We start from the raw sequence: 57,671 nt of genomic DNA on the forward strand, positions 1-57,671 counted from the left end.
TTCTATGTAGAGGACGCAAGCGGCAATCTTGTTCAGAAAGAATGCGTTGGAACAGAAAGCAAAAGTGAAACTGAAAAGCTGCTCCGTCAGGCAATGGATGATTATGAGAAAAAGAAATTTGTTGCCAAAGCGGAAAATCTCACAGTCGGACAGCTTTTGGATGTGTGGGCAGAGGAGGAATTAAAAACAGGTACGCTCAGCAATGGTACGGTGGAGAATTACCTCGGAACAATCCGAAATATCAAGAAACACCCATTGGCAGAACGGAAACTGAAAAATGTAACCTCTGAACATTTGCAATCCTTCTTCGATTTGCTTTCCTTCGGGGGAGTTCATCCCGACGGAAAAGAGAGAAAGGGTTACAGCAAAGATTATATCCATTCTTTTTCCGCAGTCATGCAGCAGTCCTTCCGTTTTGCAGTATTTCCAAAGCAGTATATTACGTTCAATCCCATGCAGTATATTAAACTGCGGTATCAGACGGATGAAGTGGATTTGTTTTCCGATGAGGATATGGGCGGAAATGTCCAACCAATTTCACGAGAAGATTATGAAAGATTGCTTGCTTATCTGCAAAAAAAGAACCCAGCCGCAATACTTCCAATCCAGATAGCCTATTATGCCGGGCTTCGTATTGGAGAAGCCTGCGGTTTGGCATGGCAGGACGTAAATCTGGAAGAACAATGCCTTACCATAAGACGCAGCATCCGATATGATGGCTCAAAGCGCAAATATATCATCGGACCAACCAAGCGGAAAAAAGTAAGGGTTGTTGATTTTGGAGATACACTGGTAGAGATTTTCCGTAATGCCCGGAAAGAGCAGTTAAAAAATCGAATGCAGTACGGAGAACTTTATCACACGAACTACTACAAAGAGGTCAAAGAGAAAAACAGAGTGTACTACGAATATTATTGCTTAGACAGAACGCAGGAAGTCCCGGCAGATTATAAAGAAATTTCTTTTGTCTGCTTAAGACCGGATGGTTGTCTGGAACTTCCGACTACTTTGGGGACGGTATGCAGAAAGGTGGCAAAAGCATTAGAGGGATTTGAAGGCTTTCATTTCCACCAGTTACGTCACACCTATACAAGCAACCTTTTAGCAAATGGAGCAGCCCCAAAAGATGTACAGGAATTGTTGGGACACTCAGATGTCAGTACCACAATGAATGTCTATGCTCACTCCACAAGAGATGCGAAACGAAAATCGGTTCGGCTTCTTGATAAAGTGGTAGGTAATGACTAAAAAAATTCCCTTATTTCCCTTGTGATTATCTCATAAGGGCAAAAATAAGGGAAACTACATATCATTTCACTAATGGACAGGCGGAAAAGCCTGTAAAATGGGGAAAGTTAGAGGAATAATTATATAAATGTAAGTTTTTCTTATTCAAAAAAGGCAAAGAGAAAAGCACTTGCGGATATCAATCTGCATATCCGATCGGGAGAAACGATCGGGATCATCGGTGGAACCGGTTCCTCAAAGTCCTCGTTGGTGCAGTTGATCCCGCGTCTTTATGATGCAACGGAAGGAACCGTAAAAGTCGGCGGTCTGGATGTAAAAAATTATGACATTGAAGCCCTGAGAAATCAGGTTGCCGTTGTATTGCAGAAAAATATTTTATTTTCCGGAAGTATCATGGATAATCTTCGCTGGGGTGATGAAAATGCCACAGAGGAGGAGATGAAGCAGGCATGTGAATTAGCACAGGCGGATGAATTCATTATGCAGTTTCCGGATCAGTATGCCTCCCATATCGAGCAGGGTGGAGCAAATGTTTCCGGTGGACAGAAGCAGAGACTTTGTATTGCAAGGGCATTGCTGAAAAAACCAAAGATATTGATCTTAGATGATTCGACCAGTGCGGTAGATACCAAGACAGATGCGATGATACGTCTCGCATTCAAAGAGTATATTCCTGATACGACAAAGATCATCATTGCCCAGAGGATTTCTTCCGTACAGGAGGCAGACCGCATCCTTGTGTTAGAAGGTGGCAGGATACAGGCAGTTGGAACACACGAAGAATTATTAAAAGAAAATGCGATCTATCAGGAAGTCTATGCTTCACAGAATAGAGGAGGTGAGACGGATGGAGAATAAAGAAATGCAGGCAGCACCGAAAAAAGGTGTTATCAGAAGGATCATCCGTACGTTGTTTTCGTTTTATCCGGTTTTGATGCCGGTTGTATTATTCTGTATTTTATTTAATGCTATTGTCAGTGCGATCCCGGCAGTATTTATGCAGAATATTATTGCAGTGATCGAGCAGAGCTATCAGAGCGGAGACTGGGAGGCAGTTGCAGGAAAAATCCTCGGGATGGCGGCAATCTTGGCAATCCTCTATGCCGTTTCCCTGATCGCATCCTTTACTTACTGCCGTTTGTTGGCAGTGATCACACAGGGTTCTTTGAAAAAACTGCGTGAAAAAATGTTTAACGGGATGCAGAACCTTCCAATTAAATACTTTGACACACACAGCCACGGAGATATCATGAGTTATTATACGAATGATATTGATACACTCCGCCAGTTGATCTCGCAGAGTATGCCGCAGCTTTTAAGTTCCGGGGTCATGGTCATTACGGTATTTGGGATCATGCTGTATTACAGTCTTTGGATGTCGCTTGTCATTGTGGCGGGTGTTATCATTATGCTGCGTGTCATTAAAAAAGTTGGTGGCAACTCGGCGAAATACTTTATCCGTCAGCAGGAATCGATCGGTAAGGTAGAAGGATATATTGAAGAGATGATGAATGGGCAGAAGGTTGTAAAAGTCTTTTGCCATGAAGAAGAGAGCAAGGCAGATTTTGATGCTTTAAATGAGGAACTGTTTGGAGTATCGGAAAGAGCAAATAAATATGCCAATACACTCGGCCCGATCTTGAATAATATCGGAAATCTGTTATATGTTGCAGTGACACTTGCAGGCGGATTGTTTTTAATGTTAAAAGTGCCAAATGTCAGCATTTCAGGACTGCCGTTTGCCATCAGCATCGTAGTGCCGTTTTTAAATATGACCAAACAGTTTGCGGGAAATATCAATCAGGTTTCCCAGCAGGTCAATGCGGTAGTTATGGGTATGGCAGGCGCAAGCAGGATCTTTGATCTGATCGATGAAGAACCGGAAGCAGATGAGGGATATGTCACCTTAGTCCGTGCAAAAGAAGAGGACGGAGTCATTCGGGAATGTAAGGAACGTACCGGAATGTGGGCGTGGAAACATCCGCACCGCAAGGAGGGAACGGTCACTTATACGAAGCTGACCGGAGATGTGCGCTTTTTTGATGTGGACTTTGCCTATGAAGAGGGCAAGACCGTGCTTCACAATGTGACGCTTTATGCGAAACCGGGACAGAAGGTTGCATTTGTCGGTTCGACCGGAGCGGGAAAGACGACGATCACGAATCTGATCAACCGTTTTTATGATATTGCCGATGGAAAGATCCGTTATGACGGTATCAATATCAATAAGATCAAAAAATCGGATTTACGTCGTTCCCTTGGCATGGTATTGCAGGATACGAATCTTTTTACCGGAACCGTGATGGAAAATATTCGTTACGGTAATTTAGAGGCATCGGATGAAGCGTGTATCGAGGCAGCAAAATTAGCCGGAGCAGATGATTTTATCACCAGGCTGCCGGATGGCTATGATACGATGCTGACCGGAAATGGAGAAAATCTTTCACAGGGGCAGCGACAGCTTTTATCGATCGCCCGTGCAGCAGTAGCCGATCCGCCGGTTATGATCCTTGATGAAGCGACATCTTCGATCGATACGAGAACCGAGGCAATCGTACAGAAAGGTATGGATGCACTGATGGAAGGCAGGACCGTGTTTGTCATTGCACACAGACTTTCGACGGTACGCAATTCGGATGTCATTATGGTCTTAGAACACGGCAGGATCATGGAACGTGGAACACATGAGGATCTGATCGCACAAAAAGGAAGATATTATCAGCTCTATACCGGAGCATTTGAATTAGAGTAGGGAAAAGGGAAAGACTATGGGAAAAATCGTAGTAGGAATACTGGCACATGTGGATGCGGGAAAAACAACCTTATCGGAGGGAATGTTATATACCAGTGGGGCAATCCGGACTATGGGAAGAGTAGATAACTGGGATGCCTTTTTAGATACCTATGCATTAGAGAGGGAAAGAGGAATCACGATCTTTTCTAAACAGGCAGTGTTCCCACTTGGAACCACGCAGGTGACACTGTTAGATACGCCGGGACATGTGGATTTTTCTCCGGAAATGGAACGTACATTGCAGGTGTTAGACTATGCGATCCTAGTCATCAGCGGAGCAGACGGAGTGCAGGGACATACCAGAACCCTCTGGAATCTGCTCAGACGTTATGAGATCCCGACTTTTGTATTCGTCAATAAGATGGATCAGAAGGGAACGGATGCAGAGGTGCTTTTGCAGGAGTTAAAGAACGTCTTAGAGGAAGGCTGCGTGGATTTTTCTGCAAAAAGAGATGTGCATTTTTATGAGGAAGCGGCAGTCTGCAGTGAGGATGCATTAGAAGAATTTTTAGAGATAGGAAGATTAAAAAAGGAGACGCTACAGGAGCTGTTTTTAGAAAGACAGCTCTTTCCGTGTTTTTTTGGTTCGGCACTCCGGTTAGAAGGAGTAAAAGAATTCGTAGAGCAGATGCAGGAACTGATAAAAGTCCCAGCGTATCCCGAAACATTCGGGGCAAAAGTCTTTAAGATCGCAAGGGATGAAGCAGGAAACCGTCTGACCTATTTAAAGATCACGGGTGGAAGCCTGAAGGTAAAAGCTGTGATCGAGGGGCAGAAGGTAAACCAGATCCGTATTTATTCAGGAGAAAAATACGAGGCAGTCAATGAAGTAGAAGCCGGAAGTATCTGTGCGGTGACAGGTCTGTCCGACACCTATCCGGGCGAGGGTCTCGGAGCGGAACAGGGGACGTATCTTCCGGTTTTAGAGCCGGTGTTAAATTATCAGGTGATCCCAACGGAAGGCGATGATCCGATCCTTTTATTGCCAAAACTTCGGGAATTAGAAGAAGAGGAGCCACAGCTTCATATTGTATGGGAAGAGGCATTGCAGGAAATCCATGTACAGTTGATGGGGGAAGTCCAGCTAGAGGTTTTGAAAACACTGATCTATGAACGGTTTGGCGCAGAAGTGGAATTTGGACAGGGAAACATTCTCTATAAAGAAACGATACAAAATACCGTGGAGGGAGTCGGACACTTTGAGCCGCTGCGCCATTATGCAGAGGTACATTTATTGTTAGAGCCGGGAGAACCGGGAAGCGGTGTGCAGTGTATGTCTGTCTGCAGTGAGGATTTATTAGACAGGAACTGGCAGCGGCTGATCCTCACACATCTGATGGAAACAGAGCATAGAGGGGTTCTGACCGGAGCACCGATTACCGATATCCGTATTACGTTAGTATCAGGAAAGGCACATTTAAAGCATACAGAGGGCGGAGATTTCAGACAGGCGGTGTACCGCGCCGTCCGTCAGGGCTTAAAGCAGGCAGACAGTGTTTTGTTAGAACCCTATTATGAGTATCGGTTAGAACTTCCATCGGAAAATGTGGGACGTGCCATGACAGATATCGAGCGGATGCATGGAACCTTTGGACTGCCGCAGACAGAGGCTGACAGAACCATTCTTACGGGAATGGCACCGGTCAGCACCATGCGGGATTACCAGAAGGAAGTCCATGCCTATACCAGAGGGAACGGAACACTGCAATGTACGCTAAAGGGTTATGCACCCTGCCATAATACGGAAGAAGTGCTTGCGGCAACCGGTTATGATTCGGAACGGGATACACTGCATCCGACGGGTTCCGTATTCTGTGCGCATGGAGCAGGTTTTCTCGTTCCGTGGTACGAAGTGAAGGAATATATGCATCTTCCATCCATTATGCAGGAAAAACCGTCAGATTCCTCCGAAGAAAAACAGACAGCTTACCGGGTGTCAAAAGAAACCGATGCATGGATCGATACGGAAGAGGTAGACCGCATTATCGCACAGTCCGTTGGTGCAAATAAAAAGCAAAAGACTCTTCCGAAAAAGAAAGTGCCGGAATATTATAAGTCTACTTCAAAGCCGAAAAAGCAGGAAGTGCGGGAAGAATATCTGTTAGTGGATGGTTACAACGTAATCTTTGCATGGGAGGATTTAAAGGATTTAGCACAGGTAAGCATAGACGGAGCAAGGGGAAAACTCTTAGATGTCCTCTGTGATTATCAGGGAATGAAAAAATGTAATTTGATCGTCGTGTTTGATGCCTATCGGGTGCAGGGACACAAGACAGAGATCAGCACCTATCACAATATCCATGTGGTCTTTACAAAAGAAGCGGAAACCGCAGACCAGTATATTGAAAAATTTGCTCATGAAAATGGGAAAAAATACAACGTCACGGTTGCAACTTCCGACGGCTTAGAACAGATCATCATCCGTGGACAGGGCTGTCGGCTGCTATCGGCACGCGAGTTAAAAGATGAGATAGAGCGAACGAAAAAAACATTGTTTGAAGAGCATCCGCAGGAGTCAAAAAAGCTATCCCTTTCCCTAAAGGATATGCTATAATGAGTGAAATGAGTCAAATCATAAAAATGAGGTGATTGCCATGCAGCTTGGAATGGATGTCTCTATCCAACAGACGCAGAAACTTGCACTTACCCCGCAGATGGAGCAGTCCTTATCCGTTTTGCAGATGGGAACCGAAGAATTGAACCAGTGTATTGAGGAAGAAGTTCTTTCAAACCCGATGTTAGACTATGCAAAAGAGCCTGAAAAAAAAGAGGTTCGCCGTTCGCAGGGGGAAGGGATCGGCTATTACAGCAGAAAAAAGACGGAAGATACCGATTATCAGTCGTATCTCAATGCGATAGCGGATGAAAAGAGCGAGGATACCGAATTAGCAGAATATCTGCGTATGCAGTTATATACAAAAAAAATCAGTCCACGTCGCCAGAAAATAGGCAAATATCTGATCGAGTGTTTAGAAGAGTCAGGATATTTAAAAATGGACATGGATGAGTTAGCAAAAGGCATCGGACTATCGAAAGAAGAGTTAGAGCGGGAAATCCGTTTTATGCAGACATTAGAGCCGTGTGGCGTTTTTGCAAGAGATTTAAAAGAGTGTTTGTTGTTACAGGTGGAGGGCGAAGAACAGATGCAAAGACAGGCACGTCTTTTGATCGAAAAATATTTAGATGAAATAGCACAGAATAAGATCCCGCAGATCAGCAAACAGACCGGACTTACAACGGCAGAGATCACAAAAACGATCCAATATATTAAGGAAGAATTAGAACCTGTGCCGGGAAGAGGTTATGGATGTGCAAACAGAAACGAATACATTTATCCGGATATTACGGTAAAAGAAGATGAAAAAGGTTACCGGATCATTTTAAATAAAGAAAAAGTACATACCTTAGAACTGAACAGGGAATATTTACCAATGTTAGGGCAGGTGCACAGCAGCGAGGAAAATAAATATTTAAAAGAACAGTATCAGAAGGCAAAAATACTGCTTCAGAATATCGGAAAGAGAGAAGAGACACTTGCAGCAGTAGCAGAGGCGATCGTGGACTGGCAAAGAGAGTTCTTTGAAAAAGGAAAAGCCTCTTTAAAACCAATGAACCTTTTAGACATTGCACAGGAACTGGATGTCCATGAGTCAACCGTCAGCCGGGCAGTGCGGGATAAATATTTAGAATGCCGCTGGGGGATTTTTGAATTAAAATATTTCTTTTCCAATAAAACCTCCGATGGAAATAACTGCAATGTGCTGACCTGTATTCAGGAGATTATCCGCAGCGAGAATAAGCAAAAACCATTATCGGATGCAAAAATCGCAGAGCAGTTAGAAAAAAAGGGGATTCGGATATCGAGAAGAACCGTGACAAAATATAGAGAGCAGATGCAGATACCAAATACGCAGATGCGAAAGGAATATGTGTAAAGAAAAAGGCAGGAAATGCATGAGTAAGACACAGAGAATTGAAGAAAAAGTAACGATACATTATGAAAAAGGTCTCCATGTCCGTGTGGCAGCGACCATTGTACAAAAGGCAGATCGTCTGCAAAATGAATATAACGTACTCTATTCCGTACACAGAGAGGGACTGCACAACGTACCGCTGACCAGTATTTTATTAGTAACGGCGTTGAAGGTCAAAAAAGGTGAAGAGATCTACTTAGTGACCGAAGGAGAGCAGGCAGAAGAAGCATCAAAAGAGATGAAGCAGTTCCTAGAGGGTGATTTTAATATCAGCCCGTCAGAACTGAATCAGGTGGACAATTTGTTGCAGGATAATGTCATCACGGCAGAAAATGTCTACAGTAACATCGAGAGCGGACTTTTAGTCGTAGACAATCAGCACACGATCATTATCTATAATACAGAGGCAGAGCATTTGTTTGGGATTCCGGCAAGAGAGGTGCTTGGAAGAAAAGTGACGGAGGTTTTCCCGGATTCCAGACTTCCGGAGGTTGTAGACACCAAAGAACCGATCTTAGGCTATACGAGAGAGATCGGCAAATCGACCATTGTAGTAAATACGACACCAATTATTGAAAATGATGAGATCAAAGGTGCCATCAGTACCTTTGAAGATGTGTCGAGACTGGTACAGATTTCGTGGGAATTTGAAGAAGTCAAAGAGCTAAAGGAGCGATATCTTCAGATATTAGAAGCCGTGCAGGACGGGATCTGTGTGTTTGACAGAGAAGGTACCGTTACCTATATTAATGGTTCCTATAATGAAATTACCGGAGAAAATATTTCTGAGGGCGATAACATCCATGAGATATCTCCAAATGGAAGCCGTATGCGGGTCTTAGAAAAAGGACAGAAGATCATGGGCGAGATCAGCCAGAAGAAAAACGGCAAAAGCGTAGTGGCAAATATCGTTCCGATCATTGTCAATCAGCAGATCACCGGAGGAATTTCCGTTGTAAAAAATTTAAGTGAGATAGAAGAACTGATCGACCGTATCAGTCATCTTTCCGCAAAGACAGAATACTTAGAAGAAGAGCTGCACCGCCGTAAAAAATTAAACCCTGCTTTCAACCGGATCGTAGGAGTCAGCAACAAACTCTACGATGCCATGAAATTAGCGGCTAAGACGGCGGACAATAATTTTAATGTCCTGATCCGTGGAGAGAGTGGCACCGGAAAAGAACTGATCGCAGAGGCGATCCACTATTCGAGTGAACGTGCCACACAGCCGTTTATCCGTGTCAACTGTGCGGCAATCCCGGAAAATTTATTGGAAAGTGAAATGTTTGGTCATGTCAAAGGTGCTTATACCGGAGCGATAAAGACCAAGATCGGTAAATTTGAACTTGCTGATAAAGGAACCATTTTTTTAGATGAGATCGGAGAACTGGATAAATCCATGCAGGCAAAAATGCTGCGTGTCATCCAGAAAAAAGAATTTCAGCGGGTCGGCGATGACCGCACGATCACCGTAGATGCAAGAATTATTGCGGCAACGAACCGGAACTTAGAAGAATTAGTCGAAAACGGAGAATTCAGAGAGGATCTCTACTATCGTCTGAACGTCATTCCAATCTGGCTGCCGCCGCTTCGGGAACGCCGGGAGGACATACCGGTACTGTCGGAATATTTTTTGAATAAAATCGCAGAAGAATTAGGCTGTGAGCCAAAGAAGCTGAGTGGCGAAGCCATGGATGCCCTGATCCACTATTCCTGGCCGGGAAATATCCGTGAATTAGAAAACGTCATGGAGCGTATCAATATCTTAGCAGATGGCAGGGAAGTGCAAAAAGAAGATTTGCCACACTACATCAGTGAAAATTACCACACGGCTGTCAATGATGAGGTACCGTCAGAGGCAGTCACGGAAAACGGACTTTATGACGCAGGACTGTCCTTAGGAAAAACATCCGCGGAAGAGATCGTAACAGGAAATGACGAGATCATGCCATGGGAATATTATGAGCGTGAGATCATAAGAAAGGCACTCAAAAAATACGGAAGCTATAACGCCGCCGGAAAAGCATTGGGACTGACCCATAAGACCGTGGCAGCAAAAGCGAGAAAATATCACATAGAAGAATAACGTTGGGTAAAAATTCCCAACCTATAGTCATAATTCCCAACAAGACTTCACATTAGGAAAAAATCCCAAAGTGAAGTCTTGTTTTTTCGCTATAGGATTAGGGTGTTAAAAGGAGGTTTCTAGTTTTGGGGTTGGGAGATGCACAAAACCGGGTTTGTTTTGTTCCGTTGTACGAAAATAAGAAAATCTAAGTCTGCCTGAGTCAGGCTGTGATGGAGTGACGTGTACGTCTTAGACACCCCGTCCGTGGGGTGCTAAGACTTTTGCTGCCGTCCATGGCAGCAAAACACTATACATGAACAGGCAGACTAAGATTTACTAATTTTCTCACAAAGTCACAAAAGCAGTCCCGGTTTTGTGCAAGTTGCCAGCCACTAAGTTGTGAGCCATCTTTTGCCTCATAATAAACACAACCTTCCGTCTACAATCCGTCCAATCCAAAATCAAGATTTTTTGAACATAAAAAAATAGTTATATAGTATTTATATATATATATTTATTTATCATAACCGTTTCGTCAGCAGTTTTTTATGCCAGATTCAGATTCACAGCGTATATGACAGCCGGCACCCGGCAGATATGACAGGAGACTTTTGTGCAATGGAGATGAAACTCAGGGAAATGCGTCGCCCACTGGCGGCGCATTTCCTGCATTCAGAGGTTCATCGGAATGGTCTGCACAAGGAACCTTGGAATATCTGCCGGGTGCCGGCTGTCTCAACACCCCGGAATCTGTTAATAAATATCTGCTGTCTCAACACCCCGGAAAACATCTGCTAAATACCGCCTGTATAAATCCTCCTAAATCAATAAGAATAATCCCCAATAACTAAAAAAAATAAAAAATAAATTTCCACACAAAAAACTTGGCACGAAATTTGCTATATAAATAAACAACAGAAAAAAATAACGACAGGAGGTTTTAAAATGGCTACAAAAATATATCAGTGTATGCAAAAAATCAGTGACGCAATCGTAGAAAACAAAGACTTTTTAACAGACCTTGACAGAGAGATCGGTGACGCAGACCACGGTGTCAACATGGCAAGAGGTTTTACAGAGGTTATGAAACAGCTTCCGGAAGATGAGGAAGATTATGGAGTAGTACTGAAAAAAGTTGGTATGGTTCTTCTTTCTAAAGTAGGAGGAGCTTCCGGACCACTTTACGGAACTGCTTATATGAAAGCCGGAGCAGCAGTCAAAGGAAAAACATCCATTACCTTAGAAGATGCAAAGGCAATGTTGACAGAAGTCATCGGCGGTATCAAGATGCGCGGAAAAGCAGTCAAAGGTGAAAAGACCATGTTAGATGCATTAGAGCCGGCATTGGACGCTCTGACAAAGGGAATCGAAAATGGTGATGATGCAGAGACCTGCTTAAACGCAATGTGTGAAGCTGCAAGGGAAGGCGTGGAATTTACAAAGACCATCCGTGCAACCAAGGGAAGAGCAAGTTACTTAGGAGACCGCAGTATCGGACATCAGGATCCGGGTGCAACATCTGCAACGATTACATTAGAAGCAATCCGGGATTTTTATCTGGAGAATAAATAGAGCAAACAGGAGAGAGGCTTGACATGGTAGGAGTATTAATCGTATCTCATAGTAAAAAAGCAGCAGAAGGTATCTATGAATTAGCAGTACAGATGGCAGGAAAAGATCATCGTGTGGTAGCAGTCGGAGGTATGGAAGACGGAAGTATCGGAACCGATGCGATCCGTATCAAAGAAGGAATCGAGCAGGCAAATGGCGGAGAGGGCGTAGTCTTACTCGCAGATTTAGGAAGCGGTATCTTAAGTTCCCAGATGGCAATTGACCTGTTAGAGGAAGATATTCCGGTTCAGATTGCAGATGCTCCGATCTTAGAAGGAGCCATCAGTGCAGCAGTACAGGCAGCGATCGGCGGCAACTTAAAAGAAGTGATCGAAGCAGCTGAGTTAGCAAAACAGGTATCAAAACTGGAATAAGATTCAGAATAAAAAAATAAATGAGGTGAGTAAATGAAATCAGCAACATACACAATTACAAATAAGATGGGAATCCATGCAAGACCGGCAGCAGATATTGCAAAGCTGGTCGGAAAGCATAAGAGTGATGTAACCATAGCAACAGCAACTAAAAAAGCAAATGGTAAAAGCGTATTAATGTTGACAACATTAGGAGCCAAAAACGGAACAGAAGTAACACTGACCGTTTCCGGCGAGGATGAAGAAGAAGTCTTTACACAGCTTGATGACATGTTCAAAAACCATTTTTATGAGGACTAGAGGTGAAGCAGATGCATAAGACAGGTAATGTTGTGGTAGAAGGAGTAGCAATTGGAAAAATCCAATTTCTCAATGCAGACTATGAGGAACAGATTAAACGCTATATGACAGGCACTGAGGAAGAAGAAAAGAAGAGATATCAGGAAGCGCACACGCTGGCAAAAGATGATTTAGACAGCCTGTTAGAAGACAGGGACAGTTTATCAGAAAGTGAAGCAGAGATCATAGAGGCGCATCAACTGATGATCGACGACATTACTTTTGAAGATGCGATCCTTGGTTATATCGAACAGAAAATGTCAGCACCATCGGCAGTCTTAAAAGCAGTCGATGATTTTAAGGCAATGTTTGAAGAGATTGACGATGAGTATCTGCGTGAAAGACAGAAGGATATCGTAGATGTCGGTAACCGGCTTTTAAGAAAATTACTTCATATGAAAGAGTTTTCCGTAGTAGGTGCAGATGTCATCTTATGTGCAAAGGACATTGAACCGTCCATCATGGCAGGACTTTCCGAAAAACAGGTCAAAGCGATCCTGTTAGGAAGCGGAAGCAAGACCTCTCATACCGTGATCATCGCAAAGGCAAAAGGCTTTGTGACCATGGTCGGTGTGGAGTTAGATGAGACGGAAATTGCAGATGGCGATGATATCATCGTAGATGCAGTCAAAGGCGAGATCATCTTAAAGCCTTCCGAAGAAGAGTTGAGCCGTTATAAAGAACAGGTTCAAAAACAGGAAGAGCAGAGAAAATATCTGATGGGAAAAGCAAAACAGCCTGCAGTGACAACGGATGGAAAAGAAATACTGGTATCTGCAAATATCAGCAGACCAACCGACATGGAAAAGGCAGTAGAGTATGGATGCCATGGAGTCGGACTATACCGGACCGAGTTTTTATTTATGGAATCGGCACAGCTTCCGGATGAAGAAAAACAGGTAGCAGCATACCGCTCCGTTGCAGAACAGGCAGGAGGTAATCTGTGTGTGATCCGTACACTGGATATCGGCGGTGACAAGCATTGTGACTGCCTGAGCTTAGAAGAAGAGGACAACCCATTTTTAGGTTTCAGGGCGATTCGAATCTGTTTACAGCAAAAAGACATGTTCAAAGTGCAGCTTCGCAGTATCTTAAGAGCGGGACTCTATGGAAAACTGGCGATCATGATCCCAATGGTTACCATGTTATCGGAAATCTTAGAGACGAAGCAGTTGATCGAAGAAGTCAAAGAAGAGATGCGAAAAGAAAACATACCATTCGCAGAAGATGTTCCGGTCGGTATCATGGTAGAGACACCGGCATCCGCAGTCATGGCACCGTTATTTGCAAAACATGTAGATTTTTTCAGTATCGGTACGAATGATTTAGTACAGTATACCTTAGCGGTAGACCGCGGAAACCAGTCGGTCAGCTATCTGTATGATTACTTCAACCCGGCAGTGATCCATTCTATCCACAGAGTGATCACGGCGGCACATGAGGCAGGCATCTGGGCAGGTATGTGTGGTGAGATGGCAGGAGACAAACTGGCACTCCCATTCCTGTTAGCACTGGGAATTGATGAACTCAGCATGAGCGCTTCCCAGGCACCGGTCGTAAAAGAACAGATCCGCAATCTTGAAAGTGGGATCTGTGATGTAGATAAGATCCTGTCACTGACGACCACCGAAGAGGTACGGGAATACTTACAGAGTCTGTTATAAGCGGTTGGTAAGAATGAACCTGGTAAAAAGTATCAATTGGGTAATAAATACCAAACAATCAGAACCCTAAAGCAAAAAGATGTGAAAAACAGAAGAAAAAAGTTGGCACGGTTTTTGCTTTATAAATAAGTAACATAAAAATCACAAAACGAAAAGGAGGAAATACCCTTATGAAGAAAATGATTAATAACCCAGACAATATTGTAGACGAGATGTTAAACGGAATGGTGGCTGCTCACCCGGATTATGTGAAAAGAGTAGACGGATGTGACGTACTTGTTCGTGCAAACGGATCACAGGGCAAAGTTGTATTGATCAGTGGCGGTGGAAGCGGACATGAGCCGGCACATGGCGGATACGTTGGAAAAGGTATGTTAGACGGAGCAGTAGCAGGTGCTATGTTTACATCTCCGACACCGGATCAGGTTTATGAAGCGATCAAAGCAGCAGACGGTGGAAAAGGTGTTCTTTTAGTAATCAAGAACTACACCGGTGATGTTATGAACTTCGAGATGGCAGCAGATATGGCAGCAGACGAAGGCATTGAAGTAGAAAAAGTTGTTGTAAATGATGACGTTGCTGTAGAGAACAGTACATGGACAACCGGAAGAAGAGGTATTGCAGGAACAATCTTTGTACATAAATGTGCAGGTGCATGTGCAGAAAAAGGCGGCAGCTTAGCAGAAGTAAAAGCAGTAGCAGAAAAAGTTATTGCAAATGTACGTTCCATGGGAATGGCAATTGCTCCTTGTACTGTACCGGCAGCAGGAAAACCAAGTTTTGAGCTTGCTGATGACGAAGTAGAGATCGGAATGGGAATCCATGGCGAACCGGGAACACACAGAGAGAAGATCCGCAGCGTTGCTGAGACAACAGATACATTATTAGAGAAAATTTTAGCAGAAGGCATTTACAATGCAGGCGACGAGGTAGCTGTTATGGTAAATGGTCTTGGCGCAACTCCTTTACAGGAACTCTATCTTGCAAACCTGAGAGTATCTGAGGTATTAGCAGAGAAGAATATCAAAGTAGCAAAGACATTGGTAGGCAACTACATGACATCTATTGATATGGCAGGATATTCCATTACACTGCTGAAATTAGATGCTGAACTGAAAGAACTTGTAAATGCACCGGCAGACACACCGGCATTCGTACAGGTTTAATCGGTTTGACATAAACAAGCCATAACCCCAAAATAGTATTACCCCCCTTTTATCAGACTGCCGTGGATTCCTTGCTCCACGGCAGTTACATTTGACATATTTTGCAAAATCCATTACTATAATAACAGTACAAAGAAGTAAAACCCTGCCGAAGCAGGGCTTTTTCTTTCCTTTATCAGATGCAATAAAGATATAAAAAATATTTTGCAGGGTCTATAAAGTAACAGGAACTTGTAAACAGACAAAAAAGAAAGGACAGGAGTATGACATTTGGGTATTTATTAATTGCAGCTATTTTGTTTTCCTGTATTCTGGCAGACCGGTTTTCCGGTAAGTTCGGAATGCCTGCCCTTATTTTATTTATGGCAGTAGGAATGATTTTTGGATGTGACGGACTATTCAAAATTCAATTTGATAACTATGGGGTGGCAGAAAAGGTTTGTGCCGCTGCCTTAGTCTTTATTATGTTTTATGGTGGATTTAATACAAAATGGCAGAGTGCGAAATGTGTGGCAGTCAGAGCGACGATACTTTCCACATTAGGCGTTCTGGTCACGGCAGGGCTGACCGGAGTATTCTGCTATTTTGTATTACATTTTTCCTATGTAGAGAGCTTTTTGATCGGCGCCGTTCTTTCCTCTACGGATGCGGCAAGCGTGTTTTCTATTTTAAGGGGCAAACATCTGAACTTAAGAGATGGAACGGCTTCCTTATTAGAGATTGAGAGTGGAAGTAACGATCCGATGTCCTATCTGTTGACGATGATCGGAATTTCGCTGCTAGGAAATGCCGATACGGGAAATATTCCGCTGATGATCTTTATGCAGTTAGCATTGGGTATCTTAGTCGGAGTGGTAGTAGCACTGATCGGAATCGTACTTTTGACAAAGACGAATTTTATTCCGGAGGGATTAGAGACGATCTTTGTCATTGCGATCGTGATCTTCTCCTTTGGTCTGGCAGAGCTGATCGGGGGTAACTCTTACCTGAGCGTATATCTGTTGGGAATCCTGTTAGGAAACAGCCGTATCCGAAATAAAAATATCCTGATCCCGTTTTTTGACGGTGTGACAGGACTGGCACAGATTTTAATTTTCTTCCTGTTAGGACTGCTGGCATTTCCACATAGAATGCCAGACATTATGGTACCGGCATTATTGATCGCATTATTCCTTACTTTTGTGGCAAGACCGATCGCTGTATTTGGCATCCTGCTTCCATTCCGGTGCAGTATCCGGCAGTGTCTGCTGGTTTCCTGGGCGGGGCTTCGGGGAGCGGCATCTATTGTGTTTGCGATCATGGTCATTGCAGGCGGCGGAGATATCTCCTTAGACCTGTTCCACATCGTATTTATGGTGGCACTGCTTTCCGTAGCTTTCCAGGGTACGTTGATCCCAAAGGTAGCAGAAAAATTAGATATGGTAGACAATTCTGCGGATGTCAGCAAGACATTCAACGACTATCAGGAAGAATCGGCAATGACACTGATGCGAATGTATATCCCAAAGGGACATAACTGGGAAAACCACAAGATCTGTGAAGTCAGCATCCCGACCGGAGCACTGGCATTGATGATCAAGCGGGACGGAGATACGATGATCCCGAACGGAGATACCAGGATCTTAGCAGAGGACAGTGTGATACTCAGCGTTCCGGCATATGAATCGAAAGAGGATGAACATTTAGAGGAAGTCCTGATCGAAAAAAATAATCCATGGTGTGAGCAGCGGATACGGGAACTGAATCTGCCGCAGAATCAGTTGATCGCACTCGTAAAACGCGGAGAGGAAAATCTGATCCCAAGTGGAAGCACCAAGATCCACGAGGGAGATATTGTGGTACTGTATCGGTAATTACATAGTCAATCGGGCATAAAATGCATAAACTAACAGGAAGAACTGCTTTGGAGACGTTATGCAGGAGTATTACAAATTTATCAATGAGCCGTTGCCGTATTCCTATAAGGCGATGGAGCCGTTTATTGACATTCAGACTATGTATCTGCACCATGATAAGCATTTACAGACCTATGTGGACAATCTGAACAGAGCACTGCGGGACTATCCGTTTTTACAGACCTTTACGTTAGAACAGCTATTGTGCAACTTAGAGAGTATGCCGATGGAGATCCGTACACAGATCAGAAATAATGCGGGAGGAGTCTATAACCATCGTTTTTATTTTAACGGATTATCAAAAGAACATGGACAAAGGCCACAGGGAGAGTTAGCGGAAGCAATTGACAGACAATATGGAAGCTATGAAAAATTCAAAGAAGAATTTACCGGAGCAGCACTATCGGTATTTGGATCCGGCTATGCGTGGCTTGTGACCGATCCGCAGGGAAAATTCAAAATACTCACAACGGCAAATCAGGATACACCGCTTGCAGGAAATCTTGCACCGGTTTTAGTCATTGACGTCTGGGAACATGCTTACTATTTAAAACATTTTAATGTGCGGGCAGACTATATCAAAGACTGGTTTGAAGTCGTGAACTGGAGATTTTCAGAAGAACAATATAAGAAGAATTCCCCACAGGTCAGGGGACATTAGTCCCGACCTGCACGGAAGAAAATATTTTTATCTTTCAAATATCTGGCAAGATACACAAACGGGGTATCGGCAAGACTGGTCACTAAAAAGATGACATAGCTTGACAGCGCAATGGAAACAATGGTCTTTGCACTGTAGATGCCCCAGAATGCACCAACGTTAAAAAGGATCGTATTCAGTGCCTGTGACACCAAAGTAGAACCGTTGTTGCGAAGCCATAAGAACCGACGGGCATCTCCCCATTTCCGGTTTGTAAAATCCCACCATTTATGATAGAGCCATACATCGAAAAGCTGGACAATGACATAGACTAAGATACCCACCAGCATGAGTCTTGGGGTGTTAGAAAAAATGGTCTTCATGGACGGCATGACAAAATCATTCTGATTCGGTGTGTAGAGCAGCCAGGACTGGCTGATACAGATAAAAATGACAGAGGTAGCAATCCCTAAATAAACGGCTTTTTGAGCCTCTTTTTTTCCGTAGAGTTCACTTAGGATATCGGTTACTAAAAATGTCGAAGCAAACAGGATGTTGCCCAACGTCATTTCCATACCGAAGGCATTGACGATGATCAGCACTTCGATGTTTGCCGCGATCGTTGCGATCGTGGTCCAGAGAAACAGTCCCTGCTCTTTAAAAAAGTAGAACGCTGCCAGTACAAAAGAAAATGTAATGAGCAGTGATAAGATTAACAGTAATTCATTTGGCATGTTGATTCCTCCTAAATAGCAGAACGTGTGCATCTTCGCCCGAAGGACTTTTTACTCTATAGGATTAAGGTGTCAAAAGGCAGTTTCAAGTTTTTTGATTGGCAACTTGCACAAAGCCAAGTCTATTTTGTTCCGTTGTACGAAAATAAGAAAATCTAAGTCTGCCTGAGTCAGGTTACGATGGAGTGACGTGTACGTCTTAAACACCCCGTCCATGGGGTGTTAAGACTTTTGCTGCCGTCCATGGCAGCAAAACACTATCTATGAACAGGCAGACTAAGATTTACTAATTTTCTCCCAAAGTCACAAAAGCAGTCCCGGTTTTGTGCAAGTTGCCAGCCACTAAGTTGTGAGCCGCCTTTTGACACCCTGATCCTATAGAGCAAAAAGGCACGCAAAGCGTGCCATACAGAACAAAATAGTTTGTGGCTTTTGCATATATGGATGCGCCAGTCACAAAAAATAGAAAATCAGAGGATTTTCTATCGAATCCCTAGTTTTGTTTAGAGACAGGATGGTCACGAACTGTCTTATGCAATTATTTTTTACGAGGGATATTATAGGCGGTGGTCGCAAATTTGTCAATAAAAAAACAAAATCTTATGTTATACTAAGAAAGATAAGAGGCAATGAACGGAGAAAATGTATGAAAAAGAGAGATTTTCTGATCTTAGGCATCATTATTGTAGCTGCCATCGTGTTAGGAGCACTCTGTGGCAGGCTGGTATTGAACCGGGTTGTATGAAAAAAATATTAAAATATCTGCTGTTTGTTCTGACATTCTGTGTCGTCTTTTTTATCAGTTTTAAAATCAATATCCATCGGTTAGAATTTGCTCCTATGAAGCTGATGGAAACAGAGTGGGATGACAGTGTCGGAACGGTTTATGTGGATTTAGATTATGAGAATGAAAACGGAAATACCTACAATCTGTATGTTCCGGCAAATCTGGACAAAGAAAAAGAACAGTATCTGATCTTATATATCCACGGTGGAAGTTTTAATTCCGGTGCTAAAGGTGATGGAGATATCTGGTGCAGATATTATGCGTCAAAGGGATATCTTACGGCAAGTGTAGATTATACGCTGCAGAACCAGGGAAAAGAGGCATCTTTATTTCTGATGAATGAAGAAATCGAAAATGCAGTAAAAGCCATTAAAAAAGAGACAGAAGAATTGGGATACCGGGTCACCGGCATGGCAGCCAGTGGAGTGTCTGCGGGCGGAACACTGGCGATGAATCTGGCTTATGGTGGCAATTCTGCCATACCGGTCAGATTTGTATTTGAGTTGGCAGCACCGACTTATTTTGTGGCAGAGGACTGGGGCAGTCTGATGAAATCGGACAATTTAGGATCAGAAGAAGAATTTTACCGGATGATGACCGGAAAGGAACTGAGTGCGCAGGAATACCGGCAGGAAATAAAAAAAATATCACCGACATGTTTGGTCGGTGAGGATTCCGTACCGACACTGATCGGGTACGGGCTGAAAGACCACTGTGTTCCGGCAGATCAGAAAGAATACCTGATCGATGCATTGGAAAAGAATGGGGTATCGTATGATTATGTCGAGTTCCCACATTCAAATCATCTGTTATATGGAGATTTGGACAAAATGCAGACATTTATGGATTTATCCTTGGAATACTGCAAAAAATATTTTCAATAGAAAAAAGCAGGATTGTAGAAAGATACAAAAGGAGTAGTAAGTTACAATGGAAGAAAAAGCATTAGCAGGCGACTTTACGCAGGGAAGTATTGCGAATAAGCTGATACGTTTTATGATACCGATCTTAGGAGCATTGGTATTGCAGGCAATGTATGGAGCGGTGGACCTTTTAGTAGTCGGACAGTTTGGAACAGATGCCGGGATCTCGGCAGTATCGACAGGAAGTAATGTCATTAATCTGGTGACATTCGTAATTTCCGAGCTGACGATGGGTGTGACGGTTTTGATCGGACGTTATTTAGGAGAGAACAGAAATGAACGGATCGGAAAAGTCATCGGTGGTGCGATCGTATTTTTTGCCATTATGGCTGCGGTACTGATGGTATTACTGCTGGCATTTGCCCCGCAGTTTGCCTCCTGGCTGAATGCCCCAAAAGAAGCGTATGATCTGACCGTTACTTATATCAGGATCTGCGGAGCGGGTATCTTATTCGTAGTAGCATATAATGTGATCAGCGGAATTTTTCGTGGACTTGGAAATTCCAGACTGCCGTTGATCTTTGTGGCGATCGCATGTGTGGTCAATATTGTAGGGGATTTAGTCTTTGTAGCCGTTTTTAAAATGAATGTGGCAGGTGCGGCATTAGCGACGATCTTAGCGCAGCTTGTCAGTGTGGTCATGTCCCTGGCAATTATAAAAAAACAGCAGTTTCCGTTTCATTTTTCCAAAAAGGATATCTGCTTTACTTCCGAGATCCGCAACTTTTTAAAAGTGGGATTCCCAATCGCATTACAGGAATTTTTGACAAACATCTCATTTTTGATCCTGTGTGCGATCATCAACGGAATGGGATTAGAGGCATCTTCCGGCTATGGAATTGCACAGAAGGTAGTATCGTTTATCATGCTGATCCCATCCTCACTGATGCAGTCCATGTCAGCTTTTGTGGCACAGAATGTCGGAGCAGGAAAAGAGGACCGGGCAAGAAAAGCAATGCGTACCGGAATGTTGTTAGGAGTCACGATCGGAATCTTTGTATCGGCACTCAGTTTTTTCAGAGGCGATATTCCATCCGCACTCTTTACAGGAAATCAGGCATTCATAGCAAGATCGGCAGAGTACCTGAAGGGATTTGCCCCGGAAGCGATCCTGACCTGTCTGGTATTCAGTTATATCGGGTATTTTAACGGACATGGAAAGACAATCCCGGTTATGGTACAGGGGATCAGCGCATCCTTTTTAGTGCGTGTCCCGCTTTCTTATCTGTTCAGTATACAAAAAGGTGCGACCTTAACAACGATCGGTTATGCCGTTCCATTGGCATCCGTTTACGGGATCATCTTTTTTACAATATGTTATCTGGTATTTTTAAGAAAAATGAAGAAGTGAAAAAAGAACGCCACATCCTAACCGATGTGGCGTTTAATTGCGTCAAAACTTTCTTTACTGATGACATGTTCCATCTTGCATGCATCCTGTGCAGCGATTTCTTTATCCACGCCAAGCGTCTCTAACCAGGTAGAGAGCAGAGTGTGACGTTCATAGATCATTTCTGCAATTTCCATTCCACTGTCTGTCAAAGTGATAAAACCGGAATCCGATACAAGAATATATCCGTTTTCGCGCAGGTTCTTCATTGCAACGCTGACGCTTGATTTCTTAAATCCCATCTCATTGGCGATATCTACAGACCGGACAACCGGAAGGGAATGGCTGAGAACTAAGATCGTTTCTAAATAGTTTTCTGCTGATTCGTTCATTGTCATGTGCAAAACCCTCCTCATTTGATATATTATAGCATACCTTAAGGTAGTTAATCAAACTTACTTTTTGAGAAAAAGTTATCAATAAAGTTCTTGACAACTAATGATAGTTAGCATATACTAACATCAAAATAAATGAAAATCATTATCAATTAGTCTTACAGAAAAGGAAAAGAGGATGATGAGTATGCCATTAACGATGGTGCCGACAGGCGAACCAAATGTAATCAAAAAAATTGGTGGAAAAGAGGAAACAAGAAGATTCCTTGAGAATCTTGGTTTCGTAACCGGAGGAATGGTTACGGTCGTATCTGAGATTGGTGGCAACATGATTGTGAATGTAAAAGATTCCAGAGTCGCAATCGGAAAGGATATGGCAAATAAAATCTTAGTGTAAGAAAGAGGAGTGAACATGGCAACTTTAAGGGATGTACCGTGTGGAAAAACGGTCAAAGTCAAAAAACTTGCCGGAGAAGGTCCGGTAAAAAGACGTATCATGGATATGGGAATCACAAAAGGTGTGGACGTATATGTCCGTAAGGTAGCACCATTAGGTGATCCGGTGGAAGTTACCGTAAGAGGTTACGAATTATCTTTGCGAAAAGCAGACGCAGAAATGATCGAAGTTGAGAGCTAAATTTTTTTGCCCATAGGTTAGTAAAAACTAACAAATAATAGTTAAAACCAACAGAAATCAGGCATAACCAATCGCAATGAGATAAAATAGGAAAAGGAGTTTTAGAGAATGGCAGTAAAAATTGCGTTAGCGGGTAACCCGAACAGCGGAAAAACAACATTGTTCAACGCATTGACAGGTTCTAACCAGTTCGTTGGAAACTGGCCGGGTGTAACCGTAGAGAAAAAAGAAGGAAAATTAAAAGGTCATAAGGATGTTGTTATCATGGACCTTCCGGGTATCTACTCTTTGTCACCATATACATTAGAAGAAGTAGTGGCAAGAAATTACCTGATCAATGAGAGACCGGATGTGATCTTAAACATCGTAGACGGTACAAATATCGAAAGAAACTTGTATCTTAGCACACAGTTGATGGAACTTGGTATTCCGGTCATTATGGCAGTCAACATGATGGATGTCGTAGAGAAAAACGGTGATAAGATACATATCAATAAGTTAAGTGAAAAACTCGGTTGTGAAGTCGTTGAGATCTCTGCATTAAAAGGCACGGGAATTTCAAAGGCAGCAGAAAAAGCAGTCGCATTAGCTCAGAAAAAGACAGCAAATGCAAGAGTACACGAGTTTGACGCTGTAGTGGAAAAAGCAGTTGAAGATGTAGAGAACAGACTTGACAGCGGTGTTCCACAGGAGCAGAAACGTTTCTTTGCCATCAAATTATTAGAGAAAGATGACAAGATCCAGGAGCAGATGAAAGTAGTTCCGGATGTTTCTGACATCATCAAACAGTTAGAGGACAGCTTAGATGATGATACCGAGAGTATTATCACAAATGAGCGTTATGTATACATTTCTTCCATTATTGGAGATTGCTGTACAAAGAATAAAAAATCAGAACTGTCCGTATCGGATAAGATTGACAGAATTGTAACAAACAGATGGGCAGCATTACCGATCTTTGCAGCAGTTATGTTTGTTGTATACTATGTATCCGTTACAACAGTCGGAGCACTTCTTACCGACTGGACCAATGATACACTCTTTGGTGAGTGGATCGTTCCGGGTGTTACAAGCGCATTAGAGAGTATTCACTGTGCAGACTGGCTTACAAGCCTGATCGCAGACGGAGTAGTCGGCGGAGTTGGAGCAGTTCTTGGATTCGTTCCACAGATGTTAGTACTGTTCATTTTCCTTGCATTCTTAGAGTCCTGTGGATACATGGCGAGAGTTGCATTTATCATGGACAGAATTTTCCGTAAATTCGGACTTTCCGGTAAATCCTTTATCCCGATGCTGATCGGTAGCGGATGTGGAGTTCCTGGTGTTATGGCTTCCCGTACCATCGAGAACGACAGAGACCGTAAGATGACCGTTATGACCACAACCTTCGTTCCTTGTGGCGCAAAACTTCCGATCATTGCATTGATCGCAGGAGCATTCTTCGATAATGCAGGATGGGTTTCCTGGAGTGCATACTTCGTAGGAATCGCAGCAATCATTTGCTCAGGTATTATTTTAAAGAAAACAAAAATGTTCGCAGGAGAGCCTGCACCATTCGTAATGGAGCTTCCGGCATACCATATGCCAACTGTTGGAAATGTACTCCGCAGCATGTGGGAGCGTGGATGGTCCTTCATTAAAAAAGCAGGAACAATCATTTTACTTTCTACCATCATACTCTGGTTCTTACAGGGATTCGGCTGGGTAGACGGCAGCTTCACAATGTTAGAAGCAGAGCAGTTAGACGACAGTATCTTAGCAGCAATCGGTGGCGTGATCGCACCAATCTTTGCACCACTTGGCTGGGGTAACTGGAAAATGGCAGTCGCAGCAGTAACAGGACTGATCGCAAAAGAGAACGTAGTAGCAACCTTCGGTGTACTCTTTGGATTTGCAGAAGTTGCAGAAGACGGAGCAGAGATCTGGGGAACACTGGCAACAACCATGACAGCAGTAGCAGCATACTCCTTCTTGGTATTCAACCTCTTATGCGCACCTTGCTTCGCAGCTATGGGAGCGATCAAACGTGAGATGAACAATACAAAATGGTTCTGGTTTGCAATCGGATATCAGACACTCTTAGCATATGTCGTATCACTTTGTGTATACCAGATCGGTACATTAGTTACAACCGGAGCATTCGGAGTAGGAACTGTTGTTGCATTCTTATTCATCATCGGATTCATTTATCTGCTGTTCAGACCATACAAAGAGAGTGAGACCTTAGAGGTTCACATGAAAGGAATGGCAGGAGCAAAATAGTAACAGACAACAATTCATCACAGAACGTGTAACAGGAGGCGCATGATATGGGAACAGTGATAGTAGGGCTTGCATTAGCAACAGTTGTAGGATTAGTTATCAGAAGTATGGTAAAAGACAAAAAGGCAGGAAAATCCTTACAGTGCGGATGTGACTGCGAACACTGCGGAGGACATTGTTCACATGAATAAAGAGGTTAGAAATTACCGCAGGACTAAGATGCAGAAAGAGCATATTGTTGAGACTTTGCGGGAAAAAGGATGCCGAATTACAAAACAGCGCCTGATGTTGATAGACATCATCTTAGAAGAAGAATGCCAGAGCTGCAAAGAGATTTATTATAAAGCAGTGAAGGCAGATGCAAAAATCGGAACGGCAACGGTCTACCGGATGGTAAATACCTTAGAGGAGATCGGAGCCATTACCAGAAACAGCATGTATCAGATTGCCTGTGCAAGGGAATGTGAAATAGAGGATGCCTGCACGGTAGAGTTAGACGATGATACGATTTATCATCTTTCTGCAAAAAAATGGAACACTGTGGTACGCGAAGGATTAAAAGCGTGTGGCTACATGGACACACAGAATATCCGGGCTGTAACCGTCAGACAGTGTGAATGTGCAGGGGAATTCTCCTAGTAAAAAAGAACCAAATAAAGAAAAAGGCTGCCGTATCTGTGGTAATCACAGATACGGCAGCCTTTTTGGTATTAGAAAATAATTTTTGGTTTATACTTTTATTGAGAAAAACTCCCCATTAAAGGACTTGATTTTTTTACGAAAGTTAGATAATATGTACTTAAGTTAGAAATAACTAACTAAGAAGGGAGACGGAATGAGCAAAGAAGTATTTCAGTTGGTTGGAGAAATGGACCGCGAAGATTTGCAGACACAGCTTGCACTCCAGTGTGCACCGCTTTTAATGGGAATTAAAATGTCAAATCTTCTGATCGTACCAAACCGGAATGTGTTAGATGTCTATGAACTGTTCAAAGATACCTGTATCAGTGTGGAAATGATCTACATGTCAGAACAGAAGACAATGTTTTTACTCTACCGCAGGGAAGAACTGGATATTTATCTTGAGTCAGCAACGACGAAAGAGGTCATGGAACTTTTCGGATACCGGGGAATGACACCTGTTGAAATACGAAGAGAGCTGATTCACAGATATGAAAAATATGCGGAAGGAAACGGTATGTTCCCACATGAGATGGGCGTGCTGTTAGGATATCCGACAGAAGATGTTCTGGGATTTATTGAAAACCAGGGTAAAAATTATCTCTATGCGGGATACTGGAAAGTATATGGAAACCTCATGGAGACCAAAGCTCTTTTTGAAGAGTACAACAAAGCTAAGGAACATGTGATCACAATGGTATCACAGGGAATAGAAATAAGGAGGATTTTAAAATGAGCAAGATTACAGTAGCATACTGGTCAGGAACAGGTAACACAGAGGCAATGGCAGAGGCAGTAGGAGAAGGAATCAAAGCAGCAGGAAAAGAATGTGCGGTTGTTTCCATTTCAGATATCTCTGCATCTGATTTAGAGGGAGAGACATCTTTTGCACTCGGATGCCCGGCAATGGGAGCAGAAGTATTAGAAGAAGGCGAGATGGAGCCTTTCGTAGAAGAAGTAGAAAAATTTGCAAAAGGAAAAAATATTGCACTGTTCGGTTCTTACGGCTGGGGCGATGGTGAATGGATGCGTGAATGGGAATCCAGAATGTTAGATGCAGGCGCAAACGTATTAAACAGAGAAGGACTTATCTGCCATGAAACACCGGATGATGATGCATTAGAAGATTGCAGAAGTCTTGGAAAACAGTTGGCATCTTTATAAGGAGATGATTTTTAATGAGCGTAGTAATTGTCGGAGGCCATGACCGTATGGTACAGCAGTATAAGCAGGTCTGCAAAGCGCATCGCTGCAAAGCAAAGGTGTTTACAAAAAAAGCAGGCAATCTCGGAAACCAGATCGGAAGTCCGGATGCCATCATCATTTTTACAAATACCGTATCACATCAGATGGTAAAATCTGCAGTGACCGAAGCAGAAAAAGCAAATGCAGATGTGATCCGCTGTCATACGAGCAGTAAAAGTGCGTTAAACGATATTCTTGAAAAATTAAAATAAGTCAATACAAGTGATTAAATTTAATCATTCTCAAAAACGTATTTTTATGGTAGGATGGGTACATGGCAAAAGCTGTGAAGAGGAATAGTAACTGCCCATCATTTTTCCAGAAAGCTGTCGGGAGATGCGAGACAGCAAAATGCGGACGGTGAACTCGCCTTGAAGCTGCGGACTGAACAGGTCGGTAAAGCCTCGGTAACGAAGAACAGATTTTGTTACGGCTTAACAGACAGTAGGTTTCGCCGGAAGCCCACCGTTAAAAGGGAACGGCATGATAGTGTCAAAGAGAGCGTACTGGTCACAGTACGAAGTAGAGTGGTAACGCGAAAGAATAATCTTCCGTCTCTACACCGCGAGGTGTCGGGACGGATTTTTTGCTTTATAGGAAATTCCCATAAAGCAAAAGCCCTTCGGGCAGAATCGCACTGCGGCGGAAAGGAATTGTGTCGCAGATGCGACCCGCCGCAGGCGGAGAATCCTGCAAGCAGGATTCTTTCTTATAAAGATCAGGAGGATATCATCATGGAACATGTACAAAAATATGAAAGACAATACTTTATGCCACCGGTCTGCGAATATGACTGGGTCAAAAAAGATTACATCGATAAAGCACCGATCTGGTGTTCCGTCGATTTAAGAGACGGAAACCAGGCATTGATCGAGCCAATGAGCTTAGAAGAAAAACTGGAATTTTTCGAGATGTTAGTAAAGATCGGTTTCAAAGAGATCGAAGTCGGATTCCCGGCAGCGTCCGAGACCGAATATGATTTTATGCGGGCGCTGATCGACCGCAATATGATACCGGACGATGTGACCGTTCAGGTGTTGACACAGGCAAGAGAGCATATCATCCGTAAGACCTTCGAGGCAGTCAAAGGTGCACCGCATGCCGTAATACATCTGTACAACTCCACTTCCGTAGCACAGCGTGAGCAGGTATTTAAAAAGAGCAAAGAAGAAATCTTACAGATCGCAGTTGACGGAGCAAAACTCTTAAAGACACTTGCCGATGAGACCGAGGGTAATTTTTCCTTCCAGTACAGTCCGGAGAGTTTTCCGGGAACAGAAGTGGACTATGCAGTGGATGTCTGCAATGCCGTGTTAGATGTCTGGAAACCGGATGCAGCAAATAAAGCGATCATCAACATACCGACCACGGTAGAAAATGCAATGCCGCATGTCTTTGCCACACAGGTAGAATACATCAACAAACATCTGAAATATCGTGACGGAGTGATCCTCTGTCTGCATCCGCACAACGACCGCGGCTGCGGAGTCAGTGATGCAGAGCTTGGAATTCTTGCAGGAGCCGAGCGTATTGAGGGAACCCTGTTTGGAAACGGTGAGCGTACCGGAAACGTAGATATCATCACACTTGCCATGAACATGTTTTCACACGGAGTCGATCCGGGACTGGATTTCAGCAACATGACAAAGATCCGTGAGACCTATGAAAGATTGACCAGAATGCATGTAGACCCGCGTCAGCCGTATGCCGGAGATCTGGTATTTACTGCATTTTCCGGTTCCCATCAGGATGCGATCGCCAAAGGAATGGCTTGCTTAAAAGATAAAGAACATAACAAATGGACCGTTCCATATCTGCCGATCGACCCGATGGATGTCGGACGTACTTATGATGCAGATGTGATCCGTATCAACAGCCAGTCCGGAAAGGGCGGAGTCAACTACATCTTAAAACAGAACTTTGGAATCTCACTGCCTGAAAAAATGCGTGAGGAAGTCGGCTACGCAGTTAAACATGTTTCAGATGAAGAGCACAAAGAACTTTCACCACAGTGGGTATATGATATCTTTGAAGATCATTATGTAAACCACACACCATATTTCTGTATTTCCGAGTGCAGCTTTGCACAGGTAGACGGGATCATGGCAGAGGCAACGATCAACTGCGGAGACAAGAGTGCAGTGGTAGATGCAAACGGAAACGGACGTTTAGATGCAGTCAGCAATGCCATCAAGCAGTATTTTGGGATCAGCTATGAACTTTCCGTATACGAAGAACATGCACTTTCCCATGGTTCCTCCTCAAAGGCAGTTGCCTATGTAGGGATCACCTGTAATGGAAAATCCTACTGGGGCGCAGGAATGGACGAAGATATCATCAAAGCATCTATCCATGCACTGACCGTTGCAGTCAACAAACTGCCACAGATACAGTCCGATGAAAAATGCTTAGATGAGCGCCTGGTAGCAATGATGAATTATATGCAGACGAACTACCAGACCGTTACCTTAGAGGGAATGGCACAGCAGTTCCACCTGTCAACACCGTATATTTCCAAATATATTAAAGAAAAATCAGGAAAAACTTTTGGAGAACAGGTGATAGCGATCCGCATGAAACGTGCAAAGACACTTTTGAAAAACGGAAACATGACTGTAGAGAATATCTCCCATGCAGTCGGTTATCAGAATGTGGAGAATTTCAGCCGCCAGTTTAAAAAGAATTTTCAGATGACACCGGTGCAGTACCGCAACCAAAACCGTGTTTCTTAAACCTTTTTAAAGATTTTGTGATTTCATGGAAAAACCGAAAAAAATGTGTTAAATTAGGAACGGTAAAAATCCGAACAGAGGAGGAGTGAAATCATGGCAGGAAAAAGAAAGAAGAAAAAAGGTCTTATCGTACTCATCGTTGTATTAGTCATCTTAGTAGCAGCAATCTGGGCAGGCAAAACGTTTGTCTATGACAAGGCAAAGGAAAAAGTAACGTCAGCCGTTGCCGAAAAGATGATAGAAGAACAGGTGCAGAATGACTCCACAGGCCAGTTGCAAAATGCACAGGATATTTATAATTCCATGAGCGAAGAGGATAAGCAGACGGTCAATGATATGATAGAGAGCAAGGTATCGCCACAGACCATTTCAGATGTCAGCAAATATGCAAAAGATCAGGACAAAGAAGGTCTGAAACAGTACGTCAAAGAGAAGTTTACCGAGAGCGAGATCCGGCAGATGAAAGACCTCTATAACAAATACAAATAGAGAAACAGAAATAAGTATCAAAGAAAAACATCAAAAAATATAAAAGAAAAATCCTCATAAAACAGAGAAATAAGATCAAACTGTTTTATGGGGATTTTTGTTATTTAGATCCTTGCATGGAAGATCAGAAATCCTTTCTGGATTCTAATGCCTCCCGGAAACTCGGATGACAGTTCTCATTTTTCATGATCTCTTTTCCACGTTCCATATTGCAGGTGATCCCGGCAAGTCTTGAGCAGTCAAAACCAATGCGGTCAGAAAAACGGGAATAGTAGATGTGGAACACAGGTTCTGTTCCGGCAAAGAATTCCGACCACGAACCGGTAGAAGCAATACATTTAAAAATCTTTGTTAAGCATTTGTCAATCTCATCACTCATATCCATGCCTTCCGCTTCTTTTGAAAAATGGTCAAAAAAGCAGGCAGCTAATTCAAATGCAATGGCAGAGGTATTTGCCTCCGATAAGGATTGCAGGATCGCAAGGCGCAAAGCCTCTAACTCCACAGCTTCTTCGGATTCATTTTTTGAGCGGTAATTTGTGACGCAGTCATTATCCACCCTGGCATAGATGTCGATCAGCTCATCAATGGAAAAAGTGCCCATGCCATAGGCACGGTTGAATACATCATCAAATCTGCCCTCGCGGTTAGCCTCTAATAATTCCTCAATAAATTCTTCATATCGTTCTGTATTATCTACAAATTCATCAAACATAAGAAACCTCCTTCGTACATAAAAAACATTATAAAGGAAACCGTACCTTTTTAAAAGATAGAATTTGCATATTGCATTTCGGAACGCATTTTTTTATACTGAAAGCAAGAGGTTTTGCACAAAGGAGAGAACGATGGAACAATTACAGGAAACCTATGAAGCAGGCGGATTTGTATTTCGGACAAAAAAAGAGGCAGAGCTTGCACAGCGTGAGATAGAAGGAACGAAATATCTGCGTCAAAAACTCGATATGGAGAATCCGAACGCAGTCTTTTCCATATATCAGAATCTGATCGAACAGGATTTATTTGAAACACCGGTCGGTTATTGCTTTTTAAAGGAACTCAGAGATTATCTGCTGATGATCCCGGCAATTTCAAATGAAGAGGTTTTAGCAATTCCCATCCGGTATCCGCAGACAGAGGAAGAAGAGAAAAAGCAGAAGAAAGAGCAGAAAAAAGAAGAACAGCGGAAAGAGCGGCAAAGAGAAAAAGAAAAGGCAAAAAATAAGAAAGAACAAAAAAAAGAGGGCAAGAATTATAAGGGACGCTGTCAGTTCTTTATGGTCACTTCACTGATCCTTTTGATCTCCGTTGTGTCTATGATGCTGTTAGCGGCAACATCCGACAATGTCAATATTTTAAACTATGAGAATAAACTGATCGATAAGTATTCTTCCTGGGAGCAGGAATTAGAAGAGAGAGAGCAGGCAGTCAAAGAGCAGGAACAGGCATTAGAGGAAAAATAGTACGATCAGCGGCTGTTTCACATTTTTAACATAATTCTTTTTTATAATAAATATACTACTTAGAATATCAGGAGGCAGGATCATGGAACGCTTAAAAATACTGGTTGTGGACGATGAGAGCCGCATGAGAAAACTGGTCAGGGATTTTTTGGTAAAAAAGGATTTTGAAGTATTAGAAGCCGGCGATGGCGAAGAAGCGCTGGATGTATTTTATAATGAAAAAAATATAGCACTGGTCATTTTAGATGTAATGATGCCAAAGATCAATGGCTGGGATGTGTGCAGGGAAATCCGTGAGAATTCCAAGGTGCCGATCATCATGTTAACGGCAAAAGGCGCAGAGAATGATGAACTGCTCGGATTTGAGTTGGGTGTGGACGAGTATATTTCAAAACCATTCAGCCCGAAAATATTAGTTGCAAGAGTGGAAGCCATTCTTCGCAGGGCAAATAAATACAGTGCAAACGATACAATCGAATTTGAAGGGATCGTTGTGGACAAGGCGGCACATCAGGTCACTGTGGACGGAAAACCGATCGAATTAAGCTATAAGGAATTTGAACTGCTGACCTATTTTGTGGAAAATGCAGGAATAGCGCTATCGAGAGAAAAGATTTTGAATAACGTATGGAACTATGACTATTTTGGAGATGCAAGAACGATCGATACCCATGTAAAAAAACTGAGAAGCAAGTTAGGCGACAAGGGCGAATATATCAAGACCGTCTGGGGTATGGGATACAAGCTCGAAGTATAAAGGCGGAAGCGGTATGAAGAAAAAATATTCAATTACGAGAAACATAGCATATACGATGATAGGGATGGTAACCGGCACAGTATTACTGTGCTGGTTTTTGAATAGCACCTTTTTGGAGTCTTTTTATACCGTCAATAAAGAAAATGCCTTATTAGAAGGTTTTCACACGATCGATAAAGCGGTCATCAACGACACTTTTGAAAGTGATGAATTCGACATTGCTTTTGAACGGATCTGCAGCAATGGAAACATCTCGATACTGGTGTTGAGTCCGGATGCACAGGTATTGCGTTCTTCGGCGGGCAATAGTGAAAAATTAAAAAATCAGTTCTATGGGGCATTATATGAAAGTTCCAATAAGCATGCATCCGAGGTCATCAAGACAACAGATAACTACATCATCGAAAAACAGCAGGACAGCCGGTTAGAAGCCGATTATCTGGTGCTGTGGGGGACTTTAGAAGACGGCAATCTGGTATTAATGCGTACCGCATTGGCAAGTATCAAAGAGAGCGTTATGATCGCCAATGAATTCTTAGCATATGTTGCGGTCATGGCAACGGTCTGCTGTGCCATTCTGGCAATCTTTGTCAGCCGTCGGATCACGGGACCGATCCTGCAGCTTACAAAAATCTCAAAAAGAATGGCAGAGCTGGATTTTGATGCAAAATATAAGCCGAACAAACGCCAGAATGAGGTGGATGAGTTAGGCGAACATATGAATATGCTGTCAGCCACGTTAGAGACTACTATTTCAGAATTAAAGAGTGCGAACAACGAACTGAAAAAAGACATAGAGAAAAAAGAAGAGATCGATCGGATGCGAAAAGAATTCCTATCCAATGTATCCCATGAATTAAAGACACCGTTAGCACTGATACAGGGATATGCGGAAGGACTTCAGGAGTGCATTAACGATGACGAAGAGAGCCGGGATTTTTATTGCGAAGTCATCATGGATGAAGCCGATAAGATGAATCAGATGGTAAAAAAACTCCTGACCCTGAACCAGTTAGAATTTGGTAATGACACCCTGACCATGGAACGGTTTGATCTGACTGAATTAGTCAAAGGTGTAGTAACATCTTCGGGAATCTTGTTAAAGCAAAAGGATATTACCGTGACGTATCCGGAGGAATCCGTCTATGTCTGGGCAGATGAATTTAAAGTCGAAGAAGTCATGACAAATTATTTGAGCAATGCGATCAACCATGCGGATTTTGAGAAGCACATAGAAGTCACCTATGAGAAAAAAGAGGACAGTGTCCGGGTCTGCGTATTCAATACAGGAAACCCGATCCCGGAGGAAGATCTGCCGAATATCTGGGACAAGTTTTACAAAGTGGATAAGGCAAGAACCAGAGAGTACGGGGGCAGTGGTATCGGGCTTTCCATCGTCAAAGCGATCATGGAGTCCCATCATCGGGAATGTGGAGCAAAGAACCGGGAAAACGGTGTGGAATTCTGGTTTGAATTGGACAGGGATTGTGCGAATAACAGTTGATAAATTGCGAAAAATCTGTTAACATCATAAGAAGAGAGATACGATTTTAAGGAGAGGATCATGGGACGGAAAAAAGGACTGGTTAGTATACTGCTCTGCGGAGTCATGCTATCGACTGCGGGATGTGGAACAAAGCCATATGATCTGTCAAGCGAAGAACAGGAGAAGGTTGCAGCCTATGCAGCACATGTTGTGACCAGATATAATGACAGACAGGATGAAGGACTTATCAAGATCCAGCAGGAGGATTTTTCAGAAGACACGGCGGATTCTAAGACAACGCAGACCGATACAAAGGACAAGCAGGAGACTTCGGGAGATTCTGCAAAGAATACAACAGCAGAGACAGAAAAGCCAAAAGCAGAGACAGTATCTTTGCGACAGGCATTAAAGTTAGAAGATGGGCTGGATGCGTCATTTGAAAATTATGATGTAACAGATTCCTATGTAGAGTCAGATTATTTTGCCATGAATGCAACAGCAGGCAAGACATTTCTGGTAGTACATGTTAACCTGAAAGCAACAGGAGGAGATATCGAATGTGATATGCTCAAAAAGAATCTGAAATACAGAGTGGTGATCAACGGTGACAAGACGGTTGCTGCGCAGACCAGCATTCTTTTGAATGATTTGGGAACCTATCAGGGAACGATCGCAGGAGGCAGCGCACAGGAATGTGTACTCCTGTTTGAAACAGAGAAACAGAATGTAGAAAATATTACTTCTTTACAGTTAAAAGTATCGGATGGAAGCACATCAACTGTTTCCGAATTGCAATGATTACAGAAATTACAAAAAAGAATGAGCTTTTTCGGAAAAAATCGTGCAAATTATCTGAATGTCTGATATAATGTGAATAAGTATAGTGAGCAACTCGAGAGGAGAACGGATATGGATACAAATATTCTATTAGAGAACGGAACAAATGAGTTGGAAGTGTTGGAATTTACACTGGGCAAGAATCATTATGGAATTAACGTTGCCAAAATCCGTGAGATTTTGTCATATCAGCCGGTCACACCGATTCCAAATGCAAATCCTAGTGTTGAAGGAATCTTTATGCCGCGTGATGTTATGATTACGGTTATTAATTTAAAGCATTGCTTAGGATTATCAGACAGTACGGTAACCGATGAAGGATTATTGATCATTACAAACTTTAATAAGTTAAATATTGCATTTCATGTAGATGAAGTAATCGGTATTCACAGAGTATCATGGGCAGATATCATCAAACCGGATTCTACCGTAAATGCAGAGAACGACGGAGTATCAACCGGTGTGATCAAATTAGAGGATAAGTTAGTCATTATCTTAGACTTCGAGAAGATTGTGACAGACATCAGTCCGGAGACAGGACTTAAGGTATCCGATATTGATAACTTAGGAGAAAGAGAGAGATGTGATTCTCCGATCCTGATCGCAGAAGATTCCCCATTACTGAGTAAACTGATCACAGACTGTCTGAAAAAATCAGGATATACCAATCTGATCGTTACCATGAACGGACAGGAAGCATGGGATAAGCTGACAGAATTCCAGAGAAACGGAACAGCATTAGAAGATGTACACTGTGTCATTACGGATATTGAGATGCCATTGATGGATGGACACCGTCTGACCAAGCTGATCAAAGAGGATGATGAGTTGAAGAAGATTCCGGTTGTTATCTTCTCATCCTTGGTAAATGAGGAAATGCGTAGAAAAGGCGAGGCATTAGGAGCCGATGCACAGTTAACAAAACCAGAGATAGGTCATTTAGTGGAAGCTATCGACCGTTTGATCGATCAGTCCAGATAGTAATTCAATAAAGTTAGAATGAAAAAGGGATGTGATGATTGTCACATCCCTTAATAAGTACAGTGAGGTGAAGTTCCAATGGCGAATACAGAAGATTATTTAGACAGCCTGCTCAATAGCATTAATAATACCAATATGTCAGGAAAAAAGTCGAAGTCATATTCAGGCAGCGACCCGTATGATAATGCCAGTGAAGCATTCCGGAAATTTGAGCGTGAACAGGAATACAAACGGGAACAGCGCAAAAAGAGGGAAGAGGAACAGCGTTTTTTACAGGAATTTGAAGGCGAGTTAGAACAGGAAGATGTGGATGATTTTCTGCGTCAGTTTGAATTAGAGTTAGCAGAGGAAGAAGAGAATGAAGCTAATGAGTCCGTCAATACACAGAGTTATGTAGATGAAAATGCAGGAAATATTGCAGACATGGTCAGCAATGCAGTCGAAAACAGCACCGCGGGCAGCAGTGCTACAAGTGAACAGACTGTATCGGGTGACACACAGGCAGCAGCATCGGCGGATAATGCAGAGTTTTTTGAAAACTTAGAAGAGATTGTATCCGATGCATCTGCAAATGATACCGATCAGGGCACACCACAGGGAACTTCTAAACAGGGAGAGATGTCAGGCGTTTCTGATGAGGGAGCAGCACAGGAAGCACAGAGTTCAGAGCCGGAGTATGCCGAAGAGGAGCCGATCGGAGAACTTGACAGTGCAAATGCTGATCTGTTAGAGCTTTTAAATGGGGTAGAGGGTGATGCAGACCTTTCCGAGATCGGAGACCTCTTAAATGCAGACTCTAATGATATTACATTACAGGAAACCGGAGCGGCATATGATGAAGGTGTAAAAGCAGCCTCTTCGGGCAGTGCAGCCACAGGTACGAAAGAAAAAGCGGATGACGAAAAGAAAAAGCCTAAGAAAAAGAAAGGTTTCTTTGCAAAGTTAGCAGCAACGTTGTTCGGAGAAGAAGAATCCACAGATGTAGAGCATGTAGAGGTTCCGGAAAGTCAGGATTTAGAGAATATCTCCGATGAAAATCTTCAGATTCTGAAAGAATTAGAGGCCGCAGAGCAGGCAGGAGCTGCAAAAGAGGATAAGAAACAGGCGAAAAAGGACAAGAAGAAAGCCAAGAAAGAGAAGAAAGAAAAAGAGCCAAAGGAAAAGAAACCAAGAAAGAAGCGGGAAAAGAAGGTGAAGGAGCCAAAACCGGAAGAGCCGGACAATACGCCTCCACTTCCGAAAAAGCCGGTCATTTTAATCTTTTTAATGGCATTTTCAATTCTTGCATTAGTCCTTTTGATGATGAAACTGAGTGGAAAGAATTCTTACATAGACACCGCAAAACAGGCGATGGACAATGGCGAATATGTGGAAGCATATGAACAGCTGAGCGGACTGAATTTAAAGGGAAATGATCAGAAACTCTATAAAGAGGTGTCCACGATGGCAGCCGTGCAGGAACAGTATCAGGCATACCTTACCCTGATGGGAGCAGATAAGTATGATCTCGCACTGGATGCGTTAGTCAGAGGTATCGGACGCTATGACAAGGGACTTGATAATGCTAAGAAATACGGTAGAGAGGGTGAGATGAACCACCTGAAAGATCAGTTAGAAGAGGCTCTTGACCAGCAGTTTGGAATGAGCACGGACGATGCACGAAAGCTCTATAAGATCAAAGACCGTGAAGAATACAGCAAAGAGATTCAAAAGATCATCCAGAAAATGAATTTAGGACAGGAAGAGAAATGATAGCAATCATAGACTACGATGCAGGTAATTTAAAGAGTGTGGAAAAGGCATTGGCAGCAGTGGGACAGGAGAGTGTGATCACAAGAGATTTTCAGACGATCCTGTCGGCAGATAAGGTCATCCTTCCGGGAGTCGGAGCCTTTTCGGATGCCATGCATAATCTGAAAAAATATGACTTGGATCAGGTGATCCGCGAAGTGGCAGAAAAAAAGATACCGTTACTCGGTATCTGCCTCGGACTCCAGCTTTTATTTGAAGAGAGTGAGGAAAGTCCGGGTGTAGAAGGACTTCACCTTTTAGATGGAAAAATCCTTCGGATACCGGATAAGGAAGGTTTGAAGATTCCGCATATCGGTTGGAATTCCCTGAATTTACAGAATCAGGGCAGGCTTTTTGAAGGGATCGAACAGCAGCCATATGTCTATTTTGTACATTCCTATTATTTAAAAGCAGCAGAGCCTGATATTGTAAAAGCAACAACGGAGTACAGTACCATGATTGATGCTTCCGTAGAAAAAGACAATATTTTTGCATGTCAGTTCCATCCCGAAAAGAGCAGTACGGTAGGACTTAAGATGCTTAAAAATTTTGCAAATCTGCAGGGAGGTCAGGACTGATGTTTACGAAGAGGATCATTCCCTGCTTGGATGTAAATAACGGAAGAGTTGTAAAGGGAATCAATTTTGTTAATTTAAGAGATGCCGGAGATCCGGTTGAGGTTGCGGCGGCTTATGATAAAGCCGGAGCAGATGAAGTGGTATTTTTAGATATTACGGCAACTTCAGATGCGAGAGAGACCGTTGTGGACATGGTCCGCAAGGTTGCAGAAAAAGTATTTATACCATTTACGGTAGGCGGCGGTATTCGTACCGTGGAAGATTTTAAGGTGCTTTTGCGGGAAGGTGCGGATAAAATTTCCATCAATTCTTCTGCGATCAACAATCCGCGGCTGATCAGTGATGCGGCAGATAAATTCGGCAGCCAGTGCGTGGTAGTAGCAATTGATGCCGGAAAAAGAGCCGACGGTTCCGGCTGGAATATCTATAAAAACGGCGGAAGGATCGATGTCGGCATGGATGCCGTGGAATGGGCAATGCAGGCAGATCGGTTAGGAGCCGGTGAGATTCTTTTAACCAGTATGGACTGTGACGGAACAAAAGCAGGCTATGACATCGAATTGACACGTCAGATTGCAGAAAATGTTTCGATTCCGGTCATTGCATCGGGTGGTGCGGGAACCAAAGAACATTTTTATGAGGCACTGACAGACGGAAAAGCAGATGCAGCACTTGCCGCTTCTCTTTTCCATTATAAAGAATTAGAGATTATGGATTTAAAAAATTATTTAGCAGATAAAGGTATACCGGTGAGGAGATAATGCTATGGCAATGATCACGAATGACTGGCTGCCTGCTTTGCAGGAGGAGTTTAAAAAGCCATATTATAAAGAGTTGTACCAATTTGTACAAAAAGAATACAGTACCGCAGTGGTATATCCTCCGGCGGATGATATTTTCAATGCACTTCATCTGACACCGTTAAAAGATGTCAAGGTGCTGATTTTAGGGCAGGACCCATATCATAACGTGGGGCAGGCACATGGATTGTGCTTTTCGGTAAAACCGGACGTGGACATTCCGCCTTCTTTAGAGAACATCTATAAAGAATTGCAGGAGGATTTAGGATGTTATATCCCGGATAACGGTTATCTGGTCAAATGGGCAGAACAGGGAGTATTGATGCTCAATACGGTATTGACAGTGCGGGCGCATCAGGCAAATTCTCATCAGGGAAGAGGCTGGGAGCAGTTTACGGATGCGATCATCCATGCCGTGAATGCACAGGACCGTCCGATCGTCTACATGCTTTGGGGCAGACCTGCACAGAGCAAGATACCGATGTTGACCAATCCAAAGCATCTGATCTTAAAAGCACCGCATCCAAGTCCATTGTCGGCATACCGTGGATTTTTTGGCTGTAAACATTTCAGTCAGGCAAATGAGTTCTTAAAAGAGCATGGGATCGAACCGATCGACTGGCAGATTGAGAACAAAAAGCAGGAAAAATAAAGATATTTACTTGTAAATATTAACAATCAGGGCTATAATGACGATATAGAGAATAGGAAGACTAGGTAGAACACGGATGTTCAGATTAATTTCAAAGGAGTGATATTATGGCAGGATTATTCGGAAGTAACAGTTCATTTGGCATGAGCAGTTTATTTGGTAACAATTCATCATCTGTATTGAGTGACTGGGCCTTTATCCGCAGCGGCACATATAAGAAGCTGATGAAGGCTTATTATGGTCAGGATAAGACCACCAAATCTGCAACAGAAAGTGCTAAGACAAATAAGACGAAAACAACAGCAGAGCGTGTCCAGACTGAGATCGAGACAAGTGCAACCGATTTAAAAAAATCTACAGATGCACTGATGGCAACCGGCACGAAATCTTTGTTTAAAACGACAGAGACAAAGGGCGAGGACGGTAAGGTAACAAAGACCTATGACACAGATAAGATTTACAAAGCAGTCAGCCGGTTTGTAAAAGATTATAATAATCTGATCGATACTACAAACAAGAGCAGTGTCAGCGGTGTAAAGAATAACGTACGCAGCCTGACAGCTACGACAACCGGCAATGAGACTTTATTAAAGGCAATCGGAATCACGGTCAAAGCAGATAACAAGCTGTCTATTGATGAAGATACCTTTAAGAAAGCAGATATGTCAAAGGTGGAGGCACTGTTTAAGGGAAATACCTCTTATGGATATCAGGTAGGGCTCAGAACATCTTTGATCGACTATTATGCAGGCAGAGAAGCAGATACTTATAATAAGTATGGCAGCTACAGCACGACAAATACAGGAACCAATTTTAACAGCTGGTTCTAATTAACGGCGGGACAAAAACAGAATAGAACGACGGGAGCTTGTGTTACAGGCTGAGAGGAAGGTAGAACCTTCGACCGATGACCTGATTTGGATAATGCCAACGTAGGGATGTTTAGGAAATTATGTTTTCGTATTTCATAGACGGAAAGTTATCAAATCGGTAGCTTTCCGTTTTTTGGTTTGCAAAAAATTATTTATATAAATATTTTTTAATAAAACTCCATGAGAATATCGTTCAAAGAAAGAATTCTTTGAAAAGAACAGGAAGTGAGGGAATAAAATGGTAAAGATCAATGGAGAGAGTCTGGAGATAGCAGGCAGAACAATTGCACAATATTTAGCAACAACAAGCTATGATATCCGGCGGATCGCGATAGAGTGCAATGGAGAAATTGTGCCAAAAGCAGTGTATGAAACAACGATATTGCAGGATGGCGACATTGTGGAAGTAGTCAGTTTTGTAGGAGGTGGCTGATTTGATACCGACAAAAGAAGAGATGAGACAGGCCTTAGAAAAGCGGCAGGGCAAAGAACTGCAGCAGCATTTTTTTTCAGCAACCGTTGCCATCTGCGGACTTGGCGGCTTAGGGTCGAATATTGCAATATCCCTTGCAAGAGCAGGAGTAGGAAAACTGATCCTGATCGATTTTGACAAAGTGGATGTTACGAATCTGCACAGGCAGCAATATAAGGCATCACAGATTGGAAGATATAAGACAGAAGCACTATCCGAAAATTTAAAAGAAATTGCACCCTATGTAGAGCTTGAAACACATACTACCCGCATGACGGAGCAGAATGTTGTGGAATTATTAAAAGAGGCAGATGTGATCTGTGAGGCTTTTGATGATGCACAGGCAAAGGCAATGCTGACCAATTCGGTATTGGAGAATTTTCCACAGAAATATTTTGTGGCGGCTTCCGGGATGGCTGGCATCGGCAGTGCAAACAGTATTAGAACCAGACAGATCACAAAACGTTTTTATCTGTGCGGAGATGGAGTCAGCGACGTGGGAGATGACATTGGACTTGTCTCTTCGCGCGTAATGCTCTGTGCAGCACATGAGGCGCATATGGTCTTACGGATATTAGCAAAAGAATTTGAAGTATAAAGAAAGAGGTACGAACATGGATAACGATAAACTTGTCATTGGCGGACATGAGTTCCGGTCACGATTTATTCTCGGCTCAGGAAAATATTCTTTAAACCTGATCGAAGCAGCGATTAAAGATGCAGGAGCAGAGATCATTACACTTGCCGTTCGAAGGGCAAATACAAAGGAGCAGGAAAATATCTTGGATTTTATTCCAAAGGGAGTTACATTGCTTCCGAATACCAGTGGCGCAAGAGATGCAAAAGAAGCAGTCCGCATTGCCAGACTTGCGAGAGAGTTAGGCTGTGGTGATTTTGTCAAAGTAGAGATCATGCGGGATTCTAAATATCTGCTGCCGGATAACCAGGAGACGATCCGGGCAACAGAAATTTTAGCAAAGGAAGGATTTGTGGTCATGCCATATATGTATCCGGATCTGAATGCTGCCCGTGATCTTGTCAATGCCGGAGCGGCTGCGGTTATGCCGCTTGCATCCCCGATCGGTTCTAATAAAGGACTTGCAACAAAAGAATTTATCCAGATTCTGATCGATGAGATCGAACTTCCGATCATTGTGGATGCCGGTATTGGAAAACCTTCACAGGCATGCGAAGCAATGGAAATGGGTGCTGCTGCAATTATGGCAAACACGGCACTTGCGACAGCCGGAAATCTTCCGATGATGGCATCGGCGTTTAAAGATGCGATCGAAGCAGGACGTAAAGCCTATTTAGCGGGACTTGGAAGAGTCTTAACAAGAGGTGCAGCCGCATCTGACCCGTTGACAGGTTTTCTGCGTGATTAGGAGGGAAAGATTTTGGAAAATCAGTTTTTTGTAGATTCAGAATATTTGTCAAAAGAAGCCTTAGAGCGGAAACACCGTTTAGAAACAGACCCGTCTTTTCGAAAAAACCATATGGAGTATTTGCCGGGAATGGAGCAGATTGATTCTAATGTCTGTTCCGAGGTAATGGGACAGGTTCAGACTTATGATTATGAAAAATATACGGCAAAAGATGTGCGGGCAGCATTAGAGCATGCAACCTGTACGGTAGAGGATTTTAAAGCGTTATTATCCCCGGCGGCAGAGCCTTTTTTAGAGCAGATGGCAGAACGGGCGAGATTAGAGACCGGGAAACATTTTGGCAATACGGTATATCTGTTTACTCCTTTATATATTGCTAATTATTGTGAAAATTATTGCGTTTACTGCGGTTTTAACTGTTATAACCATATCAGCCGTATGAAACTCAGTATGGAGCAGATCGAACATGAGATGCAGGTCATTGCAGACAGCGGAATGGAAGAAATCCTGATCCTGACCGGAGAGAGCAGGAGTAAGAGTGATGTGGCTTATATCGGAGAGGCCTGTAAGTTAGCAAGAAAATATTTCCGCATGGTGGGACTTGAGATTTATCCGGTCAATACGGAGGAGTACCGTTATCTTCATGAGTGCGGAGCAGATTATGTCACTGTCTTTCAGGAAACATACGATGCAAAAAAATATGAAACCCTGCACTTAGCAGGACACAAACGTGTATGGCCCTACCGCTTTGACGCACAGGAGAGGGCTCTGATGGGGGGGATGCGTGGAGTTGCATTTTCAGCACTGTTAGGACTTTCGGATTTTCGTAAAGATGCGCTTGCAAGTGCACTGCATGTATACTATTTGCAGCGTAAATATCCGCATGCAGAAATGTCCTTATCCTGTCCGAGACTTCGTCCGATCATCAATAACGATAAGATCAATCCATTGGATGTGCATGAAAAGCAGCTTTGCCAGATCCTCTGTGCGTATCGTATTTTTTTGCCGTTTGTGGGAATTACGGTATCTTCCCGTGAAAGTGCAGAATTCCGTAACGGAATTGTGAAGATTGCGGCAACAAAAGTCTCCGCAGGAGTTTCTACCGGCATCGGAGACCATGAGAGCAAATACAGTGGAAAGGAGACAGACTGTAAACAGGGTGACGAGCAGTTTGAGATTGACGACAGCCGAAGCCTTGAGAAAATGTATCAGGATATGTCCGGGGAAGGTTTACAGCCTGTGCTGAATGATTATCTATATGTCTGATATCTTATGTGTTACAAAACGTAGTCTTTGTAAAGAAGATTTTCTTGTCCGGATTGAAAAGATTGCCAAGACAGAAGCGGCAGGAATCATTTTGCGGGAAAAAGACCTGAGCAAAGAGGAATATCAGGCATTGGCAGAAAAGGTACTTACTATATGCCAAAGACAAAAAATGCAATGCATATTGCACACATATACAAATGCTGCAAGAAAACTTGCATGTAATGCCATACATCTGCCAATGCCGATACTTCGCACTCTGTCGAAAGAAGAACGGGATGCATTTCAGATACTTGGAGCTTCCTGTCATTCCTTAAAAGAAGCAGTAGAAGCCGAAAACCTTGGCTGTACCTATATAACGGCAGGTCATATCTATGAAACCGATTGTAAGAAAGGCTTGCCCGGAAGAGGCATAGGATTTTTAAAAAAAATCTGTGAAACAGTTTCCGTACCAGTCTATGCCATCGGTGGGATCGGTGCAGAGAATATCCAGGAAATAAAAAATGCCGGTGCAGCCGGCGGTTGTATCATGAGTGGATGGATGCAGTGTGAAGATGTGCGGGAATATCTGAAATGCTTAAAGCATGATAAGTAAATAATACAAGCAGCTCCCCAGTCAGATAGGATTCAAAAACATTTTTTCTTCTGACAACAAATTGCAACGATACAAATCAAATATGGAAAGTTTCTTTTTGTGCAATGGAGATGAAACTTGGAATATTTGATTTGTATCATAGCCAAGTTGTATCAATCATTTTTTTAATGTTTTCTAGTTATCATTCTCATCATCCGATGACATCGAATACACCTGACGTTTTCTTGCCATCTCATCACTTTCAAGATACTCGTCATAAGTTGTAATCTTGTCAATGATAGTACCGTTTGGAAGAATCTCCATAATACGGTTCGCAGTGGTCTGGACGATCTGGTGGTCTCTGGATGCAAAGAGCAGAACACCAGGGAACTTGATTAGACCATTGTTCAAAGCAGTAATGGATTCCATGTCTAAGTGGTCGGTCGGCTCATCTAAGATGAGGACATTAGAAGCCTCGATCATCATACGGGAGAGCAGTACACGAACTTTCTCACCACCGGAAAGCACACGCATTTTCTTGACTCCGTCATCTCCGGCAAATAACATTCTGCCTAAGAAACCGCGGACATAAGTGGCATCCTTGATCTCAGAGAACTGTGTCAGCCAGTCAACGATCGCTAAATCCGTATCAAAGATTTCCGTATTGTCTTTTGGGAAATAGGACTGTGAAGTTGTTACGCCCCACTTGTAGGTTCCCTCATCCGGTTCCATTTCTCCGGTTAAAATTTTAAAGAGAACCGTCTTTGCAAATTCATTTCCACCGACAAAAGCGATCTTGTCATCGTGTCCGACGATAAAGGAAATATTGTCTAATACTTTTTCACCGTCAATCGTTTTGCTCAATCCTTCTACAGTCAGGACTTCGTTGCCGATCTCACGCTCCGGACGGAAATCAATATAAGGATATTTTCTGCTCGAAGGCTTGATCTCATCCAACTGGATCTTTTCAAGCGCTTTCTTTCTGGAAGTTGCCTGCTTGGATTTAGAAGCATTTGCAGAGAAACGGGAGATAAATTCCTGCAGCTCTTTGATCTTTTCTTCTTTTTTCTTGTTGGCTTCCTTCATCTGTTTCATTAAAAGCTGGCTGGATTCATACCAGAAATCATAGTTACCTGCATAGAGCTGGATCTTTCCATAATCGATATCAGCGGTATGGGTGCAGACTTTATTCAGGAAATAACGGTCATGGGAAACCACGATCACGGTATTTTCAAAATTGATCAAAAATTCCTCTAACCAGGCAATGGCATCTAAATCCAAGTGGTTGGTCGGCTCATCTAAGAGCAGGATGTCAGGATTGCCGAAAAGCGCCTGTGCAAGGAGTACCTTGACTTTGAGAGCACCCGGAAGTTCGGACATCATAGAGTAGTGGTTCTCAGTAGGAACACCAAGACCGTTTAACAGCATAGCCGCATCAGACTCGGCGTTCCAGCCGTCCATTTCGGCAAACTCTGCTTCGAGTTCACTGGCACGGATGCCATCCTCATCCGAAAAATCTTCTTTTGCGTAAATCGCATCTTTTTCCTTCATAATATCATAAAGACGCTGATTTCCCATGATAACGGTATCTAAAACCGTATATGCATCATATTTAAAATGATCCTGCTGTAAGAAACTTAAACGCTGTCCCGGAGTGATGACGATATCTCCGCTTGTCGGTTCTAACTGTCCGGAAAGGATTTTTAAAAAAGTAGATTTTCCTGCGCCGTTCGCACCGATCATACCGTAGCAGTTGCCCTCGGTAAATTTAATATTGACATCTTCAAATAAGGCTTTTTTCCCCAGCCTTAAGGTAATGTTGTTTGCACTTATCATAAGATATAACCTTTCTATATAATGTGTTCTTTTTCCTAATCCTTTAATATTGTAACGTAAAATCCGTATTTTGCAAGTTTTTTCGTGGAAAACAGAGAGGTTTGTACAAAGCACCTGTTTATGTTCTTAATTTTAAACAAAAATATCTTTAGGAATTCAGGGAAAACTATTGATTTTTTGGACAAATTTCATTATATTACTATATTAGAGACATTGTGAAAACATTGTCAGGAATTTGGTTCTTTACCATACCTTGCGTATGGTACCAGTCACACTGGGATACACAAAAATAGGAGGAAAAAGTATCATGAAACGATCAATGAAAACTATGGATGGTAACCATGCAGCAGCTCATGCTTCATATGCATATACAGATGTTGCAGCTATCTATCCGATCACTCCATCTTCCGTAATGGCAGAAGCTACGGACGAATGGGCAACACAGGGAAGAAAGAACATCTTTGGACAGACCGTACAGGTAACAGAAATGCAGTCTGAGGCAGGTGCAGCAGGTACTGTACACGGTTCCTTAACAGCAGGTGCTCTTACAACTACTTATACAGCTTCCCAGGGATTATTATTAATGATTCCTAACCTTTACAAAATTGCTGGTGAAGGACTTCCGGGTGTATTCAATGTGTCCGCACGTTGTGTTGCAACCCACGCATTAAATATCTTTGGTGATCATTCAGACGTTTACGCCTGTCGTCAGACTGGTGCTGCAATGCTCTGTGAATCATCCGTACAGGAAGTAATGGACTTAACTCCTGTTGCTCACTGTGCAGCATTAGAAGGAAAACTTCCTTTCATCAACTTCTTCGACGGATTCCGTACATCTCACGAAATTCAGAAGATTGAGACATGGGATTACGAAGACTTAAAAGACATGGTAGATATGAACGCGATCGATGAGTTCAGAAAAGGAGCTTTAAATCCAAATCATCCATGCCAGTTAGGTTCTGCTCAGAACCCTGACCTCTTCTTCCAGACAAGAGAGTCCTGTAACTCCACATACGATGCAATGCCTGCAATCGTACAGAAATACATGGACAAAGTAAACGAGAAGATCGGTACAGATTATAAATTATTCAACTACTACGGAGCTGCTGATGCTGAGAAGATCATCATCGCTATGGGTTCTGTATGTGATACGATCGATGAGACAATCGATTACTTAATGGCAAGAGGCGAGAAAGTCGGAGTTGTAAAAGTACGTCTTTACAGACCATTCTGCAAAGAAGCTTTGATCGAGGCAATTCCGGACACAGTAAAATCTATCGCAGTATTAGATAGAACAAAAGAGCCTGGTTCTCTTGGCGAGCCGTTATACTTAGACGTAGTAGCAGCATTAAAGGGAAGCAAGTTTGATTCTGTTAAGATTACAAGCGGACGTTACGGTTTAGGTTCTAAAGATACAACACCTGGACAGATCATCGCTGTATACAACAACACAGAAAAAGAAAGATTTACAATCGGTATCTACGATGATGTAACAAACCTTTCTCTTGAAGTAAAAGAAGATCCTGTTACAACACCGGAAGGAACCATCAACTGTAAATTCTGGGGACTTGGTGCTGACGGTACTGTTGGTGCTAACAAGAACTCCATCAAGATCATTGGAGACAACACAGACATGTATGCTCAGGCATATTTTGACTATGACTCCAAGAAATCCGGTGGTGTTACAATGTCTCACTTACGTTTTGGTAAGAAGGCAATCAAGTCTACTTACTTGATCAAGCAGGCAAACTTTGTAGCATGCCACAACCCATCTTACGTTCGTAAGTACAACATGGTTCAGGAATTAGTACCGGGCGGAACATTCTTACTGAACTGTTCATGGACACCGGAAGAGTTAGAGACACACTTACCTGGACAGGTTAAGAGATATATCGCAGAGAACGATATCCAGTTCTATACCATCGATGGTATCAAGATCGGTAAAGAGATCGGACTTGGCGGACGTATCAACACAGTACTTCAGTCTGCATTCTTCAAATTAGCAGCAATCATCCCAGAGGAGACTGCAATCGAGTTAATGAAGGCAGCAGCTAAAGCTACTTATGGTAAAAAAGGTGATAAGATCGTACAGATGAACTACGATGCAATCGATGCCGGAGCAACGGGTGTTGTTAAGATCGATGTACCTGCAAGCTGGAAAGATGCAAAAGACGAGAGCTTTGCACAGACAGCAACCGGAGACAGAAAAGACGTTGTAGATTTCGTTAACGATATCCAGATCCCTGTAAATGCTCAGGAAGGAAATAAGATTCCTGTATCTGTAGTTAAGACATACGAGCATGGCCAGACACCATCCGGTGCATCTGCATTTGAAAAACGTGGTATCGCAGTAGACGTTCCAGTATGGAATTCTGCAAACTGTATCCAGTGTAACATCTGTTCTTATGTATGTCCTCATGCAGTTATCCGTCCGGTTGCTATGACTGAGGAAGAGGCTGCTAAGGCTCCGGAAGGAATGCAGATGAAGGACATGAACGGAATGCCGGGATACAAATTCTCTATCACAGTATCTGCTCTTGACTGTACAGGATGTGGTTCTTGTGTAAACGTATGTCCTGGTATGAAGGGTGAAAAGGCAATCACTATGGCTAACTGCGAAGAGAACGTAGGCGAGCAGAAATACTTCGACTATGGTGTAACCTTAGATCCAAAACCGGAAGTAGTAGCAAAATTCAAAGAAGCAACTGTAAAAGGTTCTCAGTTCAAACAGCCATTACTTGAGTTCTCAGGAGCTTGTGGTGGATGTGGAGAGACACCTTATGCAAAACTGATCACTCAGTTATTCGGTGATAGAATGTACATTGCAAACGCAACAGGATGTTCTTCTATCTGGGGTAACTCCTCACCTTCTACACCATACACAGTAAACGAAAAAGGACATGGTCCTGCATGGTCTAACTCCTTATTCGAGGATGCTGCTGAGTTTGGTTATGGTATGTTATTAGGACATAAAGCAATCAGAGCTAAATTACAGTCCAAAGTAGAAGCATTAGTTGCAGATGGTAAAAACGCAGACGTAAAAGCTGCCGGACAGGAATGGTTAGATACCTTCAACAGCGGTGTAACAAACGGTGCTGCAACAGATAAATTAGTAGCTGCATTAGAGGCTTGCGGATGTGACGCTTCTAAAGATATCCTTGCTGAAAAAGATTTCTTAGCTAAGAAATCCCAGTGGATCTTCGGTGGTGACGGTTGGGCATACGATATCGGATTCGGTGGAGTTGACCATGTATTAGCAAGCGGACAGGATGTAAACATCATGGTATTCGATACAGAGGTTTACTCTAACACAGGTGGACAGTCCTCAAAGGCTACACCAACAGGTGCAATCGCACAGTTCGCAGCAGGCGGTAAAGAAGTGAAGAAGAAAGACTTAGCTTCTATCGCAATGAGCTATGGTTATGTATATGTTGCACAGATCGCAATGGGTGCTGATTACAACCAGTGTGTAAAAGCAATTGCAGAAGCTGAAGCATATCCGGGACCATCATTAGTAATCGCTTACGCTCCATGTATCAACCACGGTATCAAAGTTGGTATGAGCAAAGCTCAGACAGAGGAGAAATTAGCTGTTGAGGCTGGTTACTGGCATACATTCCGTTACAACCCAGCTCTGAAAGCAGAAGGCAAAGCTGCATTCTCCTTAGACAGCAAAGCTCCTACAGGAGATTACAAAGCATTCTTAAACGGAGAGGTTCGTTACAACGCATTAGCAAGATTCAACCCAGAAAGAGCAGAAGAATTATTTGCAAAATCTGAAGAGACAGCAAAAGAGCGTTATGAATACCTCAACAAACTTATTACCTTATATGGTGGCGAGAACTAAGATCGTTTCATAAATGAAATAAAGGAAGCAGTAGACGTAAGTCTGCTGCTTCTTTTTGCTGTTAAGGGGATCCTGTTGTAAAGCTCAATATATAGGTCACCTGCGATGGATATGCCAGCTTGTGTTAGAAATTATCCTTAGTTTCAAGGTGCCGAAGGTCAGTGTGCATGTGGAACACAGTATTCTGATCAGTTCCGATTTCAGAAGCGTCCGTTTAGATGTTTACGCAAGCAATGAACTGAAAGTTGGCTATGATATTGAGGCACAGAACGACTATGCAGGAAATCTTGCAAAGATGTAGGTGGGATTTTGTCATCCGATCATTCAAAGCAGTCAAATCGAATCATGACAGGGAGCTTACCATGGAAAGATTTCAAAAGAGGCGGTATGTTCCGCTTAGTAATCTAACAGATTCAAAAAAATGGGTATGTTCCGGTCAACAATCTAACAGTTTTAAAAACACCCAAAATATCAAAAGTATCATGAATATCAGCAGTATCAAGCACATCAAAAATATCATGAATATCAAAATATCAAAAGTATCGTAAAAATTCACAAATATTCAAAAATTCACAGAAAAGAACAGGACAGGAGTCTGTCTAAGACAAAACACGATCAGGTACTTTTTTGGACAATCAGGTAGACAGACTTGACGTTTTTCAGTATCTTAGTAATAATAAAAATAATACAAAAATACAAACACAAGCCGTAGCATATCCATATTCAGACATATATTTATTATTTTTGCGGCTATGTAGAAAATAAACGAGGAACAGAGTATGCAGCCAATCCAGCAGGCCTTTGAGCCGGTTTCCATATGCTTTGCAAGTGATGACAACTATGCACCCTATCTGAAAGTTGCCATTTATTCCCTGTTATGTAACCGTAACAGGGAGCGAAGCTATGATATTATTATTTTACATAAGAGAATTTCAAGAGAGCATCAGGGAGAGATATTAGGATTAGCAGATGGAAAATCCGGTGTGTCTATCCGTTTTGTTAATGTGGTCGAAGCAGACCGTGAATTGCAGTCAGACGTTGGGTGTTATTATGCCGTAGAGACGAATTATCGTCTGTTGCTTTTTTCAAAGCTGTTTCAAAACTACAGGCGGATGCTGTATTTAGACTGTGACATTATTGTAACAGGAGATGTAGGAGAGTTATTTGATGTGGATTTGGAAGGAAAATCTGCAGCAGGCGTGGAAGATGTGGGATTCCGCTGGCTTGCCTATACCAAAAGAGCGATTTTTTTAGATAATAAACCATATAATGTCCTGAATTATTGTACGGATGTGTTGGGAATCAAGGACCCGGGCGGCTACGTCAATGCGGGGGTACTGTTGTTTGATCTAGAAAAATGCAGACAGAAAGTTTCTTTTCGGGACGTTGTAGAGACATTGCACAGCAGGAATTTTTTCTATAACGATCAGGATGTATTAAATATTCTGTTAGAAGGAAACATCAAACAGGTGGACTGCAAGTGGAATTATATGAATAATATCGCATTTTATTTAGAATGTGACCGGAAGGAATTCCGTGAGCTGTATCTGGATTTACGCAGGGAGGATTACCGTATCATCCATTATATCAGTGCTAAAAAGCCGTGGAATGGAGAAGTACCGATGGGAGAAGTCTGGCAGAAATATGCGGATGAATGAAAGGGTTAAGTCGAAATTCGTCAAATCTTGTGCATCTTTGTGAGTAGACAACCTCTCTATTAAATGATAAAATAGTCGCAGAATGTAAATTCGGGAGGAGTCTGTGATGCGGCTTTTTAGACAGAAAAAACAGCAGATAAGCCGTAAGAGAGAGATACGGAACGAGAGTAAGGAGAAGAATATGGACGATTTTTTGTTAAAACAGATTGATGAATTTAGAGATAAGGCACAGCAGTTGCAGGATTTGATTAATACCAAAGAAACCAAAGTCAGAGAGTTACAGTTGTTAGTAGATGAACGTGAGAGTAAGGCAACAAAGCTTCAGATGGAGTTGGATGAGCGTCAGAGAGAAGCCGATTCTTTAGTTGGTAACGTAGAAGAACAGGTTGATAAACTGATCAAAAAAATCGAAGTTCAGCAAAATGACAATACAGAGGACATCAAGAATGCATTGGATGGAATGTCTCAGGACTTTGGTCAGATGACAAAAGAGCTGACCGGAGCACAGCAGGAGATTTCTGAGAAGATACATACGGAAAACGTAAAATGTTACCGCAATATACAGGGCTTAATGCAGGAATTTGCGGAGAAGATGGAAAAAGTAGATTTAGCAGATGAGAGCATGAAATCCATCAAGCATTTCTTCGGATGGACGATTGGACTTTTAGTATGTAATCTTGCAGCACTTGCAGGAGTGATTCTGTATTTTGCAGGAGTATTTTCTTTTTAGTTTTTAGAAGAGAGATCAGGTGAGGTTAGAATTGGATTATCAACAGGAAAATAATATATGGGTTATCGGACATAAGAATCCGGATACGGATTCGATCTGTGCGGCAATCTGTTATGCAAATTTGAAAAACCGTCTTCAGGACGGTTTTCATTACATTCCCAAAAGGGCAGGGAGTATCAATGAGGAGACGAAGTATGTGCTGCAGCATTTTGGCGTAGAACCGCCGGAATATGCAGAAGATGCGGGTGCACAGGTAAAGGATATTGCATTTCGCAGAACTGCCGGTGTCAGCGGACATATTTCCTTAAAAAAAGCATGGGAACTGATGAAAACAGAAAATGTAATGACACTTGCCGTTACCAGTGCTTCAGACAAGTTAGAGGGACTGATCATTACCGGTGATATTGCAGAGTCCTATATGGATGTCTATGACAACCATATCTTATCCCGTGCAAGAACCCAGTATAAAAATATCGTAGAGACTTTGAATGGCACGCTTTTAGCCGGAAATGAGCATGCCTATTTTTTGCGTGGAAAAGTGGTGGTAGCAACCGGAAGCCGGGATGTGATAGAAGAGTGCATCGAAAGTGATGATCTTGTCATTGTAGGTGACCGGGATGAAACCCATATCTGTGCATTAGAGGAAAATGCAAGCTGTATGGTTGTGACCGGCGGGACACAGGTGTCTGCACAGGTACTTGAGATGGCAAACCGGAGAGATTGTGTCGTAATTATCACGCCATACGATACCTTTACGGCAGCACGTCTGATCAATCAGAGTATGCCAATTAAATATTTTATGAAAAAAGAAAACTTTGTTACGTTTGATATTGACGATTATGTCGATGAAGTGCGGGAAGTGATGTCGAAAAAACGACATCGTGATTTTCCGGTATTAGATGACCAGAGAAGATATTTAGGAATGGTTTCGAGACGTAACCTTTTGAATATGCACAAGAAAAAACTGATCTTAGTGGATCACAATGAGAAGTCACAGGCAATTGACGGAATCGAGGGAGCTGAAATCTTAGAGATCATTGACCATCACAGATTAGGAAGTCTTGAAACCATGTCTCCGGTATTTTTCCGGAATCAGCCGTTAGGCTGCACATCCACGATCGTCTATCAGATGTATTGTGAGTCAGGAATTGAAATCGAAGAAAAAATTGCAGGACTTTTATTATCCGCAATTCTTTCAGACACTCTGATGTTCCGTTCCCCAACCTGTACGAAGGCGGACCATGAGGCAGCGAGAGCTTTAGCCGCTATTGCAAAAGTAGATATTGTGGATCTAGCAGACAGAATGTTCCGTGCGGGCTGCGACTTTGCATCCAAGACAGTGGATGAGATTTTTTATCAGGACTTTAAGACCTTCCATGCAGGCGATACTGCATTTGGTGTGGCGCAGATCAGTGCAGTCAGCAGAGAGGAACTGAGCGGCATCAAAGAGAAGATACATGATTATATGAATCAGGTGATGTCCGATAAAAAAGTGGATATGGTTTTCGTCATGCTGACAGATATTCTGAATGAATCGACGGAACTGTTGTGCTGTGGCAAGGATGCAGTGGAATTAGCGACCAGTGCTTATCATCTGTCGGCAGATGATTACAGTCTGATGTTACCGGGAGTAGTTTCAAGAAAGAAACAGTTGATCCCAAGTCTGATCACGGCAATGCAGCAGGAAGATCAGTAAGCGGAATGATATACGAAAGTATTTAAGGCAAGGAGAGTTAAGATGGGAAAACAGGTCTGGAAACCGGGAAATATGCTCTATCCCCTTCCGGTAGTCATGGTCAGTGTGCGTGACAGGGACGGACAGGACAATATTATCACCGTGGCATGGGCAGGAACGGTCTGCACCAATCCGCCGATGGTGTCCATTTCTGTGCGTCCGGAGCGTCATTCCTACCGAATGATAAAGGAAAGCGGAGAATTTGTCATTAATCTGGTAACGGAGCAGTTAGTAAAGGCTGCTGATTATTGCGGTGTCCGTTCCGGAAGAGATGTAGATAAATTTAAGGAAATGCGTTTAGAAAAAGCGGAGGCAGAAAAAATCCATGCACCGATGATCTTAAACAGTCCGGTCAATATCGAATGTAAAGTGACAGAGTGCAAAGAATTAGGTTCTCATCATATGTTCCTTGCCACCGTAGAGGCAGTTCACATAGATGAGGATTATCTGAATGAAAAAGGAAAGTTCTGTTTGAATGATACAGGACTGGTCACCTATTCCCACGGAGAATATTTTTTACTGGGAAAAAAGGTGGGAAGTTTCGGGTATTCAGTTCAAAAGAAAAAGAAGAAGAAAAGAAAAAAGTAAATTATTTTACTAACATATCCATCAGGCAGGCATAGACCTCCGGGGACTGTTCCTGCCAGTTTTTGCAGACTGCTTCTGCCATTTCGGTATTTTTGACTGTTAAAGTCAGATCAATGACCGGAATATTTTTTTGTCTGAGCTGGCAATGTACCGCGTAGTTATGCTGCGGAGTGCGATAGTAATCGGCACTGATGTCGGCTTCTTTTTTCATTTCAATCTGATTCTGGGAAAAATACTCACGGATGTCCTGACGGATCGCCTCTGAAATTTTATCCTCAAAGAAATCCAAGGTTTCACGTCCGGATGCAGTGATCCGGTAATTGGTGTTGTTGTGTGTGGATTCGGCAACGATCAGTTCCGAATCTAACAGGTCATTTAATACCTGCTGTATCGTAAAGTAGGTGGTATATTCCTTATCTAAAAAGAAATTGGAAATTTTAGTGTTCCCAAGTGGGAAGTCTACCTGGGAGAGCATATATAAAATAATTAATTTGTAAATTGTAATTGGTTCAGCCATGTCTATCTCTATCCTTATTTATATAATCTTATCTGTTTTCTGCCAGTCGTCCCTGAAAAGTATCGCGTTCTTTCAGACGGCGGTGAATGGTATTTAAAACGCATCTTTTTTTCGTACTCCATAGCGGAGCGATCAGTAAATCTTTTGGTCCGTCACCGGTCAGCCGGTGTATTACAATATCCTGCGAAAGGTATTCTAAGCAGTCGATCACAAGTTCCACATATTCTTCCATAGAAAAAACAGGAAAACCGGTATGTTGATAATAGTCTGCTAAATCTGTCCCTTTTAAAACATGTAAAAGCTGCAATTTCACACCGGACACAAGAAGTCCGGAGATCGATTTTACGGATTCTAAGATCATAGTCCGGTCCTCACCCGGAAGCCCTAAGATCAGGTGGGTAATGACGGGGATGTGAAGCTGATGCATTTTTTCCACAGCGTCGGTAAAACATGCATAGTCATAACCACGCCGGATAAATGCCGCGGTTTCAGGATGGATCGTCTGTAAACCGAGTTCGATCCAGACAGGTTTTATTTGATTCAGTTCATCTAAAAGTTCTAATACATCGTCATTCAGACAATCCGGTCTTGTGGCGATCGAAAGTGCCACAATGTCAGGATGCATCAAAGCCTCCGTAAAGATTTTTCTTAAGTAAGAGACCGGTGCATAAGTGTTGGTATATGCCTGAAAATAGGCAATGAAACGTTTACACGGAAATTTTCCTAAAAGCTGCTGTTTTCCATATGCGATCTGTTCCGTAATGGAAAGACTGACCGGAGCTGCAAAGTCCCCGGAGCCGCCCGCAGAGCAGAAAATACAGCCGCGTGTGTCCAGACTGCCATCACGGTTAGGGCAGGTCATGCCGCCGTTTAGGGAAATCCGGTAGATTTTTTCACCAAAAGTATTTTTTAAATAATAATCAAAAGAATAATAACGTTTTTCATTCCAAAATTTTTGCATGATGATGTTATCATAGCATTATTGGGTAAGATTTTCAAGGTGAGTGCAACAGGGGGTTTTACTTTTGGAAAAATTAGTGTATAATGGCGTTATCACAAATCATTGTGCCATTTCGGCATTGATCCCTATAGATTAAGGAGAAAAAGCATGAGAGAAAAATATGAGAGTCTGTCAGTGGCTGTATTGCGTGATTTAGCGAAGTCCAGAGGTATTGCTAAAGTATCGACAATGAAAAAAGCAGAGTTGATCGAGGCCATGGTAGCAGAAGATGAAAAGGCTCAGCCGGCATCCGAAGATGCAAAAAATATAGATGAGAAAAAGAAAGAAACTACAGAAGAAAAAAATGAGACCAGACAGCATAGATATCCGCGTCAGCAGAATGGACAGTATCATGAGAACCGCAAAAATGACGGACGTGATCACAATTTGCAGAACGAAGTGGATATGTCCTTAGACAGTGGGATTACCACCGAGGGAATCTTAGAGGTTATGCCGGATGGATATGGATTTATCCGTTGTGAGAATTATCTGCCGGGAGATGGAGATGTCTATGTTTCTCCAACGCAGATCCGCAGATTTAATTTAAAGACCGGAGATATCGTCTGTGGCAATACAAGAATTAAGACGCAGGGAGAAAAATTTTCTGCCTTATTATATGTGCGTTCCGTCAATGGGTATCATCCGTCCGAAGCACAGAAGAGAACCGGTTTTGAAAATCTGACACCGATCTTTCCAAATGAAAGGATCCGTTTAGAGTACGGCAGAGGTGTCAACATGGCAATGCGTATTGTCGATCTGGTATCCCCGATCGGTAAAGGACAAAGAGGTATGATCGTGTCTCCGCCAAAAGCAGGTAAGACAACGCTGTTAAAAGCGGTTGCAAAATCCATTGTCCACAGCAATCCGAATATGCATGTGATCATTTTACTGATTGATGAACGTCCGGAGGAGGTTACCGATATCAAGGAGGCAATCCGGGGGGAAAATGTGGAAGTTATCTACTCTACCTTTGATGAGCTTCCGGAGCATCATAAAAGAGTATCTGAGATGGTAGTAGAGCGTGCCAAAAGACTGGTAGAGCATCATCAGGATGTTACGATCTTATTAGATTCCATTACAAGATTAGCAAGAGCCTATAACTTGGTCGTACCACCAAGCGGAAGAACATTATCCGGTGGACTTGACCCGGCAGCACTGCATATGCCAAAACGTTTCTTTGGTGCGGCGCGAAATATGAGAGAGGGCGGAAGCCTGACAATTTTAGCAACGGCACTGGTAGATACGGGCAGCAAGATGGATGACGTTATTTACGAGGAATTCAAGGGTACCGGTAATATGGAACTTGTTTTAGACCGCAAGCTGTCAGAAAAACGTGTATTCCCGGCAATTGATATTGTAAAATCAGGAACAAGAAGAGAAGATCTGCTGTTAGATAAAGAAGAATTAGAAGCAGTTGGCATCATGCGAAAAGCAATTAACGGTATGCGTACTGATGAGGCAGTGGAAAATATCCTGAATATGTTTGCGAGAACAAGAGACAACCAGGAATTTATCCATATGGTGAAAAAGAACCGGATCCTGTAAAAAACACAGAAAAAAAGTGCAAGAAACCGTAAGAATTTTTGGAACAGGACTTGCATAACGATTATGCTTATGGTACAATTAATAAGCTGTTTATCGGGATGTATAGTTTGTAAACTATAAAACAGAATAAAGTGAAATAAATGATATAAAATGATTGATGAGGTGAAAGACATGAGAGAAGGAATCCATCCAGATTATTATCAGGCAACTGTTACATGTAACTGTGGAAACACATTTGTTACAGGTTCCACGAAGGAAGATATCCACGTAGAAATCTGTTCCAAATGCCATCCGTTCTACACAGGTCAGCAGAAAG

Annotated in this window: 53 protein-coding genes, 1 pseudogene, 1 riboswitch and 1 other annotated feature (1 of these 56 running past the window's edge); of the genes and pseudogenes, 48 read left to right on the forward strand and 6 right to left on the reverse strand. The window is 42.6% G+C overall.

Annotated features, from left to right (window positions below):
• The 13 genes and pseudogenes from WMO43_RS00005 to WMO43_RS00065 form a co-directional block, all read left to right on the forward strand.
• Positions 1–1,248: tyrosine-type recombinase/integrase (locus tag WMO43_RS00005; RefSeq protein WP_353529252.1), on the forward strand; the 1,248-nt coding region annotated here is incomplete at its 5' end.
• Between the two features lie 126 nt (positions 1,249–1,374).
• Positions 1,375–2,106: pseudogene (locus WMO43_RS00010) on the forward strand (ABC transporter ATP-binding protein); the annotation flags it as partial.
• Complete coding sequence (locus tag WMO43_RS00015; protein WP_353529254.1) at positions 2,096–4,000, forward strand: ABC transporter ATP-binding protein; 1,905 nt, start codon at positions 2,096–2,098, stop codon at positions 3,998–4,000. The pseudogene WMO43_RS00010 and the gene WMO43_RS00015, both read left to right, overlap by 11 nt.
• 16 nt (positions 4,001–4,016) lie before the next feature.
• Positions 4,017–6,596, forward strand: a complete 2,580-nt coding sequence (locus WMO43_RS00020; protein ID WP_353529256.1) for an NYN domain-containing protein — start codon at positions 4,017–4,019, stop codon at positions 6,594–6,596.
• A gap of 40 nt (positions 6,597–6,636) precedes the next feature.
• The gene (gene rpoN / locus WMO43_RS00025; protein ID WP_353529258.1) at positions 6,637–7,977 is read left to right on the forward strand and encodes an RNA polymerase factor sigma-54; all 1,341 of its coding nucleotides are present in this window, start codon (positions 6,637–6,639) and stop codon (positions 7,975–7,977) included.
• Between the two features lie 19 nt (positions 7,978–7,996).
• The gene (locus tag WMO43_RS00030) at positions 7,997–10,102 is read left to right on the forward strand and encodes an HPr family phosphocarrier protein (protein ID WP_353529260.1); all 2,106 of its coding nucleotides are present in this window, start codon (positions 7,997–7,999) and stop codon (positions 10,100–10,102) included.
• 927 nt (positions 10,103–11,029) lie between these two features.
• A complete protein-coding gene (dhaL, locus tag WMO43_RS00035; RefSeq protein ID WP_353529261.1) occupies positions 11,030–11,656 on the forward strand; it encodes a dihydroxyacetone kinase subunit DhaL in 627 nt (208 codons plus the stop codon).
• A gap of 23 nt (positions 11,657–11,679) precedes the next feature.
• Positions 11,680–12,069: a dihydroxyacetone kinase phosphoryl donor subunit DhaM gene (gene dhaM / locus WMO43_RS00040; RefSeq protein WP_353529262.1), complete on the forward strand. Its 390-nt coding sequence runs from the start codon at positions 11,680–11,682 to the stop codon at positions 12,067–12,069.
• 33 nt (positions 12,070–12,102) lie between these two features.
• Positions 12,103–12,369, forward strand: a complete 267-nt coding sequence (locus WMO43_RS00045; protein WP_353529263.1) for an HPr family phosphocarrier protein — start codon at positions 12,103–12,105, stop codon at positions 12,367–12,369.
• 11 nt (positions 12,370–12,380) lie between these two features.
• On the forward strand, positions 12,381–14,072 hold the full coding sequence (gene ptsP / locus WMO43_RS00050; protein ID WP_353529579.1) for a phosphoenolpyruvate--protein phosphotransferase: 1,692 nt from the start codon (positions 12,381–12,383) through the stop codon (positions 14,070–14,072).
• 170 nt (positions 14,073–14,242) lie between these two features.
• Complete coding sequence (gene dhaK / locus WMO43_RS00055) at positions 14,243–15,238, forward strand: dihydroxyacetone kinase subunit DhaK (protein WP_177963847.1); 996 nt, start codon at positions 14,243–14,245, stop codon at positions 15,236–15,238.
• 263 nt (positions 15,239–15,501) lie between these two features.
• The gene (locus tag WMO43_RS00060) at positions 15,502–17,091 is read left to right on the forward strand and encodes a potassium/proton antiporter (protein ID WP_353529264.1); all 1,590 of its coding nucleotides are present in this window, start codon (positions 15,502–15,504) and stop codon (positions 17,089–17,091) included.
• 61 nt (positions 17,092–17,152) lie between these two features.
• On the forward strand, positions 17,153–17,794 hold the full coding sequence (locus tag WMO43_RS00065; RefSeq protein WP_353529265.1) for a superoxide dismutase: 642 nt from the start codon (positions 17,153–17,155) through the stop codon (positions 17,792–17,794).
• On the opposite strand, the gene WMO43_RS00070 is transcribed toward WMO43_RS00065, so the two are convergent.
• Positions 17,791–18,507: a queuosine precursor transporter gene (locus WMO43_RS00070; RefSeq protein ID WP_353529266.1), complete on the reverse strand. Its 717-nt coding sequence runs from the start codon at positions 18,505–18,507 to the stop codon at positions 17,791–17,793. The genes WMO43_RS00065 and WMO43_RS00070 overlap by 4 nt on opposite strands.
• Before the next feature lie 741 nt (positions 18,508–19,248).
• On the opposite strand from WMO43_RS00070, the gene WMO43_RS00075 reads away from it, so the two are divergent.
• On the forward strand, positions 19,249–20,178 hold the full coding sequence (locus tag WMO43_RS00075; RefSeq protein WP_353529267.1) for an alpha/beta hydrolase family protein: 930 nt from the start codon (positions 19,249–19,251) through the stop codon (positions 20,176–20,178).
• 46 nt (positions 20,179–20,224) lie between these two features.
• Positions 20,225–21,568, forward strand: a complete 1,344-nt coding sequence (locus tag WMO43_RS00080) for an MATE family efflux transporter (protein ID WP_353529268.1) — start codon at positions 20,225–20,227, stop codon at positions 21,566–21,568.
• Positions 21,569–21,585: 17 nt separating this feature from the next.
• Here WMO43_RS00080 and WMO43_RS00085 read toward each other — a convergent pair whose 3' ends face one another.
• Complete coding sequence (locus tag WMO43_RS00085) at positions 21,586–21,945, reverse strand: metal-dependent transcriptional regulator (protein WP_177963187.1); 360 nt, start codon at positions 21,943–21,945, stop codon at positions 21,586–21,588.
• A 184-nt stretch (positions 21,946–22,129) separates the two neighbouring features.
• Between WMO43_RS00085 and WMO43_RS00090 the strand changes: the two genes are divergently transcribed.
• The 10 genes from WMO43_RS00090 to WMO43_RS00135 all read left to right on the forward strand — a co-directional run bounded on the left by WMO43_RS00090 (position 22,130) and on the right by WMO43_RS00135 (position 29,988).
• Entirely contained in the window at positions 22,130–22,339 is a 210-nt protein-coding gene (locus tag WMO43_RS00090) for a FeoA family protein (RefSeq protein ID WP_177963188.1), read from the forward strand.
• A gap of 15 nt (positions 22,340–22,354) precedes the next feature.
• The gene (locus WMO43_RS00095; protein ID WP_353529269.1) at positions 22,355–22,579 is read left to right on the forward strand and encodes a FeoA family protein; all 225 of its coding nucleotides are present in this window, start codon (positions 22,355–22,357) and stop codon (positions 22,577–22,579) included.
• 108 nt (positions 22,580–22,687) lie between these two features.
• Positions 22,688–24,841 (forward strand): ferrous iron transport protein B, encoded by a 2,154-nt coding sequence (feoB, locus tag WMO43_RS00100; protein ID WP_353529270.1) that lies wholly within the window; start codon positions 22,688–22,690, stop codon positions 24,839–24,841.
• Between the two features lie 47 nt (positions 24,842–24,888).
• Positions 24,889–25,032 (forward strand): FeoB-associated Cys-rich membrane protein, encoded by a 144-nt coding sequence (locus WMO43_RS00105; RefSeq protein WP_177963191.1) that lies wholly within the window; start codon positions 24,889–24,891, stop codon positions 25,030–25,032.
• Positions 25,025–25,480 carry a transcriptional repressor gene (locus tag WMO43_RS00110; RefSeq protein ID WP_353529271.1) on the forward strand — a complete coding sequence of 152 codons (456 nt, stop codon included), beginning with the start codon at positions 25,025–25,027 and terminating at the stop codon, positions 25,478–25,480. Before WMO43_RS00105 ends, WMO43_RS00110 begins: the two co-directional genes overlap by 8 nt.
• 196 nt (positions 25,481–25,676) lie before the next feature.
• Positions 25,677–26,258 (forward strand): DUF3793 family protein, encoded by a 582-nt coding sequence (locus tag WMO43_RS00115; protein WP_353529272.1) that lies wholly within the window; start codon positions 25,677–25,679, stop codon positions 26,256–26,258.
• Positions 26,255–26,686, forward strand: coding sequence for a flavodoxin (locus WMO43_RS00120; protein WP_177962826.1), 432 nt, complete (start codon positions 26,255–26,257; stop codon positions 26,684–26,686). Before WMO43_RS00115 ends, WMO43_RS00120 begins: the two co-directional genes overlap by 4 nt.
• Before the next feature lie 14 nt (positions 26,687–26,700).
• Positions 26,701–26,979, forward strand: a complete 279-nt coding sequence (locus WMO43_RS00125) for a DUF2325 domain-containing protein (protein WP_177962825.1) — start codon at positions 26,701–26,703, stop codon at positions 26,977–26,979.
• A 65-nt stretch (positions 26,980–27,044) separates the two neighbouring features.
• Positions 27,045–27,329 (forward strand) — a binding site (T-box leader).
• 172 nt (positions 27,330–27,501) lie between these two features.
• Entirely contained in the window at positions 27,502–29,499 is a 1,998-nt protein-coding gene (locus WMO43_RS00130; protein WP_353529273.1) for a 2-isopropylmalate synthase, read from the forward strand.
• Between the two features lie 93 nt (positions 29,500–29,592).
• Positions 29,593–29,988 (forward strand): hypothetical protein, encoded by a 396-nt coding sequence (locus WMO43_RS00135; protein ID WP_177962823.1) that lies wholly within the window; start codon positions 29,593–29,595, stop codon positions 29,986–29,988.
• 124 nt (positions 29,989–30,112) lie between these two features.
• On the opposite strand, the gene WMO43_RS00140 is transcribed toward WMO43_RS00135, so the two are convergent.
• Positions 30,113–30,703 (reverse strand): hypothetical protein, encoded by a 591-nt coding sequence (locus WMO43_RS00140; protein ID WP_177962822.1) that lies wholly within the window; start codon positions 30,701–30,703, stop codon positions 30,113–30,115.
• A gap of 133 nt (positions 30,704–30,836) precedes the next feature.
• Between WMO43_RS00140 and WMO43_RS00145 the strand changes: the two genes are divergently transcribed.
• The 15 genes from WMO43_RS00145 (at position 30,837) to WMO43_RS00215 (ending at position 43,920) form a co-directional block, all read left to right on the forward strand.
• On the forward strand, positions 30,837–31,451 hold the full coding sequence (locus WMO43_RS00145; RefSeq protein ID WP_353529274.1) for a hypothetical protein: 615 nt from the start codon (positions 30,837–30,839) through the stop codon (positions 31,449–31,451).
• A gap of 82 nt (positions 31,452–31,533) precedes the next feature.
• Entirely contained in the window at positions 31,534–32,208 is a 675-nt protein-coding gene (locus WMO43_RS00150; protein ID WP_177962820.1) for a response regulator transcription factor, read from the forward strand.
• A 13-nt stretch (positions 32,209–32,221) separates the two neighbouring features.
• Complete coding sequence (locus WMO43_RS00155) at positions 32,222–33,712, forward strand: sensor histidine kinase (RefSeq protein ID WP_353529275.1); 1,491 nt, start codon at positions 32,222–32,224, stop codon at positions 33,710–33,712.
• 60 nt (positions 33,713–33,772) lie between these two features.
• A complete protein-coding gene (locus tag WMO43_RS00160) occupies positions 33,773–34,492 on the forward strand; it encodes a hypothetical protein (protein ID WP_177962818.1) in 720 nt (239 codons plus the stop codon).
• 111 nt (positions 34,493–34,603) lie between these two features.
• Positions 34,604–35,512: a chemotaxis protein gene (locus tag WMO43_RS00165; protein WP_177962817.1), complete on the forward strand. Its 909-nt coding sequence runs from the start codon at positions 34,604–34,606 to the stop codon at positions 35,510–35,512.
• Between the two features lie 78 nt (positions 35,513–35,590).
• Complete coding sequence (locus tag WMO43_RS00170; protein ID WP_353529276.1) at positions 35,591–37,264, forward strand: hypothetical protein; 1,674 nt, start codon at positions 35,591–35,593, stop codon at positions 37,262–37,264.
• Positions 37,261–37,881: an imidazole glycerol phosphate synthase subunit HisH gene (gene hisH, locus WMO43_RS00175; RefSeq protein ID WP_353529277.1), complete on the forward strand. Its 621-nt coding sequence runs from the start codon at positions 37,261–37,263 to the stop codon at positions 37,879–37,881. The genes WMO43_RS00170 and hisH overlap by 4 nt, the downstream gene beginning before the upstream one ends.
• On the forward strand, positions 37,881–38,642 hold the full coding sequence (gene hisF, locus WMO43_RS00180) for an imidazole glycerol phosphate synthase subunit HisF (protein ID WP_177962814.1): 762 nt from the start codon (positions 37,881–37,883) through the stop codon (positions 38,640–38,642). The genes hisH and hisF overlap by 1 nt, the downstream gene beginning before the upstream one ends.
• A gap of 4 nt (positions 38,643–38,646) precedes the next feature.
• Entirely contained in the window at positions 38,647–39,333 is a 687-nt protein-coding gene (locus WMO43_RS00185; RefSeq protein ID WP_177962813.1) for a uracil-DNA glycosylase, read from the forward strand.
• Positions 39,334–39,440: 107 nt separating this feature from the next.
• Positions 39,441–40,163, forward strand: a complete 723-nt coding sequence (gene fliD / locus WMO43_RS00190) for a flagellar filament capping protein FliD (RefSeq protein ID WP_353529278.1) — start codon at positions 39,441–39,443, stop codon at positions 40,161–40,163.
• Positions 40,164–40,183: 20 nt separating this feature from the next.
• Positions 40,184–40,289: riboswitch (TPP riboswitch) on the forward strand.
• 154 nt (positions 40,290–40,443) lie between these two features.
• Complete coding sequence (gene thiS, locus WMO43_RS00195) at positions 40,444–40,638, forward strand: sulfur carrier protein ThiS (RefSeq protein WP_353529279.1); 195 nt, start codon at positions 40,444–40,446, stop codon at positions 40,636–40,638.
• A complete protein-coding gene (gene thiF / locus WMO43_RS00200; RefSeq protein ID WP_353529280.1) occupies positions 40,631–41,275 on the forward strand; it encodes a thiamine biosynthesis protein ThiF in 645 nt (214 codons plus the stop codon). Before thiS ends, thiF begins: the two co-directional genes overlap by 8 nt.
• 16 nt (positions 41,276–41,291) lie before the next feature.
• A complete protein-coding gene (locus WMO43_RS00205; protein ID WP_353529281.1) occupies positions 41,292–42,062 on the forward strand; it encodes a thiazole synthase in 771 nt (256 codons plus the stop codon).
• Positions 42,063–42,074: 12 nt separating this feature from the next.
• Positions 42,075–43,328 carry a 2-iminoacetate synthase ThiH gene (gene thiH / locus WMO43_RS00210; RefSeq protein ID WP_353529282.1) on the forward strand — a complete coding sequence of 418 codons (1,254 nt, stop codon included), beginning with the start codon at positions 42,075–42,077 and terminating at the stop codon, positions 43,326–43,328.
• Positions 43,321–43,920 carry a thiamine phosphate synthase gene (locus WMO43_RS00215; RefSeq protein ID WP_353529283.1) on the forward strand — a complete coding sequence of 200 codons (600 nt, stop codon included), beginning with the start codon at positions 43,321–43,323 and terminating at the stop codon, positions 43,918–43,920. The genes thiH and WMO43_RS00215 overlap by 8 nt, the downstream gene beginning before the upstream one ends.
• A 174-nt stretch (positions 43,921–44,094) precedes the next feature.
• On the opposite strand, the gene WMO43_RS00220 is transcribed toward WMO43_RS00215, so the two are convergent.
• The gene (locus tag WMO43_RS00220) at positions 44,095–45,735 is read right to left on the reverse strand and encodes an ABC-F family ATP-binding cassette domain-containing protein (protein ID WP_353529284.1); all 1,641 of its coding nucleotides are present in this window, start codon (positions 45,733–45,735) and stop codon (positions 44,095–44,097) included.
• Positions 45,736–46,042: 307 nt separating this feature from the next.
• Here WMO43_RS00220 and nifJ point away from each other — a divergent pair, with 307 nt between their 5' ends.
• From nifJ to WMO43_RS00250, 6 genes are all read left to right on the forward strand, one after another.
• On the forward strand, positions 46,043–49,582 hold the full coding sequence (gene nifJ / locus WMO43_RS00225) for a pyruvate:ferredoxin (flavodoxin) oxidoreductase (RefSeq protein ID WP_177962805.1): 3,540 nt from the start codon (positions 46,043–46,045) through the stop codon (positions 49,580–49,582).
• A 121-nt stretch (positions 49,583–49,703) separates the two neighbouring features.
• Positions 49,704–49,883 (forward strand): hypothetical protein, encoded by a 180-nt coding sequence (locus WMO43_RS00230; RefSeq protein ID WP_353529285.1) that lies wholly within the window; start codon positions 49,704–49,706, stop codon positions 49,881–49,883.
• Between the two features lie 478 nt (positions 49,884–50,361).
• On the forward strand, positions 50,362–51,240 hold the full coding sequence (locus tag WMO43_RS00235) for a glycosyltransferase family 8 protein (protein WP_353529286.1): 879 nt from the start codon (positions 50,362–50,364) through the stop codon (positions 51,238–51,240).
• A gap of 106 nt (positions 51,241–51,346) precedes the next feature.
• Entirely contained in the window at positions 51,347–51,970 is a 624-nt protein-coding gene (locus tag WMO43_RS00240) for a hypothetical protein (protein WP_353529287.1), read from the forward strand.
• A 19-nt stretch (positions 51,971–51,989) separates the two neighbouring features.
• Entirely contained in the window at positions 51,990–53,666 is a 1,677-nt protein-coding gene (locus WMO43_RS00245) for a putative manganese-dependent inorganic diphosphatase (protein ID WP_353529288.1), read from the forward strand.
• 42 nt (positions 53,667–53,708) lie between these two features.
• On the forward strand, positions 53,709–54,293 hold the full coding sequence (locus WMO43_RS00250) for a flavin reductase family protein (RefSeq protein ID WP_177962801.1): 585 nt from the start codon (positions 53,709–53,711) through the stop codon (positions 54,291–54,293).
• 1 nt (position 54,294) lies between these two features.
• On the opposite strand, the gene WMO43_RS00255 is transcribed toward WMO43_RS00250, so the two are convergent.
• Together WMO43_RS00255 and mnmL are read right to left on the reverse strand one after the other, a co-directional pair.
• Positions 54,295–54,810 carry a DUF4364 family protein gene (locus WMO43_RS00255; RefSeq protein WP_177962800.1) on the reverse strand — a complete coding sequence of 172 codons (516 nt, stop codon included), beginning with the start codon at positions 54,808–54,810 and terminating at the stop codon, positions 54,295–54,297.
• Between the two features lie 28 nt (positions 54,811–54,838).
• On the reverse strand, positions 54,839–55,771 hold the full coding sequence (gene mnmL / locus WMO43_RS00260) for a tRNA modification radical SAM protein MnmL/YtqA (protein WP_353529289.1): 933 nt from the start codon (positions 55,769–55,771) through the stop codon (positions 54,839–54,841).
• Between the two features lie 147 nt (positions 55,772–55,918).
• On the opposite strand from mnmL, the gene rho reads away from it, so the two are divergent.
• Together rho and rpmE are read left to right on the forward strand one after the other, a co-directional pair.
• Positions 55,919–57,355, forward strand: a complete 1,437-nt coding sequence (gene rho / locus WMO43_RS00265; RefSeq protein ID WP_353529290.1) for a transcription termination factor Rho — start codon at positions 55,919–55,921, stop codon at positions 57,353–57,355.
• Positions 57,356–57,526: 171 nt separating this feature from the next.
• A protein-coding gene (gene rpmE, locus WMO43_RS00270) for a 50S ribosomal protein L31 (RefSeq protein ID WP_177962797.1) crosses the window boundary here: on the forward strand, positions 57,527–57,671 show its 5' portion. It continues 62 nt past the right edge of the window; only the first 145 of its 207 coding nucleotides appear in the window; the start codon lies at positions 57,527–57,529; the stop codon falls past the right edge of the window.

The organism is Maccoyibacter intestinihominis (genome assembly GCF_040096355.1).
Taxonomy (GTDB): Bacteria; Bacillota; Clostridia; order Lachnospirales; family Lachnospiraceae; genus Maccoyibacter; species Maccoyibacter intestinihominis.

Excerpts from the sequence above, each read along its gene's own strand:
- WMO43_RS00015 (WP_353529254.1), top strand. The coding sequence starts at position 2,096 with ATGGAGAATAAAGAAATGCAGGCAGCACCGAAAAAAGGTGTTATCAGA.
- WMO43_RS00020 (WP_353529256.1), top strand. The coding sequence starts at position 4,017 with ATGGGAAAAATCGTAGTAGGAATACTGGCACATGTGGATGCGGGAAAA.
- rpoN (WP_353529258.1), top strand. The coding sequence starts at position 6,637 with ATGCAGCTTGGAATGGATGTCTCTATCCAACAGACGCAGAAACTTGCA.
- WMO43_RS00030 (WP_353529260.1), top strand. The coding sequence starts at position 7,997 with ATGAGTAAGACACAGAGAATTGAAGAAAAAGTAACGATACATTATGAA.
- dhaL (WP_353529261.1), top strand. The coding sequence starts at position 11,030 with ATGGCTACAAAAATATATCAGTGTATGCAAAAAATCAGTGACGCAATC.
- dhaM (WP_353529262.1), top strand. The coding sequence starts at position 11,680 with ATGGTAGGAGTATTAATCGTATCTCATAGTAAAAAAGCAGCAGAAGGT.
- WMO43_RS00045 (WP_353529263.1), top strand. The coding sequence starts at position 12,103 with ATGAAATCAGCAACATACACAATTACAAATAAGATGGGAATCCATGCA.
- ptsP (WP_353529579.1), top strand. The coding sequence starts at position 12,381 with ATGCATAAGACAGGTAATGTTGTGGTAGAAGGAGTAGCAATTGGAAAA.
- dhaK (WP_177963847.1), top strand. The coding sequence starts at position 14,243 with ATGAAGAAAATGATTAATAACCCAGACAATATTGTAGACGAGATGTTA.
- WMO43_RS00060 (WP_353529264.1), top strand. The coding sequence starts at position 15,502 with ATGACATTTGGGTATTTATTAATTGCAGCTATTTTGTTTTCCTGTATT.
- WMO43_RS00065 (WP_353529265.1), top strand. The coding sequence starts at position 17,153 with ATGCAGGAGTATTACAAATTTATCAATGAGCCGTTGCCGTATTCCTAT.
- WMO43_RS00070 (WP_353529266.1), bottom strand. The coding sequence starts at position 18,507 with ATGCCAAATGAATTACTGTTAATCTTATCACTGCTCATTACATTTTCT.
- WMO43_RS00075 (WP_353529267.1), top strand. The coding sequence starts at position 19,249 with ATGAAAAAAATATTAAAATATCTGCTGTTTGTTCTGACATTCTGTGTC.
- WMO43_RS00080 (WP_353529268.1), top strand. The coding sequence starts at position 20,225 with ATGGAAGAAAAAGCATTAGCAGGCGACTTTACGCAGGGAAGTATTGCG.
- WMO43_RS00085 (WP_177963187.1), bottom strand. The coding sequence starts at position 21,945 with ATGACAATGAACGAATCAGCAGAAAACTATTTAGAAACGATCTTAGTT.
- WMO43_RS00090 (WP_177963188.1), top strand. The coding sequence starts at position 22,130 with ATGCCATTAACGATGGTGCCGACAGGCGAACCAAATGTAATCAAAAAA.
- WMO43_RS00095 (WP_353529269.1), top strand. The coding sequence starts at position 22,355 with ATGGCAACTTTAAGGGATGTACCGTGTGGAAAAACGGTCAAAGTCAAA.
- feoB (WP_353529270.1), top strand. The coding sequence starts at position 22,688 with ATGGCAGTAAAAATTGCGTTAGCGGGTAACCCGAACAGCGGAAAAACA.
- WMO43_RS00105 (WP_177963191.1), top strand. The coding sequence starts at position 24,889 with ATGGGAACAGTGATAGTAGGGCTTGCATTAGCAACAGTTGTAGGATTA.
- WMO43_RS00110 (WP_353529271.1), top strand. The coding sequence starts at position 25,025 with ATGAATAAAGAGGTTAGAAATTACCGCAGGACTAAGATGCAGAAAGAG.
- WMO43_RS00115 (WP_353529272.1), top strand. The coding sequence starts at position 25,677 with ATGAGCAAAGAAGTATTTCAGTTGGTTGGAGAAATGGACCGCGAAGAT.
- WMO43_RS00120 (WP_177962826.1), top strand. The coding sequence starts at position 26,255 with ATGAGCAAGATTACAGTAGCATACTGGTCAGGAACAGGTAACACAGAG.
- WMO43_RS00125 (WP_177962825.1), top strand. The coding sequence starts at position 26,701 with ATGAGCGTAGTAATTGTCGGAGGCCATGACCGTATGGTACAGCAGTAT.
- WMO43_RS00130 (WP_353529273.1), top strand. The coding sequence starts at position 27,502 with ATGGAACATGTACAAAAATATGAAAGACAATACTTTATGCCACCGGTC.
- WMO43_RS00135 (WP_177962823.1), top strand. The coding sequence starts at position 29,593 with ATGGCAGGAAAAAGAAAGAAGAAAAAAGGTCTTATCGTACTCATCGTT.
- WMO43_RS00140 (WP_177962822.1), bottom strand. The coding sequence starts at position 30,703 with ATGTTTGATGAATTTGTAGATAATACAGAACGATATGAAGAATTTATT.
- WMO43_RS00145 (WP_353529274.1), top strand. The coding sequence starts at position 30,837 with ATGGAACAATTACAGGAAACCTATGAAGCAGGCGGATTTGTATTTCGG.
- WMO43_RS00150 (WP_177962820.1), top strand. The coding sequence starts at position 31,534 with ATGGAACGCTTAAAAATACTGGTTGTGGACGATGAGAGCCGCATGAGA.
- WMO43_RS00155 (WP_353529275.1), top strand. The coding sequence starts at position 32,222 with ATGAAGAAAAAATATTCAATTACGAGAAACATAGCATATACGATGATA.
- WMO43_RS00160 (WP_177962818.1), top strand. The coding sequence starts at position 33,773 with ATGGGACGGAAAAAAGGACTGGTTAGTATACTGCTCTGCGGAGTCATG.
- WMO43_RS00165 (WP_177962817.1), top strand. The coding sequence starts at position 34,604 with ATGGATACAAATATTCTATTAGAGAACGGAACAAATGAGTTGGAAGTG.
- WMO43_RS00170 (WP_353529276.1), top strand. The coding sequence starts at position 35,591 with ATGGCGAATACAGAAGATTATTTAGACAGCCTGCTCAATAGCATTAAT.
- hisH (WP_353529277.1), top strand. The coding sequence starts at position 37,261 with ATGATAGCAATCATAGACTACGATGCAGGTAATTTAAAGAGTGTGGAA.
- hisF (WP_177962814.1), top strand. The coding sequence starts at position 37,881 with ATGTTTACGAAGAGGATCATTCCCTGCTTGGATGTAAATAACGGAAGA.
- WMO43_RS00185 (WP_177962813.1), top strand. The coding sequence starts at position 38,647 with ATGGCAATGATCACGAATGACTGGCTGCCTGCTTTGCAGGAGGAGTTT.
- fliD (WP_353529278.1), top strand. The coding sequence starts at position 39,441 with ATGGCAGGATTATTCGGAAGTAACAGTTCATTTGGCATGAGCAGTTTA.
- thiS (WP_353529279.1), top strand. The coding sequence starts at position 40,444 with ATGGTAAAGATCAATGGAGAGAGTCTGGAGATAGCAGGCAGAACAATT.
- WMO43_RS00205 (WP_353529281.1), top strand. The coding sequence starts at position 41,292 with ATGGATAACGATAAACTTGTCATTGGCGGACATGAGTTCCGGTCACGA.
- WMO43_RS00215 (WP_353529283.1), top strand. The coding sequence starts at position 43,321 with ATGTCTGATATCTTATGTGTTACAAAACGTAGTCTTTGTAAAGAAGAT.
- WMO43_RS00220 (WP_353529284.1), bottom strand. The coding sequence starts at position 45,735 with ATGATAAGTGCAAACAACATTACCTTAAGGCTGGGGAAAAAAGCCTTA.
- nifJ (WP_177962805.1), top strand. The coding sequence starts at position 46,043 with ATGAAACGATCAATGAAAACTATGGATGGTAACCATGCAGCAGCTCAT.
- WMO43_RS00235 (WP_353529286.1), top strand. The coding sequence starts at position 50,362 with ATGCAGCCAATCCAGCAGGCCTTTGAGCCGGTTTCCATATGCTTTGCA.
- WMO43_RS00240 (WP_353529287.1), top strand. The coding sequence starts at position 51,347 with ATGCGGCTTTTTAGACAGAAAAAACAGCAGATAAGCCGTAAGAGAGAG.
- WMO43_RS00250 (WP_177962801.1), top strand. The coding sequence starts at position 53,709 with ATGGGAAAACAGGTCTGGAAACCGGGAAATATGCTCTATCCCCTTCCG.
- WMO43_RS00255 (WP_177962800.1), bottom strand. The coding sequence starts at position 54,810 with ATGGCTGAACCAATTACAATTTACAAATTAATTATTTTATATATGCTC.
- mnmL (WP_353529289.1), bottom strand. The coding sequence starts at position 55,771 with ATGCAAAAATTTTGGAATGAAAAACGTTATTATTCTTTTGATTATTAT.
- rho (WP_353529290.1), top strand. The coding sequence starts at position 55,919 with ATGAGAGAAAAATATGAGAGTCTGTCAGTGGCTGTATTGCGTGATTTA.